43 protein-coding genes and 1 tRNA gene (1 of these 44 cut by a window edge) are annotated in these 47,136 nt (G+C 58.8%); 16 read left to right on the top strand and 28 right to left on the bottom strand.

The window, feature by feature from the left end:
- Window positions 1–372: 372 nt before the first annotated feature.
- Window positions 373–981, bottom strand: a complete 609-nt coding sequence (gene msrQ / locus C8N31_RS10820; protein ID WP_037918841.1) for a protein-methionine-sulfoxide reductase heme-binding subunit MsrQ — start codon at window positions 979–981, stop codon at window positions 373–375.
- Window positions 982–1,095: 114 nt separating this feature from the next.
- Here msrQ and C8N31_RS10815 point away from each other — a divergent pair, with 114 nt between their 5' ends.
- Window positions 1,096–1,737 (top strand): hypothetical protein, encoded by a 642-nt coding sequence (locus tag C8N31_RS10815; protein WP_146173125.1) that lies wholly within the window; start codon window positions 1,096–1,098, stop codon window positions 1,735–1,737.
- Here C8N31_RS10815 and msrP read toward each other — a convergent pair.
- The 4 genes from msrP to clpB all read right to left on the bottom strand — a co-directional run bounded on the left by msrP (window position 1,734) and on the right by clpB (window position 6,722).
- Window positions 1,734–2,639, bottom strand: a complete 906-nt coding sequence (gene msrP, locus C8N31_RS10810) for a protein-methionine-sulfoxide reductase catalytic subunit MsrP (RefSeq protein ID WP_025049509.1) — start codon at window positions 2,637–2,639, stop codon at window positions 1,734–1,736. The genes C8N31_RS10815 and msrP overlap by 4 nt on opposite strands.
- Window positions 2,640–2,785: 146 nt before the next feature.
- Window positions 2,786–3,436, bottom strand: a complete 651-nt coding sequence (locus C8N31_RS10805; protein WP_025049508.1) for an HAD family hydrolase — start codon at window positions 3,434–3,436, stop codon at window positions 2,786–2,788.
- Window positions 3,437–3,484: 48 nt separating this feature from the next.
- On the bottom strand, window positions 3,485–3,988 hold the full coding sequence (locus C8N31_RS10800) for a GNAT family N-acetyltransferase (RefSeq protein WP_025049507.1): 504 nt from the start codon (window positions 3,986–3,988) through the stop codon (window positions 3,485–3,487).
- Between the two features lie 118 nt (window positions 3,989–4,106).
- Window positions 4,107–6,722, bottom strand: a complete 2,616-nt coding sequence (gene clpB / locus C8N31_RS10795; RefSeq protein WP_025049506.1) for an ATP-dependent chaperone ClpB — start codon at window positions 6,720–6,722, stop codon at window positions 4,107–4,109.
- Window positions 6,723–7,096: 374 nt separating this feature from the next.
- Between clpB and C8N31_RS10785 the strand changes: the two genes are divergently transcribed.
- Window positions 7,097–7,411 carry a hypothetical protein gene (locus C8N31_RS10785; RefSeq protein ID WP_025049504.1) on the top strand — a complete coding sequence of 105 codons (315 nt, stop codon included), beginning with the start codon at window positions 7,097–7,099 and terminating at the stop codon, window positions 7,409–7,411.
- A gap of 236 nt (window positions 7,412–7,647) precedes the next feature.
- The gene (gene pyrF, locus C8N31_RS10780) at window positions 7,648–8,340 is read left to right on the top strand and encodes an orotidine-5'-phosphate decarboxylase (RefSeq protein ID WP_025049503.1); all 693 of its coding nucleotides are present in this window, start codon (window positions 7,648–7,650) and stop codon (window positions 8,338–8,340) included.
- A gap of 186 nt (window positions 8,341–8,526) precedes the next feature.
- Here pyrF and C8N31_RS10775 read toward each other — a convergent pair whose 3' ends face one another.
- Window positions 8,527–8,973, bottom strand: coding sequence for an NUDIX hydrolase (locus tag C8N31_RS10775; RefSeq protein WP_107992366.1), 447 nt, complete (start codon window positions 8,971–8,973; stop codon window positions 8,527–8,529).
- 43 nt (window positions 8,974–9,016) lie between these two features.
- Between C8N31_RS10775 and C8N31_RS10770 the strand changes: the two genes are divergently transcribed.
- The gene (locus C8N31_RS10770; protein WP_081785734.1) at window positions 9,017–10,270 is read left to right on the top strand and encodes a DNA polymerase IV; all 1,254 of its coding nucleotides are present in this window, start codon (window positions 9,017–9,019) and stop codon (window positions 10,268–10,270) included.
- On the opposite strand, the gene C8N31_RS10765 is transcribed toward C8N31_RS10770, so the two are convergent.
- A complete protein-coding gene (locus tag C8N31_RS10765) occupies window positions 10,248–10,865 on the bottom strand; it encodes a TetR/AcrR family transcriptional regulator (protein WP_025049500.1) in 618 nt (205 codons plus the stop codon). The two genes, C8N31_RS10770 and C8N31_RS10765, sit on opposite strands and share 23 nt — an antisense overlap.
- Before the next feature lie 87 nt (window positions 10,866–10,952).
- Between C8N31_RS10765 and C8N31_RS10760 the strand changes: the two genes are divergently transcribed.
- The gene (locus C8N31_RS10760; RefSeq protein ID WP_025049499.1) at window positions 10,953–11,450 is read left to right on the top strand and encodes an anthrone oxygenase family protein; all 498 of its coding nucleotides are present in this window, start codon (window positions 10,953–10,955) and stop codon (window positions 11,448–11,450) included.
- Between the two features lie 3 nt (window positions 11,451–11,453).
- Here C8N31_RS10760 and C8N31_RS10755 read toward each other — a convergent pair whose 3' ends face one another.
- A complete protein-coding gene (locus C8N31_RS10755; protein ID WP_025049498.1) occupies window positions 11,454–12,314 on the bottom strand; it encodes an N-formylglutamate amidohydrolase in 861 nt (286 codons plus the stop codon).
- Between the two features lie 149 nt (window positions 12,315–12,463).
- On the opposite strand from C8N31_RS10755, the gene C8N31_RS10750 reads away from it, so the two are divergent.
- Both C8N31_RS10750 and ykgO read left to right on the top strand, forming a co-directional pair.
- A tRNA-Val gene (locus C8N31_RS10750) sits at window positions 12,464–12,538 on the top strand.
- A 95-nt stretch (window positions 12,539–12,633) separates the two neighbouring features.
- Window positions 12,634–12,759: a type B 50S ribosomal protein L36 gene (ykgO, locus tag C8N31_RS10745; RefSeq protein ID WP_005850168.1), complete on the top strand. Its 126-nt coding sequence runs from the start codon at window positions 12,634–12,636 to the stop codon at window positions 12,757–12,759.
- Window positions 12,760–12,851: 92 nt separating this feature from the next.
- Here ykgO and C8N31_RS10740 read toward each other — a convergent pair whose 3' ends face one another.
- Complete coding sequence (locus C8N31_RS10740; protein WP_025049497.1) at window positions 12,852–13,685, bottom strand: PhzF family phenazine biosynthesis protein; 834 nt, start codon at window positions 13,683–13,685, stop codon at window positions 12,852–12,854.
- 149 nt (window positions 13,686–13,834) lie between these two features.
- Between C8N31_RS10740 and yghU the strand changes: the two genes are divergently transcribed.
- From yghU to C8N31_RS10725, 3 genes are all read left to right on the top strand, one after another.
- Complete coding sequence (yghU, locus tag C8N31_RS10735) at window positions 13,835–14,710, top strand: glutathione-dependent disulfide-bond oxidoreductase (RefSeq protein WP_025049496.1); 876 nt, start codon at window positions 13,835–13,837, stop codon at window positions 14,708–14,710.
- 131 nt (window positions 14,711–14,841) lie between these two features.
- Complete coding sequence (locus C8N31_RS10730) at window positions 14,842–15,858, top strand: Fe(3+) ABC transporter substrate-binding protein (RefSeq protein WP_025049495.1); 1,017 nt, start codon at window positions 14,842–14,844, stop codon at window positions 15,856–15,858.
- A 91-nt stretch (window positions 15,859–15,949) separates the two neighbouring features.
- Entirely contained in the window at window positions 15,950–16,495 is a 546-nt protein-coding gene (locus C8N31_RS10725; RefSeq protein WP_037918838.1) for a GNAT family N-acetyltransferase, read from the top strand.
- On the opposite strand, the gene C8N31_RS10720 is transcribed toward C8N31_RS10725, so the two are convergent.
- The 8 genes from C8N31_RS10720 to C8N31_RS10685 all read right to left on the bottom strand — a co-directional run bounded on the left by C8N31_RS10720 (window position 16,492) and on the right by C8N31_RS10685 (window position 26,778).
- Window positions 16,492–18,156 (bottom strand): ABC transporter permease, encoded by a 1,665-nt coding sequence (locus C8N31_RS10720; RefSeq protein ID WP_025049493.1) that lies wholly within the window; start codon window positions 18,154–18,156, stop codon window positions 16,492–16,494. The two genes, C8N31_RS10725 and C8N31_RS10720, sit on opposite strands and share 4 nt — an antisense overlap.
- A 60-nt stretch (window positions 18,157–18,216) precedes the next feature.
- A complete protein-coding gene (locus C8N31_RS10715; protein WP_025049492.1) occupies window positions 18,217–19,425 on the bottom strand; it encodes a phenylacetate--CoA ligase family protein in 1,209 nt (402 codons plus the stop codon).
- 48 nt (window positions 19,426–19,473) lie between these two features.
- Window positions 19,474–20,310, bottom strand: coding sequence for an ABC transporter ATP-binding protein (locus tag C8N31_RS10710; protein WP_025049491.1), 837 nt, complete (start codon window positions 20,308–20,310; stop codon window positions 19,474–19,476).
- A gap of 68 nt (window positions 20,311–20,378) precedes the next feature.
- Entirely contained in the window at window positions 20,379–21,662 is a 1,284-nt protein-coding gene (locus C8N31_RS10705) for an ABC transporter substrate-binding protein (RefSeq protein ID WP_025049490.1), read from the bottom strand.
- Window positions 21,663–21,757: 95 nt separating this feature from the next.
- A complete protein-coding gene (locus C8N31_RS10700; RefSeq protein WP_025049489.1) occupies window positions 21,758–22,834 on the bottom strand; it encodes a branched-chain amino acid ABC transporter permease in 1,077 nt (358 codons plus the stop codon).
- A gap of 52 nt (window positions 22,835–22,886) precedes the next feature.
- Window positions 22,887–23,894, bottom strand: a complete 1,008-nt coding sequence (locus tag C8N31_RS10695) for a branched-chain amino acid ABC transporter permease (RefSeq protein ID WP_025049488.1) — start codon at window positions 23,892–23,894, stop codon at window positions 22,887–22,889.
- Between the two features lie 27 nt (window positions 23,895–23,921).
- Window positions 23,922–24,680: an ABC transporter ATP-binding protein gene (locus C8N31_RS10690; protein ID WP_051544653.1), complete on the bottom strand. Its 759-nt coding sequence runs from the start codon at window positions 24,678–24,680 to the stop codon at window positions 23,922–23,924.
- Between the two features lie 127 nt (window positions 24,681–24,807).
- Window positions 24,808–26,778 (bottom strand): AMP-binding protein, encoded by a 1,971-nt coding sequence (locus tag C8N31_RS10685; RefSeq protein WP_025049486.1) that lies wholly within the window; start codon window positions 26,776–26,778, stop codon window positions 24,808–24,810.
- A gap of 203 nt (window positions 26,779–26,981) precedes the next feature.
- On the opposite strand from C8N31_RS10685, the gene C8N31_RS10680 reads away from it, so the two are divergent.
- Both C8N31_RS10680 and C8N31_RS10675 read left to right on the top strand, forming a co-directional pair.
- The gene (locus tag C8N31_RS10680) at window positions 26,982–28,892 is read left to right on the top strand and encodes a PAS-domain containing protein (protein WP_025049485.1); all 1,911 of its coding nucleotides are present in this window, start codon (window positions 26,982–26,984) and stop codon (window positions 28,890–28,892) included.
- Window positions 28,889–29,590, top strand: coding sequence for a response regulator transcription factor (locus C8N31_RS10675; RefSeq protein WP_025049484.1), 702 nt, complete (start codon window positions 28,889–28,891; stop codon window positions 29,588–29,590). The genes C8N31_RS10680 and C8N31_RS10675 overlap by 4 nt, the downstream gene beginning before the upstream one ends.
- Here the strand turns inward: C8N31_RS10675 and C8N31_RS10670 are convergent.
- Together C8N31_RS10670 and fdhF are read right to left on the bottom strand one after the other, a co-directional pair.
- The gene (locus C8N31_RS10670; RefSeq protein WP_025049483.1) at window positions 29,587–30,783 is read right to left on the bottom strand and encodes a Zn-dependent hydrolase; all 1,197 of its coding nucleotides are present in this window, start codon (window positions 30,781–30,783) and stop codon (window positions 29,587–29,589) included. The genes C8N31_RS10675 and C8N31_RS10670 overlap by 4 nt on opposite strands.
- A 120-nt stretch (window positions 30,784–30,903) precedes the next feature.
- Window positions 30,904–33,672 (bottom strand): formate dehydrogenase subunit alpha, encoded by a 2,769-nt coding sequence (fdhF, locus tag C8N31_RS10665; protein ID WP_025049482.1) that lies wholly within the window; start codon window positions 33,670–33,672, stop codon window positions 30,904–30,906.
- Between the two features lie 191 nt (window positions 33,673–33,863).
- Between fdhF and C8N31_RS10660 the strand changes: the two genes are divergently transcribed.
- Genes C8N31_RS10660 through C8N31_RS10650 form a run of 3 tightly spaced genes read left to right on the top strand, consistent with a single transcriptional unit; the run spans window position 33,864 to window position 36,207 of the window.
- Window positions 33,864–34,517 carry a histidine phosphatase family protein gene (locus tag C8N31_RS10660; RefSeq protein WP_025049481.1) on the top strand — a complete coding sequence of 218 codons (654 nt, stop codon included), beginning with the start codon at window positions 33,864–33,866 and terminating at the stop codon, window positions 34,515–34,517.
- 11 nt (window positions 34,518–34,528) lie between these two features.
- Complete coding sequence (locus C8N31_RS10655) at window positions 34,529–35,149, top strand: glutathione S-transferase family protein (protein WP_231476888.1); 621 nt, start codon at window positions 34,529–34,531, stop codon at window positions 35,147–35,149.
- A gap of 2 nt (window positions 35,150–35,151) precedes the next feature.
- Entirely contained in the window at window positions 35,152–36,207 is a 1,056-nt protein-coding gene (locus C8N31_RS10650) for a saccharopine dehydrogenase (protein ID WP_025049479.1), read from the top strand.
- Here C8N31_RS10650 and C8N31_RS10645 read toward each other — a convergent pair whose 3' ends face one another.
- From C8N31_RS10645 to puuE, 7 genes are all read right to left on the bottom strand, one after another.
- Window positions 36,208–37,449: a DNA recombination protein RmuC gene (locus C8N31_RS10645; RefSeq protein ID WP_025049478.1), complete on the bottom strand. Its 1,242-nt coding sequence runs from the start codon at window positions 37,447–37,449 to the stop codon at window positions 36,208–36,210.
- Window positions 37,446–39,287: a DNA mismatch repair endonuclease MutL gene (gene mutL / locus C8N31_RS10640; protein WP_025049477.1), complete on the bottom strand. Its 1,842-nt coding sequence runs from the start codon at window positions 39,285–39,287 to the stop codon at window positions 37,446–37,448. Before mutL ends, C8N31_RS10645 begins: the two co-directional genes overlap by 4 nt.
- Window positions 39,288–39,358: 71 nt before the next feature.
- Complete coding sequence (locus C8N31_RS10635; RefSeq protein ID WP_025049476.1) at window positions 39,359–40,579, bottom strand: urate hydroxylase PuuD; 1,221 nt, start codon at window positions 40,577–40,579, stop codon at window positions 39,359–39,361.
- A gap of 83 nt (window positions 40,580–40,662) precedes the next feature.
- A complete protein-coding gene (locus C8N31_RS10630; protein ID WP_025049475.1) occupies window positions 40,663–41,985 on the bottom strand; it encodes a uracil-xanthine permease family protein in 1,323 nt (440 codons plus the stop codon).
- Window positions 41,986–42,036: 51 nt separating this feature from the next.
- Window positions 42,037–42,525 (bottom strand): ureidoglycolate lyase, encoded by a 489-nt coding sequence (locus C8N31_RS10625; protein ID WP_025049474.1) that lies wholly within the window; start codon window positions 42,523–42,525, stop codon window positions 42,037–42,039.
- On the bottom strand, window positions 42,522–43,331 hold the full coding sequence (locus C8N31_RS10620; RefSeq protein WP_025049473.1) for a bifunctional allantoicase/(S)-ureidoglycine aminohydrolase: 810 nt from the start codon (window positions 43,329–43,331) through the stop codon (window positions 42,522–42,524). The genes C8N31_RS10625 and C8N31_RS10620 overlap by 4 nt, the downstream gene beginning before the upstream one ends.
- Window positions 43,328–44,743 carry an allantoinase PuuE gene (gene puuE, locus C8N31_RS10615; protein WP_025049472.1) on the bottom strand — a complete coding sequence of 472 codons (1,416 nt, stop codon included), beginning with the start codon at window positions 44,741–44,743 and terminating at the stop codon, window positions 43,328–43,330. The genes C8N31_RS10620 and puuE overlap by 4 nt, the downstream gene beginning before the upstream one ends.
- A 530-nt stretch (window positions 44,744–45,273) precedes the next feature.
- On the opposite strand from puuE, the gene uraH reads away from it, so the two are divergent.
- Window positions 45,274–45,633, top strand: coding sequence for a hydroxyisourate hydrolase (gene uraH, locus C8N31_RS10610; protein ID WP_025049471.1), 360 nt, complete (start codon window positions 45,274–45,276; stop codon window positions 45,631–45,633).
- Here uraH and C8N31_RS10605 read toward each other — a convergent pair.
- The gene (locus tag C8N31_RS10605; protein WP_025049470.1) at window positions 45,613–46,542 is read right to left on the bottom strand and encodes a metal ABC transporter permease; all 930 of its coding nucleotides are present in this window, start codon (window positions 46,540–46,542) and stop codon (window positions 45,613–45,615) included. The two genes, uraH and C8N31_RS10605, sit on opposite strands and share 21 nt — an antisense overlap.
- A protein-coding gene (locus tag C8N31_RS10600; protein WP_025049469.1) for a metal ABC transporter permease crosses the window boundary here: on the bottom strand, window positions 46,539–47,136 show its end. The gene runs 608 nt beyond the window's last position; the window shows 598 of its 1,206 coding nt (coding positions 609–1,206); the start codon falls outside the window, past its right edge; it ends in the stop codon at window positions 46,539–46,541. Before C8N31_RS10600 ends, C8N31_RS10605 begins: the two co-directional genes overlap by 4 nt.

The raw sequence follows: 47,136 nt of genomic DNA, 5'->3' as shown, positions 1-47,136 counted from the left end.
CCCCGTTGGAGCGTCTCTGCTCGTCCGGTAAGGGGGGTTCTAGAGTTATGGACCGATGCCCGCAACCCCTTTTTTCGGGAAATATGCATTTTTTGTAACGCCCCCTGTTTTTTGTATAAAAACAGGGGTTTGCTTGCATTTTATGTCTGAAATCCGACCTGTTGAGCAGCATTATTGCTCTTACCATAGGGCAACTGGGCCGGCGTGGCACAACATCTCGTATAGCGGCATTGCTGTGCGGGCCCATTGAGCCGGAGACTCGCCCGGAAAAGCCCGATGAATCGGTTCAATTTGGCGATTCACATGTGAATCGGGTCCGAACTCAGGGAATCGCAGATGGTTGGATGCCCCGATCCTGGCAGCGAGTCGCCCCTAGCCCGCTTTGCGGGGTTTGATCCGCAAGGCGAGCAGCAAGAGGATCACCGCCATATAGATCAGCGGCTCTAGCTGGATGCCTTTGACCAGCCAAATGAAGTGAACGGCGCCCAGCACCACGGCCCCATAGGTCAGCTTGTGCAGCGCGCGCCAGCTTGAGCCCATCTTACGGACCGACCAGTTGTTTGAGGTCATTGCCAGAGGGACCAGACACAGAAACCCGGCCATACCGATCGTAATATAGGGGCGCTTCCAGACATCGGCCCACATCTGCCCCCACAGCAGGCTCATATCCAGAACCACCCAGACCGCGAGGTGCAAGGTGACATAGATAAAAGCCAAGAGCCCGAAGGCCCGGCGGAACTTGATCAAGTTGATGCCCAGATGACGGCGCAGCGGCGTGATAGCCAAACCAACGATCAGAAGCTTTAGCGCAAACTCACCAAGCGCATGTTCCAGCCCTTTGATCGGCTCACGGCCCAGCCCCCCGGTTTGTGCCAAATAGACAAGCCAAGGCACCCAGAGCAGACATAGTATATAGAGTGCCCATGTCGGGATCTTGCGGGCGGCTACGTTTATACCTTGTTGGATACTATTCACTGTCATTCTCTCTTTGGACAAACCTGCGCCCCATTGTCACCACATTAAATTCCGATGAAAGGGTGCTGCCAGAATGCAGCGTGTAACAGCGGACCACGGACGATGACGCATGATCAGGCAATGATATATACTGTTGTGGGCGTAATAGCCGGGCTGGCTGTGACCGGCACCATCGCCAAATGGCGTCACGACAAGGCCGGACCACCGGTGTTTGCATCCGGTGAGACAGCACACCCATCTGCCGAACTGCGTGAGGTCGAAGACACAGAGGACCAATCAACCGGGTGGACAGAGTTACGCCCGGCATGGGGTATCCGTGTCATTGTGCCCTTTGTTGCGCTGGTTTTGCTGTTCACCGTGGACACGACACCGTTCTGGAATGCTCTGACCATCAGCAATCAATTGATCAAGAACGCAGCCTTTGCCCTCGTGGGTGTTTTGCTGGCGTATAACTGGTTTATGGTGCTGTTTGTGCAGCGCGTCACCTACGACGCCCAGAAGATCGAAAGCTGCGGCAGTGATTTTGTGCCGCAGTCGCGAGACCTCACAAGTCTGATCAGCATCCGCGATCATGGAAAACGTCCGGTCCTTGTTCTGGCCTTTGTCGATCAAAAGCCGCTTTATGTTCCCAAATACATCGCGCAGCGAGGCCGGTTCATGGCCGATATGGAACGGATCGTCCGGGCAAACCGGTTGATGCCCACCCAGACAGAGTTGCGCCCGGATCTGGAGTTTGATCTGGATTACGCCCAGAGCGCTTAAAAGTTCTTTTTCATATCCATTCCAGCATAGAGCGCGGCGACGTCTTCTTCGTAGCCGTTCAGCATCAGCGTCGGTTTGCGTTTGGCAAACAATCCACCCCCGATGGGCCGTTCGCTGGCCTGTGACCAACGTGGATGATCCACTTGGGGATTCACATTGCTGTAAAAGCCGTATTCACGAGCGTTGGCTTTGTTCCAGCTGGTTGCGGGTTGTTTGTCCGTCAGGGTGATGCGCACCACAGATTTGATCGACTTGAAGCCATACTTCCATGGCACCACAAGGCGCAGGGGGGCACCGTTCTGGTTCGGGATGTCCTTGCCGTAAATACCTGTCGCCATGATGGTCAGCGGATGCATCGCCTCATCCAGACGCAGACCTTCGACATAGGGCCAATCGAGCACGGGAAAGCGAACACCCGGCATTTCATCAGGGCGCAGTGCGGTCTCAAAAGCGACGTATTTCGCATCCGACTGAACGCCCGCCATTGCCAGCAGATCAGCCAATTCGAATCCGTTCCACGGGATCACCATCGACCACGCCTCAACACAACGGAAGCGGTAGATGCGTTCCTCGATGGTCATGGCTTTGAGGATATCCTCAAAGGCGTAGTCGCCCGGCTTGTCCACCAATCCGTCGATTTTGACCGACCATGGCGCGGTTGTCAGCGTATGGGCATTGCGGGCCGGATCTCCCTTGCCGGTGCCGAACTCGTAATAATTGTTGTATTGGGTGATGTCGTCATAGCTGTTTGGTTCAAGCGTTTCGCTGGCGGCGGCGGGCATGCCCAACCCGGCCAATCCGACACCAGCCGCAGCCCCGGCCATCCATTGCCGCCGGTTCAGAAACACCGATTCCGGTGTGCAATCGCGGTCTTTCAGGGTGTTGGTCCAGCGGTGCGCCATGACATGCTCCTTTGTACATCTACATCGGAGGTAGTGCCCGCGCCGGTTTCAGCCAATTGAAATACGCCTGTGTTTCAGGGATCACACCGGATTGTCAGATACCGTGTGAGGCATCTTTGCCCGCACGTGTAGCCCTGAAGGACAGGTCATCCCAGATCAAGAAGCGCCGGCAGATCCGCCATATTGTCAAAAAGCGCGTCGCAAAACGGCTGAAGTTTTTCTGGGTCGGCGTCCGCGTGATACCCAAAACAGGTCATCCCTGCCGCTTGCCCTGCCTTGGCTCCGGTTGCGCTGTCTTCGATGACGGCACAGCGGGCGGGCGCGACGCGGGCATGAAAGGCCGCCTTAAGATAAACGTCAGGCGCAGGTTTCGCTGCCGGGCAATCATGGGCCGAAAAGATCCGCCCTTCGAACCGGTCCCAAAGACCGCAGCGGCCCAAGGTAACCTGCATCTTTTCCATCGGGCCGTTTGAACAGGTGGCATAGCCGATCCCGGCGCGGTCCAACTGGTCCAGCAGATCTGGCACGCCGGGGATCACCTCGCATTGCGCATCCAGGACCGCGTATACCTCAGCATGGATTTGCAGCAGCCAATCATCTGGCAATTCCGCGCCCAGCACGCGTGCGCTTTTCATCGCGCCCTCCATCGTGCCGCCAACAAACAAACGGCCAATGTCTTCGGTCTTGATCATCAAACCGTGCCGGGCAAAGTTCTGTTGTAGAACGGCTTGGGTCAGCGGCTCACTGTCCACCAACACGCCATCGCAATCAAAAAGAATGTAATCTGCTGTCGCCATGGCACCATGCACCACAGATCAGGCCGGGAATAAACCCCGGCATGCAGATCAACGGTCAGGCGCGGCCAATTCCAGATAGATACTGTCGAACCATTTGCCGCCAATCTTTATCGTGTTCTGTGCCTGCCCCGTGACCACAAACCCCAGCTTTTTCAGCATTGCCAGAGAGGCCAGATTTTCGGGGTCAACATCCGCAGTGATCCGGGCGAGGCCGAGGGTCTCGAACCCATGGGCAATCACTGCCTGCACCGCTTCGGTTGCGATACCCCGCCGCCAATAATCGGGATGCAGGACATAGCCGATCTCGGGCATCTGCCAAAGGCCAACTTTGCCGATCACTTTGCCATCATGTTCGATCGCAAATTCGGCATGCTGGCTCGGGTCCGCGGCAAGCGATTGTTCGATCATACGGGCCGTGACCGCGACAGAGGCATGGGGCAGCGTGCTCCAATATCGCATAGCGGCTGGGTTGCCGAAGACTGCAAACAAGTCTTCAGCATCCGCCGGATCAAACGGGCGCAGAACAAGACGCGGGGTCGTGAGAATGGTCATCGCAGTTACGGTTTCCGAGGTTGGTCGAAGATCGCACAACTCTTGCAGGTCAAGGCACCAAAAGAAAAGGCCGGGGATCACCCCGGCCTTTGGCTTTGCGTTTCATGCGGGCCCCGCCTCAATGGATCACAGCATCATCCGGTTTGGGCCGATTGCTGGCAGCAACGCGATCTCCGATGATCAGACCGTCCGTGCCGGCCGAAACCGTGATCGTATCACCGTCCCGCACATCGCCCGCCAGCAGCATCTCGGCCAGCGGATCTTGCAACGCCCGTTGGATCACCCGTTTCAGCGGCCGCGCCCCAAAGACCGGGTCATAGCCCTCATCCGCAAGCCAGGTCTTGGCGCCCGCATCCAGCTCCAGCGCGATCTTGCGCCCCGCCAGACGTTTCAACAAACGCGCCAGCTGGATATCGACGATGCCGGTCATGTCATCCCGTGCCAGACGGTCAAAGATGATAGTCTCATCCAAACGGTTCAGGAACTCAGGCCGGAAATGCGCCCGTACGGCATCCATGACATCCCGTTTCGCCTGCGCCATGTCACCGCCATCTGGCAGTTGGCTGAGCGCTTGCGCGCCAAGGTTCGAGGTCAGGATAATCAAGGTTTGCTTGAAATCCACCGTGCGGCCCTGACCATCGGTCAGAACGCCATCGTCCAGAACCTGCAACAGCACGTTAAAGACATCCGGATGGGCCTTTTCAACCTCATCAAACAGCACCACCTGATAAGGTCGCCGGCGCACCGCTTCCGTCAGAACGCCGCCCTCTTCATAGCCAACATAGCCCGGAGGCGCACCGATCAGGCGGGCAACCGCATGTTTCTCCATGAATTCTGACATGTCGATGCGCACCATCGCATTGTCATCATCAAACAGGAACTCTGCCACCGCTTTGGTCAGCTCGGTCTTGCCTACACCGGTTGGCCCAAGGAACAGAAAGCTGCCCAAGGGACGATTTTCGTCATTCAGGCCGGCCCGCGCACGGCGCACCGCGTTGGCCACCGCTTTGACGGCGCTGTCCTGCCCGATCACGCGGCCATGCAGCTGATCTTCCATCCTGAGCAGCTTGTCCCGCTCCCCTTCCAGCATCTTGCCAGCAGGGATGCCCGTCCAACGCTCCACCACCGATGCGATTTGATCGGGGCGCACGGCCTCTTCGACCATCACACCTTCTTCGCGGCTTTCGGCGGCTTCGAGGTCTTTCTCAAGCTGCGGGATCACGCCATAGGACAGCTCCCCCGCTTTGGCGAGATTGCCTTCACGTTTGGCTATGTCCAGATCGGCGCGGGCACGGTCCAGCTTTTCCTTGATGTCGCGGGCGCCAGCGAGCTTGTCCCGCTCGGCCTGCCATTGCGCTGTCATCTCGGCGCTGCGGTCCTGCAGGTCGGCCAGATCCTTTTGCAAGGTGTCCAGCCGGTCCTTGGACGCCTGATCATCCTCCAAAGTGAGCGCCTGTTCCTCGATCTGCAATTGCAGGATCTGCCGGTCCAGCGCGTCCAGCTCTTCTGGTTTGCTGTCCACTTCCATGCGCAGACGGCTGGCTGCCTCATCCATGAGGTCGATGGCTTTGTCCGGCAGGAAACGATCGGTGATATAGCGGTGCGACAGGGTTGCCGCCGCGACCAAGGCAGAATCGCTGATCCGCACTCCGTGGTGCAGCTCGTATTTTTCCTTGATCCCGCGCAGGATGCTGACGGTGTCTTCGACCGTTGGCTCAAGCACCATCACAGGCTGGAACCGGCGGGCCAGCGCCGCGTCTTTTTCCACATACTTGCGATATTCATCCAGCGTGGTCGCGCCGACGCAATGCAGCTCGCCCCGCGCCAACGCAGGTTTCAGCAGGTTCGAGGCATCCATAGCCCCGTCTGCCTTGCCCGCACCAACAAGGGTATGCATCTCGTCAATAAACAAGATCACCTCACCGGCGGCTTCGGTCACTTCGGTCAGTACGGCTTTAAGACGTTCCTCGAACTCACCGCGATATTTTGCGCCAGCAATCAACGCGCCCATATCCAGCGACAACAGGCGTTTGTTGCGCAGGCTTTCCGGCACGTCGCCATCCACGATGCGTAGCGCGAGCCCTTCGGCAATCGCGGTTTTACCCACACCCGGCTCACCGATCAGCACCGGATTGTTCTTGGTGCGGCGGCTGAGCACCTGCATCGCCCGGCGAATTTCTTCATCACGGCCAATGATCGGGTCGATCTTGCCTGCCTCGGCGCGGGCCGTCAGATCAAGGCTGTATTTCTTGAGTGCGTCATAGCCGTCTTCGGCGCTGGCCGTATCGGCCGTGCGCCCTTTGCGGACATCGTTGATGGCAGAGTTCAAGCCCTGCGCGGTAACCTTACCAGCCTCCAGCGCAGTTTTTGCACCAGATTTGACCATGCACAGCGCCATCAGAATACGCTCAACCGGCACGAAGCTGTCACCAGCCTTTTTTGCAAGCGCGGCAGCATCGTCCAGCACCTTGGTCGTGGCATTATCAAGGTAGACCTGCGCGGCATCGCCGCTGACCTTGGGCATTTTGCCAAGCGCCAGTTCCAGCGCATCGGTCACGCGGCCCAGATCACCGCCAGACGCCGCAATCAAATTGGCGGCAAGCCCCTGATCGTCGTCCAGCAATGCTTTTAGAATGTGTTCGGGGGTCAAACGCTGATGGTTGTCCCGTGTCGCGATTGTCTGCGCTGCCTGAATAAAACCGCGCGACCGCTCCGTGAACTTGCTCAAGTCCATGGTGTTCTCCTTTTTGTTAAGCGCCCTGTTGCTGGATGCGCCCGCCCGGCGGCACACACCCTATTGGGCCTCGCTCTTAATTTGGGGATTTGCCGCCCGCGTTCAAGTCTGTAGCCGTCGTTTTTTGGGCGCTTCTTGATGCTGAGCTTGCGCGGATTTCTGCCCAACTCCCGGTTTCGTGATGCGCTGTGCGATCTATTCCCCCTTGTTTTGCTGTCCAACCATCCCCAAATCGAAGGTATGCAAGTCACTGTACGCGGCTCTTGTCCAGGTGGTTTGCGCCAAAATGAAACCAAATCGCATTGTCCCGCGTTGTATTTTTGAGAAACACGATGAAGACACAAAACCAAACAGGACCCCGCAAGGAGACCATCATGCAGACCAGCCCGATCAAATTGACCGACGTTATATACAACGCCGCCAATCAAAGCTTTGAGGCTTGTGTCACGGTTTATGGCGAAACGGGTGCACGCAAATATGCCTGCGCCATCGAGGCGCCCATTACGATGTCATTTGAAGACGCCGCCAAGGGCCTGCGCACTCAAGCGCTGCGCCGCCATGCCAAGCGCGGCGGGTTGCATTCCCAAATGCGACGCTTTGCCCCGCAACAACGCGCCCCGCGATCCCGGTTTGATCCGGTCCGTTGGCTGGAGACGTTGATCAGCGGCGAACAGCGCAACGCGGCTTAAGTTCCTGTGGGGGTTCTGCCTCCCCCATAGCCTCGGTGCAAGGACGCGCGTTCTGTCCCCGCGTCCCTGCATCCCAGAGACCTCTGCTGCCTGCATTGTCTCTGACACTGACCCGGTTCATGCTCCCCCCGCATGGCCGGGTTCTTTTTTGCAAGATGGGCTCAGCGATCGGTGATGGACTTGAACGCGGCAACCACGTAGAGCAAGACCGTTTGAACCTTGCCCGGAGCCCTGCCATGACCGATGACCGCCTGATTGTTGCCCTCGACGTTCCACACGCCCACGCGGGGCTGGAGCTTGCCCAAAACATTGGAGACGCGGTGGGGTTTTATAAGATCGGTTTGGGGATGCTTTGCGGGGGTGGGCTGGCGCTGGCCAATGAGCTTAAGCAAGAGCATGGCAAGCGGATCTTTCTGGACATGAAACTGTTTGATATCGGCGCCACGGTTGAGGCCGCCGTGCGCGGGCTGGCGCAGTTCGATCTGGATTTCCTGACCGTGCATGGCGACCCGCATGTTGTACGTGCTGCCAAACAAGGCGCGGCGGGCAGTGACATGAAGATCCTTGCCGTGACCATCCTGACATCTCTGGATCGCGCAGACCTTGATGCCGCGCTGATCCAACAGGGTGACTTGCCCGATCTGGTCAGCACACGCGCGGGCCGTGCCTTTGATGCGGGCGCAGATGGCGTCATCGCCTCCCCCCAAGAGGCGGCGATGATCCGCGCTCTGCCCGAGGCAGCGGGCCGGTTGATCGTGACCCCCGGTGTGCGTCCCGCAGGGGCGGCACTGGGCGATCAAAAACGTGTCGCAACTCCGGCACAGGCCATCGCAGATGGTGCAGATCATATCGTTGTGGGGCGTCCGATCTGGCAATCCGAGGCCCCGCGCACAGCGGCGGAGGCAATCCTGTCCGAGATTTCCCACTGAAATCAAAGTTCAACCACAGACTGTAACAAAATCACAACATAGCTGAGTTTGACCTTCCGATCACAGTTCAACATCCTATGTCGAATTGCCCAAATATGGTAGCTTTGTAACAGGTGATACTCCCCGACGAACTGGTTCTTCCTGATGTTCGTCACCTCCCCCCCGCTACACGCAGCGGGGGGCTTTCTATTTGGGCCAGTTCACCCGTTCCTCAAGGTAATCCCGAAGCCGATCCTGAAACCGTGGCACCGCCATGGGATGGGACAGAAACACCTGTGGTTCCATTAAGGTCCATCGCTGCCCCTCATCGCCGAATACTATATCTTGTGAAGTTTCCGCTGGGGCACCCACAACAAAAAGCCAGTTGACCGTTTCGCCGGACCGATAGGCGCGTTTCCAGAGGACCGATGCCAGTGTGATTTGCAGGCCCAATTCCTCAAAGCATTCGCGGCGCGCGCATTCAAAAGCTGTCTCACTTCCCTCGCGGCCACCACCGGGCAAATCCCAATGATTGGCATAAGGTAAATCGGGTAAGTCATCGCGCAAAATGACGACCAAGCTGCCCCCCAGAAACAGGGCCACCTTGGCCCCTCCAAATGTCTCATCATCGGCCATGTTCATCTGCTTTCCCATTCGGTAAACTCACCCCCGAAACCTCAGCCAACGGTGTCTGACCATGGCCGCCCTTTGCCGTGATTGCCTGTCTCAAATCGCCCCGGCCCGGCGCTGCCCTTCGTGTGGCAGCCCGCGCGTTCTGGTGCATGACGAGCTTGATACCCTTTCCATAGCACATATGGATTGTGATGCCTTCTATGCCTCGGTCGAAAAGCGCGACAATCCCGAACTGAACGGCAAACCTGTGATCATCGGCGGCGGGCGGCGCGGCGTTGTGTCCACGGCCTGTTACGTGGCGCGCATCCGGGGGGTGCGGTCCGCGATGCCGATGTTTCAGGCGCTCAAACTGTGCCCGGAGGCCGTGATCATCAAGCCAAGGATGGATGCCTATGTTGAGGCCTCCCGCGCCATCCGCGCCATGATGGAGGAATTGACGCCATCGATTGAACCCTTGTCGCTGGACGAGGCGTTTCTGGATATGACTGGCACCGCCCGTCTGCATGGCGCACCGCCTGCGGTGATGTTGGCCGGGTTGGTGCGGCGCATGAAAGATGAGCTGGGCCTGACCGGATCCATTGGCCTCAGCCACAACAAGTTTCTGGCCAAGGTCGCCTCTGATCTGGACAAGCCGCATGGGTTTTCGGTGATCGGCGCGGCAGAAACCGATGATTTCCTGCGGGACAAACCGGTCAAGCTGATCTGGGGGGTTGGCGCTGTCACCCAAGGTGCGCTGGACAAAGCAGGCATTCGCACCTTTTCGGACCTGTTGCGCTGGGAAAAGACGGATCTGGTCGCCCGGTTCGGCGGCATGGGCGAGCGGCTCTGGCATTTGGCGCGAGGGCAAGACCGGCGGCGGGTTTCGGCGCATGAGCCGGTCAAATCCATCAGTAAGGAAACCACGTTCTTTGAGGACACCGGCAATGCCGATATTCTCGACGGCCATCTATGGCGGCTTTCCGAACAGGTCGCGGATCGTGCCAAGGCCAAGGATCTGGCGGGCCGGATTGTCACGCTTAAAATCAAACGCTCGGATTTCAAAACCCTCACGCGGCGGGTGTCGCTGCATGATCCGACGCAATTGGCGGATCGTATCTACCGCCACGCTCGCGCGTTATTTGACCAGTTGGGCGACCAGGGGCCATTCCGCCTGATTGGTTGCGGCATCTCCGATCTCAGTCCCGCGGAAGGCGCCGATCTTGCCGGTGATTTATTGGACCCCGATGCGGTTAAGCGCAGTCAGGCAGAACGGGCCACCGATCAGATCCGCGATCGATACGGCAGCAAGGCCATCGTCAAGGGGCGGGCGCTGCGGTAGGGCGGCAAAGCTGTATGAGCTGTGACACTGCCTGATCGGCCTGCAGTGTTATCTCCGCTGCGGACGGTGCGGGCAGCACCCCGATGGCGCGGCGCATTTGCTGGTCCCCAACCAGCAGGTGCATGAACAAACTGCCAATCTCACCCTGCGCAGGTGGTCGCAATGCCCCTTGCTGGATCGCGGCGACTAAAACCTCTTTGATCAATGGCAAGACCTCCTCGCGCCCGCAAGCCGCGATAACCCGACCCAGAGCGCCGGATGCATCTGCGGCGGCGGCCCGATTGAGCGCGATAGCTTTTTCGCCCAACAGCATGTCCAGCAACACCGGGGCCAGTCGGCGCAAAATCTCCAACGGCGGCAGGCCGTCCTCGATCAAGGCATGCAATGCGTCACGTACCTCTGCGGCATTGGCGCGGACCATGCTTTCGAACAGCCCGTTTTTGTCGCCATACCAGCGGTACATCGTTTCATTCGATGCTTTTGCGGCTTTGGCCACCGCCAGCATCGACGTACCATCGTAACCGTACTGCACCAGCAGATCATAAGCCGCAGCTTCAATCTGGCGGCGTCTTTGTTGCTTTTTGTCGTCGCGCATTCTTTGGCATTCCCCTTGACTCAGTACCGTACATATCGATACGGATATGTAAAGACGTACACATCAATACGGATATTGGAGATTGAAATGTCATCATTTATGCGCCCGCTTGCCCTGCTTAGCTTGCTGCTCTCTGCCGCGCTCTTTGGGTTTTTCTATGCTTGGGTCTGCTCAACCATGTGGGGGCTGGATATGGCTGACCCGCGCGTGGCAATTGCCGCAATGCAGGCGATGAACGCCTCTGTGCGCAATGCGGTGTTTGCGCCTGCGTTTTTTGGCACAGCACCTGTTCTGCTGTTCACTGCCTACGTGATGTTTCGTGAAAGACACCGCCGTGCGGCGCTTTGGTTTGGATTGGCAGGGATCGTGGTTGCCCTGTTGGCCGTCGCTTTGACCGCAGCGTTCAACATCCCCATGAATGAGGCATTGGCACGCGTAGCTGTGCCGCAAGACATTGAGGCTGCGCGTATTATCTGGGCGGATTACTCGCCGCAATGGCAGGTCTGGAACCAGATCCGCACGGTCACATCCGGTATCGCCGTTCTGTTCGTAGGTATCGGCATCATGCGGCTTGGCACCGCGTGATCGCTACTCGGCGGCCAGTGGCACCCGGCCTTGGCCAATCCCGGCGACCTCTGCCACAACCTGCCGCAGGGCTGTTTTTACTGCGTCAAAGTTCGCGTTGATCTCAACCTTGGCCTCGTCAAGGTACAGCGAACGATCCAATTCGATCTGCACAGCGTGCTGATTGCGGGAGGGGCGGCCATAGGCCTGTGTGATATAGGCTCCTGCGAATGGCGTGTTGCGGGTGACGGTGAAACCCGCGGACAGAAACGCCGCCTCAACACGGTCCACGACCTCGCCTGCCGCCGAAGCGCCAAACCGATCGCCAAGCACAACGTCAGGCCGCCGCACACCTGCCCGCGCAATACCGTCCATCGCTTCATGCGGCATGGAATGGCAATCGATCAGTATCGCTTGCCCGTGACGTTGCTGTGCAGCATCCAGCAGGTTTTGCAGTTGGCTGTGATAGGGCCGCCAGAAACGGTCAATGCGATCGGTGGCATCTGCATGGCTGATCTTGCCATGATAAATCGCCCGGCCATTGGCGACCACGCGTGGAATCACCCCAAGGCCCGAGGCAACACGTGGGTTATGCCCCTGACGGCGAATGCCTTCGATCAGGGCCGGGTCAAGCTCCTCGCAAGATCGGTTGAGATCCAGATAGGCGCGCGGCGCACCGGCCATGAGGAAGGGCGCGCCAAATTCCGCCGCCGAATCAAATAGTTGGTCTACATAAGCATCTTCGGAAGACCGGATCAGATGGGCATCCAGCACAGTTTGTTCCAGAAAATCAGGCGTATAATCCCGCCCCGAATGCGGCGAGGCAAAGACCACACAAGACCGGTTGCGCACCGGGTGCAGAACATCATAAGCGGTCTTGGACATATGCGCCCCTTTCTCCCTCTTCATAGCCCATAAATTTGAATTACCAAAAGCCCTTGAACAAAGCTCCGACTCCTTTTATAGCACCCCAACCGGCGCGGCATTTCGCGCCCCGTTTTTGTTTGGGGCATGGGATAACACGCTGATTAAGTGGGTGATTAGCTCAGCGGTAGAGCACTTCGTTGACATCGAAGGGGTCACTGGTTCGATCCCAGTATCGCCCACCACCTGTTTCACTGGTCCTTTCGGGGGCCGTCCGTAACCCGGCGCTGGTCCTTCTTTTCATAAGGAAGGCGGGGCCACAGATGGAAGGATAAGGACTATGAAAGTTCGCAATTCGCTCCGCTCGCTGAAAAACCGGCATCGTGATTGCCGCGTTGTGCGTCGCAAAGGCCGCGTTTACGTGATCAACAAGACACAGCGCCGGTTCAAAGCCCGTCAGGGTTAATTTGATCGGTAGACTGGTAACAGTCAGAGCTTTTCAAAAGGCTGCCCCTTCGGAGGCAGCCTTTTGCTATTTCGGGCCTATGGATCAAGGCGTTAGATATCCACCGTGCCCTCAATCACGATTGTCGTCGCCCCGCCAATCATCACATCCGCACCTCGGTTGCTGACGAACACCCGGCCCTTGCGGCCAATGGCGGTGCCTTGGGCAATCACGATATCCTCCGTCAACCGCCCCTGTGATTTGAGCCAAACCGCAATCGCCGCATTCATGGATCCGGTGATCGGATCTTCGGCCATCATCGATGCCGGTGTCAGGTTGCGCGATTCGTAATTGGCATAAGCACCAACGGGATGCTTTCCAAGGATCGCCACACCGCGAAATTCGGGTGCCGACACGGCGCGAGCATCCAATGACAAGACCCGTTCGGCGCTATGCAATTCGATCAGGTTGAACGCCGCGCCGTTGTCCAGTCGCGCCGAGGCGACGATATCGGCCTCGGTCAGACCCAGAGCCTGAGCGATGCGCGCCTGCTCGGCCTGATCCGCCCCATCAATCTGGGTTGGCGGGGCGACGAAGGCCGGGACAGCGCCGGACTGATCAATCTCGACCAGACCAATGGCGCATTCTTGCATGACACGGCCTGCGACCTTGGGCACACCGCCGGCATGCAGCCAGGCGGCACAGCTGCCCAATGTGGGGTGACCCGCAAAATCCATCTCGCGGGTGGGCGAGAATATTCGCACCCCGTAATCGGCATCCGCATTTTCCGGCGGCACCAGAAACGTTGTCTCGGCTTGATTGGTCCAGATCGCGAATTGCATCATCTGCGCATCGCTTAGCCCCGCGCCATCCAGCACCACCGCAAGCCCGTTGCCGCGCAACGCTGTGTCACTGAACACATCGCATTGAATAAACCGCCGTTTCATCTGTTGCCCTCCGTTGGTTTGGGACAATTGCGCATATTGCGGCCGCCAAAGCAATTTGGCCGCGCCACTTGTGACCCGGCGCGATCCGACTACCTTGCATTGTGACAGCCGGTGCAGGACGTGCCGCAGAACCAAAAGAGGAAAAATACATGGCCGACAGCACCGAATACACACCGCCCAAGGTTTGGACCTGGGATGCAGAAAGCGGCGGACGTTTTGCCAGCATCAACCGCCCCATTGCCGGGGCCACCCACGACAAAGAGCTGCCCGTCGGCAAACATCCGTTTCAGCTTTATTCGCTCGCCACGCCCAATGGCGTCAAGGTCACCGTGATGCTCGAAGAGCTGCTTGCCGCAGGGCATTCGGGGGCAGAATATGACGCATGGCTGGTGAATATCGGTGAGGGCGATCAGTTCGGCTCTGGCTTTGTTGATGTGAACCCCAACTCAAAAATCCCTGCCCTGATGGATCGGTCCGGCGATGCGCCACAGCGGGTGTTCGAATCCGGCGCGATCCTGCTGTATCTGGCCGAAAAATTTGGTGCCTTCCTGCCCTCAGATCCCGCGCAGCGTACCGAGGCACTCAGCTGGCTGTTCTGGCAGATGGGCAGTGCGCCGTATCTGGGCGGCGGCTTTGGCCATTTTTATGCCTATGCACCAGAGAAGTTCGAATACCCAATCAACCGTTTTGCCATGGAAACCAAGCGCCAGCTTGATGTGATGGACCGCCATTTGGCCGACAACGACTATTTCGGCGGCGAATATTCCATTGCCGATATGGCGATCTGGTCTTGGTACGGTCAATTGGTTCTGGGCCGACTTTATAGTGCTGCAGAATTCCTTGATGTAACTTCTTATAAAAACGTGCTGCGTTGGGCCGAGGCCATTGATGCCCGTCCCGCCGTGACACGTGGGCGGATGGTCAACCGGGCCTTTGGCGATGATCTGTCGATGCAGTTGCACGAACGGCATGATGCCTCTGACTTTGACAGCAAGACTCAGGACAAAATCGGGGATCAAGGCTGATCCTCTGCCCTGCCGTTCCGGCGGCAGGGCGCCTTTCCCAACAAAAATAATCAGGAATACCTTGCGCCCACCGCAAGAATCTGTTTCTTACTGTTTCAGTCAGGAAATTCTGAACAGTATGGAACACCACTATGACCCTCTTTAAGACAACCACATCTGCTGCCGCGCTGATCGCGCTGGCGCTGCCCGCTTTGGCCGATGGCGAGTTGAATCTCTATTCCTCGCGCCATTATGACACCGATGAACGGCTGTATTCCGATTTCACAGAACAGACCGGCATCACCATCAACCGCATTGAAGGCAAAGCCGACGAATTGCTGGCACGGATGCAGGCCGAGGGCGCAAATTCCCCTGCCGATCTGTTGTTGACCGTCGACACCAGCCGCCTGAAACGCGCCAAGGATATGGGCCTTTTGCAATCCATCGAAAGCGCCACGCTCGAAGAAAAAATTCCGGCAAACCTGCAAGATGACGACAACCAGTGGTATGGTTTCTCACAACGTGGGCGGATCATCTTCTACGACAAAGCCGGGATCACCAACCCGCCCGCAACCTACATGGATCTGGCCGATCCAGCTTACAAAGGTCAGGTTTGCATCCGGTCTTCGACCAACACCTACAACCAGACCTTGCTGGCCTCCATCGTCACTCATGAGGGCGAAGAAAAAGCGACCGCATGGGCGCAGGGCGTCGTGGACAACATGGCCCGCGCACCACAGGGTGGCGACACCGACCAATTGCGTGGCATCGTGTCCGGCGAATGCGGAATTGCGGTTTCCAACACCTATTACTTTGCCCGCGCGATCCGCAAAGATGTCAAAGGCGTCAGCGCGGACATCGAAAAAATCGGCGTGGTCTTTCCCGACCAAGACGGCAATGGCGCACATATGAACCTGTCGGGCGGCGGCGTTGCTGCGCATGCGCCAAACAAAGACAACGCGATCAAGTTCCTTGAATACCTCGCCTCGGACTCTGCACAGGTCTATTTCTCCAACGGCAACGACGAATACCCAACAGTTGCCGGTGTGGAACTGGCGGCATCTGTGAAGCAGTTGGGTGAATTCAAAGCGGACGATGTGAACCTGTCCGATGTGGCACAGAACATTCCGACCGCGCAAAAGATCTTTAACACTGTGGGCTGGGAATAAGTTCAAAAGCTATTGGACCTTGTGATCCATTTCGATCACCTTCGGGGGCAGGCCATTGGTCTGCCCCCGTTTTTTATTTTTAGAGTCTATTATGCACCCCAAATTTGATCCCCAGCCCACGCTTGAGGGTGTTGATATTTGCCTGCGCCCTCTCGGACCTGAGGATCGTGACGCGCTATTTGCAGCGGCCAGCGATCCTGCCATCTGGGCGGGGCATCCTGCCAAGACCCGTCATGAACGGGCGGTGTTCGATCCCTATTTTGACAGCTTGCTGGCCAGCGGCGGCACCTTGGCCGTGACGGAACAAGGCAGTGGCCGGGTGATCGGTTGTTCCCGATACTATGAGGCACCGGACCATCCCGGGAGCGTGTCCATCGGCTATACCTTTTTGGGACGTGACCATTGGGGCGGCGACACCAACCGCGCGATGAAGGCATTGATGTTTGCCCATGCCTTTGAGGTGGTGGATGAGGTCTGGCTGCACATCGACCCAACCAACATCCGGTCGCAGCGGGCCACTGCAAAACTGGGGGCAGAGCACGCCTATGATGGAACGCTGACAATGGGCGGCAAATCTGGCGTCTGGCAATGCTGGCGGATCACCCGTGCGGCGTGGCAGGCCCGCTTCGCGGGTTAGCGTTTGCGCCCGACCTGGCGGCAGATCAGGATCACCGGCAGCAGGCCCATCGCCACAATCACCAGTGACGGCACTGCCGCCCCTTCGAGGCGCTCATCGCTGGCCAGTCGGTAGGCTTGCACCGCCAATGTGTCATAGTTGAAGGGCCGCATGATCAATGTCGCGGGCAGCTCTTTCATCACATCGACGAACACGATCAGCAATGCCGTCAGCAAGCTGGGCGCAAGGATCGGCAGATGCACTCGGCGCAGGGTGCCAAGCGGGCTCTGCCCCAACGACCGCGCGGCGGCGTCCATATTGGCATGCACCATCGCCTGCCCGCCCTCATAGGCGCCAAGGGCCGCCGCGAGAAACCGCACCAGATAGGCTGCGATCAACAGCCAGATGGATCCGGTGATGAGCAGTCCGGTCGAGATGTCAAAGGTCGCCCGCATCCAGGCATCAAAGGCATTGTCAAAGGCCGCAAAAGGCACCAGCAGACCCACCGCAATCACCCCACCGGGCACCGCATAACCGAGCCGCGCCACATAGGCCGATCCGTTGGACAGACGCCCCGGTCGCAGCCGTTGGAAGAACCCGACGGAGATTGCCGCGCAGACGGTCACCACCGCCGCAATGCCCGCCAGTGTAACGGAGTTCTGTATGAACCCCAGATAGCGCGGGCTGAACAGATTTTGCTCTGATCCCAGCCCCATCACCAGCAAAACACCAATCGGCAGCACCGCGCCAAAAAACACCGGAATACCGCATACAATCATCGCCGCCGCCGCACCCCACCCTTTAAGCTTAATGGGCGGCATCGCCTGACTGCGACGCGATGGATCATGGTATTTGGCGCGGCCCCGCTGAATGCGTTCGAGCAGCGCCAGCAGCAAAGCAAAGCTAAGCAGGCACAGCGCCAGTTGCGCCGCCCCTGCCCTGTCAAACATCGAAAACCACGAGGTGTAGATGCCGGTGGCAAAGGTCTGCACCCCGAAATAGGCGACAGTGCCAAAATCCGCGATGGTCTCCATCACCGCCAGCAACACGCCGCCCGCAATCGCCGGACGCGCCAGCGGCAGGCTGACCTTGAAAAACGCGGCCCATGCGCTGGATCCCAACGCACGCGCCGCGAGAAAGGTGGTGCCACTTTGTTGCAGGAAGGCGGCGCGAGCCAACAGATAGACGTAAGGATAGAGGACAAGCACCAGCATCGCCGCCGCGCCGCCCAGTGATCTGATCTCGGGAAACCAATAATCGCGCGGGCCCCAGCCTGTCACATCCCGCAGGGTCGCTTGGACAATACCGGGGTGATCCAGCACGTGAGTGTAGGCATAGGCCAGAACATAGGCCGGAAAGGCCAAGGGCAGCACCAGCGCGATCTCAAGGATCTTAACTCCGGGAAACCGGGTCATTGTGACGAGCCATGCCGCCCCAACGCCGATGGCAAAAGTCCCGATCGACACCAGTAGAACCAGCAATAGCGTGGTCGCCGCATAGCGCCCCAGAACCGTATCAATCAGGTGCTGAACTGTCTCGGTGCCGCCACTGAGCGCAGCAATCAGCACTGCCAGCATCGGCAAAGCGCAGACAACAGCCACCGATACGGACACAAACGACAGCACCCGTATCCCGTCGCGCGGGGCGGTTTTGGTCGGGGTTTGGGCCGGGTTCAGGGTCATGCCCCTATTTCGACGATTCTGCTCAGGAATACCAGTGCGTGCACACCTGATGGCACGGGTTTAGTCGTAGCTGCGCTGATCCTCGATCACCAACCCGTCCTTAGGCAGGCTGCCGGGGGCGACGACTTCGATCTTGCCCTTGAGCTTGAGCAATTGCTGAACCGATTGGGCATAGGCATCCGCGTCACCGCCACTGGCTTCGATCTGGACGGTCATCACGTCCTGTTCTCCGGCGCGGCTGGCCACGACACGGGCCTTGGCGACTTCGGCGTGGTGGGCGACCAGTTCGGCCACCTGTTCGGGGCGAACAAACATGCCTTTGATCTTGGTGGTCTGATCGGCGCGGCCCATCCAGCCCTTGATCCGCATGTTGGTGCGCCCGCAAGGCGATGTGCCGTCCATGGCCGCGCTCAGATCGCCGGTGGCGAAACGGATCAAAGGGTAATCTGGGTTCAGGGAGGTCACGACAACCTCGCCAACCTCGCCGGGGGCGACAGGATCGCCGGTGCCGGGGGTCACGATCTCAACGATTACACCTTCATCGACGATCATGCCTTCCATCGCGGGGCTCTCATACGCAATGTTTCCCAGATCGGCGGTGGCATAGCATTGCAGACAAGCAATGCCGCGATCGATGTAGTAGCTGCGCAAGGAGGGGAACAACGCCCCGCCGCCCACGGCGGCCTTGGTGATCTTGAGCGTTTCGCCCATTTCATCCGCTTTTTCGAGAATGATCTTCAGGTAATCGGGCGTACCCGCATAGCCGGTGGTGCCAATATCGACCGCCGCACGGACCTGCAGTTCGGTCTGGCCGGTGCCCGCAGGCAGAACCTTGGCCCCAACCGCCCGCGCACCGCTTTCAAACATGTGGCCTGCCGGGGTCAGGTGATATCCAAAGCAGTTTTGCACGATATCATCCGCACCAAATCCGGCAGCATTCAAAAACCGCCCCATGCGCCAGAAATCGGCCACACTGGTGCTGCCGGGTTCATAGATCGGACCTGGGGATTGAAAGACATGGGTGACATTGCTGACCGCGATACCGCCAAAAGGCGGGTTTTGCTTTTGCCAGCCTGACAAATCGGATTTGCGCAGCACCGGCAATGCCACGAGATCCGCCGCCGTTTGCACGGTTGCAGCGGCATCGCGCCACTGCGCCGGGGCTTCGGTGATGGCCGCAAGACGGCTGCGCAAAAGCGCGGATTGATCCGCTGCACGCTGATCGGCGCTGCGCGTTTCTTGGTCGTCAAAGAAAGAGGTGCTGGCCATGGCATCTACCCCGGTTAAAATTGCAATAAAATCAGTCTTGGGACGCGCTTAGCTGAGCCAACGCTTGCGGCGGCGATAGCTGCGCACATCGCGGAAGGATTTGCGCCCTTCATCCGACATTCCCAAATAGAATTCCTTAACGTCTTTGTTTTCGCGCAGATCGGCGGCAGGGCCGTCCATCACCACACGGCCCGATTCAAGGATGTAACCATAGTGGGCATAGCGCAGGGCAACGTTGGTGTTCTGTTCGGCCAGAAGGAAAGTTACGCCTTCCTGTTCGTTGATGGCTTTGACGATCTCAAAGATCTGCTCCACCAGTTGTGGCGCCAGCCCCATGGAAGGCTCATCAAGCAAGATGGTCTCGGGGCGGCTCATCAAGGCGCGGCCCACGGCGCACATCTGCTGTTCTCCGCCTGAGGTATAGCCTGCCTGACTTTTGCGGCGCTCTTTCAAACGGGGGAAATAGTTGTAAACCATTTCGAGATCGGCTGCGATGGCGGCATTGCCGTCGGTGCGGGTATAGGCGCCCGTCATCAGGTTCTCTTCGATGGTCAGATGCTCAAAACAGTGACGGCCTTCCATCACCTGCACGACCCCTTTTTTCACGGTTTCGGCAGGATCGGCGTCCTGAATATCGAGACCGCGGTATTTGATCGACCCTTTGGTCACCTCGCCCCGTTCAGAGGCCAGCAAACCCGAAATCGCCTTGAGCGTGGTGGTTTTGCCCGCGCCATTGCCGCCCAGCAAGGCGGTGATGCCACCTTTGGGCACGTTCAGGCTCACGCCTTTCAATACAAGGATCACGTGATTGTAGATCACCTCAATATTGTTGACCTCAAGGACATTCTCGACCTGAGTCTCGGCGGTATTGGCAGCATCCAGCATGGGGCAAACCCTTCATTAAAATCGTGGGATCTCTGGCCGCAACGGATGCTGCGGCCAGAGGGAAACGGTTACTTACAACCCGCTTCGATGTTGTTTTCAGATGCATAGGCACCGGAATCCGCGTCGATCAGCGGCTGGATCACAGACATGTCTGTTTCGGAGAACTCAGAGATCAGCTTCCACTCTTTTGCGGTCGCGTCCCACTGGGTCATCCCGATCAGGCCCGGACCACCGTGGTTGTCACAGGACACGCTGAAGGATGGACCGAAGTTTGGCATGCCGAGGCCGGCCATTTTTTCTTCGGTGATCTCCAGATTTTCCATGCCATCGCGCATCATCGCCGGGGTGATGTCTGCGGTGCCGTGGATTTCCTGTGCAGTCTTCGCCGCTTCGGCTGCGAGCATCGCGGCATAGAGGCCACGGTTGTAGAGAACAGTACCGATCTGATCGCCAGCACCGGCCGCATTGCCTGCATCAACAACGTGCTTCTGGATGTCGTCAAACACCGGGAAGTCATCGCCAACTCCGTGGAATGTCAGCGCCTTGTAGCCGTCAGCCTTGTCGCCTGCTGCCAGAACGTCGTTCTCGGAACCGGACCACCAGATGCCAATGAAGTTTTCCATTGGGAAACGGATGTTGGCCGCTTCTTGAACCGCAACCTGGTTCATTACGCCCCAGCCGTACATGATCACATAGTCAGGCTTGTCGCGGCGAATTTGCAGCCACTGGGATTTCTGCTCCTGACCGGGGTGGTCAACTGGCACTTCCTTGAATTCAAAGCCGTGCTTGGCGGACAGTTCCTGCAAGGTGCGGATCGGCTCTTTGCCGTAGGCGGAGTTGTGGTAAACCAGAGCAACTTTTTTACCCTTCAGATCACCGCCGTTCTCGCTCAGCAGATAGTTGATCGCGCCGGAGGCACCGTTCCAGTAGTTCGCAGGATAGTTGAACGTGTGGCTGAACACTTTGCCGTTTGCAGCAGACGTCCGGCCATAGCCCATGGTGTGCATCGGAATGTTGTCAGCCGTGGTTTTCGGGATCAGCTGGTAGGTGATACCTGTGGACAGCGGTTGATACACCAAAGCGCCTTCGCCTTTGGTGGATTCGTAGCATTCCACACCTTTTTCGGTGTTATAGCCGGTTTCGCATTCGATGACCTTGGCCATCACGCCGCCGATGCCGCCGTCACGGGCGTTCAGCATGGTGAAATAATCCGCATAGCCATCGGCAAACGGGATGCCGCCAGCGGCGTATGGGCCGGTCCGGTAGCTCAGGCTTGGGAATACGAGATCCGCCATGACCGGGCTTGCCGCCATCAGGCCTGCAACGGCCAGTGTACCTAGTTTATATTTCATCGGTGTTTCCTCCCTTGGATATTATCCGATTTCCGTAGGGCGGGGTTCACCCCGCCATCGACAGGGTTTGCCCCGTCGTCTTCCCATGGCCTTCCCTAGTGCGGGAAGGGCCACAATCTCAATTTTTCTTTGGCCACGCGCCACAGTTGCGCCAGGCCATGTGGTTCCGCGATCAGGAACACAACGATCAGACCACCCACGATCACAAGCTGCAAGTGCGCAACGATATCCGTGGGCCAGCCCAGCCAATCCACGCCGACAATTTTGAGCAGGACCGGCAGCAACACAAGGAAAGCTGCGCCCGCAAAAGAGCCGAAGATAGAGCCAAGGCCGCCGATGATGATCATAAAGAGCACGAGGAAGGATTTGGTGATGCCGAAGACTTCGCCAACTTCCACCGCGCCCAGATAGATCGAAAAGAACAAAGCGCCCGAGATACCGATAAAGAACGAGGACACCGCAAAAGCCGTCAGTTTGGCCCGCAACGGGTTCACCCCGATGATCTCGGCGGCGATGTCCATATCGCGGATCGCCATCCATTTGCGCCCGACAGAGCCGCGCGTCAGGTTCCGTGCCACCAGCGCTGATGCGATGGTGAAGATCAGGCAGAACATATAAGTCGCCCAGGCCTCGGTATTGGGGCCGGTGATCAGGATGCCAAATGTGTCACGCTCGGGTGCGTTGATCTGGCCAGAGGCAGAGTAGTTGTAGAACCACGGCACCCGGTTAAAAAGCCAGACCAGAAAGAACTGCGCCGCCAGTGTCGCCACAGCAAGGTAGAACCCTTTGATCCGCAGCGATGGTAGGCCAAACAGAACCCCCACCGCGGCTGTGATCAGACCCGCAAGCAGAACGTGGATGAACATGCTGACGTCCGGCATCGCCGTCATCAGCTTGTAGCAGGCATAGGCACCCACCGCCATGAACCCCCCGGTGCCAAGTGAGACCTGCCCGCAATAGCCCACGAGGATGTTCAGCCCGATGGCCGCAATTGCGTAAATCAGAAACGGCAACAGGAACGAGTTTGCCCAGTAGTCATTGATGATGAACGGGACCACAAAGATCGCGATAAACAGCACCACATAGTACCGGTAACGGTCAAATTTGATCGGGAATGTCTGCTGGTCCTCGGCGTAGGACGTGTTGAAATCGCCGGCTTCACGGTAGAACATTTAGAAGTTCCCTCTCAAGTATTCGGTCGCGTGGGTTTGCGGGATAGCTTGGTCATACGCGCTCAATGATCTTCTCCCCAAACAGACCCTGCGGCCGGAAGACCAGGAACAAGAGCGCCAGCATATAGGCAAACCAGTTCTCGGTTGCGCCGCCAAGGAAGGGCGCGCCGATCAGGAATTCAAACAGCTTTTCACCCACACCGATGATCAGGCCACCGACAATCGCGCCGGGGATTGAGGTAAAGCCGCCCAGCATCAGCACTGGCAAAGCCTTAAGCGCAATCAGCGACAGCGAGAACTGCACGCCCGATTTTGCGCCCCACATGATGCCTGCCACCAGTGCGACAAAACCCGCAAGCGACCAGACCAAAATCCAGATAAAGTTGAGTGATACACCCACCGACAACGCCGCCTGGTGGTCATCCGCTACAGCCCGCATAGCACGGCCCTGTTTGGTGTATTGGGCAAACATCACCAGCCCAACCACCAGAATGATCGCAACGATGCTGGCCACGATATCAAGGTTATCGATAAAGAAGCCGTAACCAAAGGCGTTGTAGGTTGTCTCGTCGATCCACATGTTCAGACCCTGCGGAAGGCAGGCGCCCTCTGTTGCGCAAACATTCAGTGATTTGATCTCAGAGCCCCACATCAGATCAGCGACTCCTTCGAGGAAATACGCCAGACCGATGGTTGCCATGAACAGGATGATTGGCTCCTGCCCGACCAGATGCCGGAACACGAACCGTTGCACACAGACCGCCAGCAGCACCATCACCGCAACGGTAAAGACGATCGCAATCGCGGAATGCACATGCCAGCCAAAGTGGTGCACATCGGTGCCCAGAATGGCGTTGATCAGATGCGAGAACGGCACTTGTCCGTTCTGGATACCCACCAGCGTCATCGCCGCAAACAGCGCCATGACCCCTTGGGCATAGTTAAAAATACCGGACGCCTTGTAGATCAGGACAAAGCCCAGCGCGACCAGCGCATAAAGCACCCCGGCCATCAGGCCATTGAGGAACACTTCGATTGTAAAAGCCAGTTGTTCGGGCATCAGTGTGCTCCCTTTTCAATCAAATGCTCAGTCATGGGCCACCCCCAGATAGGCATCAATCACGTCTTGGTTGTTGCGCACGTCGTCGGGTGTGCCGTCGCCAATTTTTTTACCGTAGTCCATCACGACCACACGGTCGGACAGGTCCATCACAACACCCATGTCGTGTTCGATCAGGGCAATCGTGGTGCCAAATTCGTCATTCACATCGAGAATAAAGCGGCTCATGTCCTCTTTTTCCTCGACGTTCATGCCTGCCATCGGTTCATCCAGCAGCAGGATCGACGGCTCGGCCGCCAAGGCCCGTGCCAGCTCCACACGTTTTTTCAAACCGTAGGACAAACGTGACACTGGGGTTTTGCGGATCGCCTGAATTTCGAGAAAGTCGATAATCTTTTCCGCAACTTCGCGGTTGGCGATCTCTTCCTGCTCGGCTTTGCCCTTCCAGAAAGACTGGGCAAACAGGCCAGTATTCATATGGGTCAAACGGCCCGTCATCACGTTGTCCAGTACAGACATCCCTTCGAACAAGGCGATGTTCTGAAACGTACGGGCGATGCCCTGCTCGGCGACTTGATAGGGCCTCATCGACGGACGGCGGCTGCCTTTGTACCAGACCTCGCCTTCCTGCGGGACGTAAAAGCCGCTGATCACGTTGAGCATTGACGATTTGCCGGCACCATTCGGGCCGATAATCGCGCGGATCTCGCCTTCGCGAATGTCAAAGGAGATATCCTTGATCGCCTCAACCCCGCCAAAACGGAGGGTGATGTTCTTCATCTCCATCACCACAGGCCCAATCGTGCGCCCGTCTTCGGTGGTATAGCTTTCTGCAGTTGCGTTCACACCGCGCCCCCCTTCACCCTGAGTTCAATTCTTTGCTGTGCCGTCCATGCGGGCCTCACTTGACCCATCATTCGGCGGCCATTTTCCGGGCCACAGGGACCACCTTGGCATCCCGCACTTCCAATGTGGCCTTGATGCTGCCTTTACGGCCATCTTCATAGGTCACTTCGGTTTCGGTGCTGATGGATTTGGACCCATCATAAAGTGCGGTGATAATGTCGTGGAACTTGTCCTCGATGATCCGTCGACGCACCTTGCGCGTCCGTGTCAGTTCGCCATCATCCGCGTCCAACTCTTTGTGCAGAACCACAAAACGGTGCACCTGACAGCCTGACAGCATTGCATCTTCTGCAACCGATTTGTTCACCTCTTCTACGTGGCTCTGGATCGTGTCCATCACCTGTGGGTGGCGTGCCAATTCCTGATAGGAGGCATAGCCGATGTTGTTCCGCTCGGCCCAGTTGCCAACGGCGGTTAGGTCAATGTTGATGAAGGCCGTGCATTCATCGCGGCCATTGCCAAACACCACAACCTCAAGAATGTTCGGGAAGAATTTGAGCTTGTTTTCAACGTATTTAGGCGCAAAGAGCGATCCATCGGCCATCTGGCCCACGTCTTTGGCACGGTCGATGATGCGCAGATGGCCGGAACCTTCTTCGATAAAGCCCGCATCGCCCGTCGCGACCCAGCCTTCGGCATCTTTGGTATCTGCCGTGCTTTCCGCGTTTTTGTAGTATTCCACAAACACACCCGGAGAGCGGTAGAACACCTCGCCATTGTCCGCGATCTTCAGCTCAACACCGGGACAGGTCACACCAACGGTATCGCTGCGCACTTCGCCGTCAGGCTGCGCAGTGATAAACACGGTGGCTTCGGTCTGGCCATACAGCTGTTTGAGGTTGATCCCAAGCGAGCGGTAGAAATCAAAGATCTCGGGCCCAATCGCCTCACCCGCGGTGTAACCCACACGCACCCGGCTAAAGCCAAGCGTATTTTTCAGTGGTCCGTAGATGCACAATTCGCCAAGCTGGTACTTCAGACGATCCCAGCCGCCAACGGGTTTGCCATCCAGAATGCTGGGGCCAACCTTGCGGGCATGGGCCATGAAATAGTCGAACAGACGCTTTTTAAAGGGGCTGGCGTCTTCCATACGGATCATGACGTTGGTCAGCTGTGTTTCAAACACGCGGGGCGGAGCAAAGTAGTAAGTCGGCCCGATCTCGCGCAGATCGACATGCATCGTTTCCGCACTTTCGGGGCAGTTTGTGCAGAAACCCGTCCACATCGCCTGACCAACGGAAAAAATGAAATCGCCCACCCAGGCCATCGGCAGATAGGCCAGAATATCGTCGGTTTGGCGCAGCCCGTCAAATTCCGAAGACGATTTGGCGGTTTCGATCACATTGCGGTTCGACAGAACAACACCCTTGGGCTTGCCCGTGGTACCGGACGTGTAAAGCATCACACCGGTGCTGTCATAATCGAGCTTGGCGATGCGGCGATCCAGCTCTTTGATGTATTCATCATAGGCCGCGCGGCCCTGATCCTGCACATGGCTGTATTGATGCAATGTCGTGTGGTCGTATTTGCGCAAACCACGCGGATCGAGGTAAATCAGATGTTCAAACTGATGCAGTCCTTCTTGCACCTCGATCACCTTATCCACCTGTTCCTGATCACCAACGATCACAAACCGTGCGCCGCAATGGCCCAGCACATAGGCCATCTCTTCGGCGTTGGCGTCCTGATAAAGCGGCACCGGCACCGCGCCGACCATCTCGGCGGCGATCATGGCCCAGTAAAGGTACGGACGGTTGCGCCCGATCACCGCGACAAAATCACCCTCGTTTACACCAAGGTTCATCAACCCCAGTGCAAGCGCCTGAACCTCATCATGGGTTTCGGCCCAGGTCCAGCTTTGCCAGATGCCATATTCCTTTTCGCGATACGCAGGTGCGTTCGCGAATTGTGTTGCGTTGCGTTGCAAAAGCGCCGGAACGGATTGCGGTCCGTCGGCGCGCGTCAGCGGCTTGGCCAATTTGTATTCCTCCCATACCCGCCACTTTGGCAGGCCAGATCACTTGTGCGATTCTCTTCCTCACAAGGATGTTGGGTTTAGACTGGCGGTCAACTTTTTCCTGAAGTTTTCTCAATCCTTACGAATTGTTACACAGCAAAAAGTCCTGTTTGCACCCTTGGCGCATGCCCGTTTTGGGTGTTAGCGATAAGGCAGGGGGCGCGATGACACTCAGCGATGCACAAACCAAGGCGATGACATCCGCAGGGCTGAACCTGATTGTGCAGGCGCTGACGATCTACGATTCCGATCTGCGCCTTGTGGTCTGCAACGCCCCGTTTCAACAGATGTTCAATCTGCCTGATGCGCTGGTCACCCCCGGAGCCCCGTTTGAGGATACAATCCGGCATCTGGCGAAACGCGGCGAATATGGCCATGTCACCGATATTGAGGAATTCGCCACCGAGCGGGTCGAACAGGCCCGCGCTTTCAAACCGCATTACATGGAACGCACCCGCGCCAATGGCCGCACCATCAGTGTGGAAGGTTCGCCGCTGCCTCAGGGCGGCTGGGTCACGGTCTACACAGACATCACCCGCACCAAGCAACAAGAGGCGCTGCTGCGGGCGCGGTCCGACGCCCTGAGCGATCAGGTATTGGCCCACGCCGAACAATTGTCAGCGACCAACCGCGAACTGGCGGCGATGATCACCACACTTGAGGAAACCAAACGCCAGCTCACCGAAAGTGAGGCCCGCACCCGCCTGACCACCGAGATGATGCCAGCCCATATCGCGCATGTGAACGCCGATGGTATCTACACCTATTCCAACCGCCGACTGTCCTCCGTGATCCCGGGAAGACCCAGCAATATCATCGGCTTGACCAGCCGTGAGGCTTTGGGCCCTTCCGCCTATGAACGCATCGCACCATCGCTTGCCAAGGCCTATGCTGGCGATCCGTCTGTGCTTGAATTCACCGACGATCACAGCGCCCGCCGCATCCGCGTGGCCTTCACCCCCGATACCCGCGGCGGCATCTACATCCTGTCGATGGACATCACCGAAGAAACCCAAACCCGCGTCGCACTGCAACAAACCCGCAAGCGCGAATTGGCTGCCCAGATGATCTCCGGTCTGGCGCATGATTTCTCCAACCTGCTGACGATTATCCTTGGCCTGCAATCCCGGCTTGGCCGGCTGCCTGATATGCCGGGCGGGGCGGATGAATTGATCGAAGGCACGCTGGCCGTGGCGCGGCGCGGCGGTGCCTTGCTCAGCGCGATTGCCGATGTGACCGGCCCACGCGCACTACGCCCCTCGGCCACAGATCTGAGCGTTTTCCTCCGCGATTTCGAAACGCTGGCCGCACCCACATTGCCCGACGGGATGACCCTAACCGTGGTCGATGAGGCCCCCAAAACGCTCGCCCTACTCGACAAGGGCATGGTGCAGGACAGCCTGCTGAACTTGATCCTGAACGCCCGCGATGCCTGCGGCAAAAGCGGCCACATCACCCTGTCACAGCGGTCAGTGCATGACACCTGGATCGAATGGGTGATGCAAGACAGCGGGCCCGGATTTTCCGCCAAAGCCTTGGAAAAAGGCATTGATCCGTTTTTCACCACCAAAGGCAGCGAAGGATCAGGGCTAGGCCTGTCGATGGTCTATGATCTGACCAAATCCGCGGGCGGCGACCTGCGCCTGTCCAATGGCGCGGGCGGCGGGGCCCAAGTGGTGCTGCGCCTGCCCTACCGCCCTGCGCTTCATGCCACCACGGGCATGGTTTTGCTGGTCGAAGACGAAGACGATCTGCGGGCCGGTGTGCGCGATATGTTGATGGGGCTGGGCCATTCGGTGATCGAAGCCACCAGCGCGGATGAGGCCACGGCCCTGCTGGCGGATCTGCCCGACATTGCCATGGTGCTGTCCGATATCCAGCTGATCGGTGAGGCCACGGGCCTCGATCTGGCAGAACGGGTGAACCGAAAGCTGCCCTTTATCCTGATGACGTCCCTGCCCAAGGACCACGAGATGTTCCTCAAGGCGCAAACCCTTGCGCCGGTCCTGCAGAAACCGTTCACTGCCGCCAATCTGGCCGCGCTGATCACCCCCAACGAGGTTGCTGCCGAATGACCAAACCGCTTGTCACCATTCTCGACGATGAGCCGGAGATCCGCCGTATGCTCGTTGATGTGCTTGAAGAGGCCGGTTTTACCACCCTCAGCTTTGGCCGCGCCCGCGCGTTCGAGGCGGCTTTGGCCAAACATGCCCCCGATGTCTGCCTCGTTGACCTCAGCTTGCCTGACACCGACGGGCTGACCCTTGTGCACCGTTTGGCGCTGGAGCAGGGGGCGATTGTGATCATCATCTCGGGCCGCTCGCAGGTGCAGGACCGTGTGACAGGGCTTGAGTTGGGCGCAGACGATTACATCATCAAACCCTTCGATCCGGCAGAGGTCGTGGCCCGCATCCGCGCCCGCCTGCGGAACACCAAACCGGCCCCCCAAGCCGGTGACACCGCCAGCTTCAGCGGTTGGACCGCACATTTTGATCGTTATATTCTGGAGGATGACACAGGCGGCGAAACCCCGTTCTCCCATGCCGAAGGTGAAGTGTTGCGCCTGTTCCTCGACAGCCCCAAACGTCTGATCAGCCGCACGCAGATGCAAGAAAGCCTAGGGGGTGCAGCATCAGAAAGCTTTGATCGGGCCATGGATGTGCGAATATCGCGGCTGCGCACCAAACTGCGCGAAGACCCCAAAAACCCGCAGCTGATCAAGACAATCTATGGCGCGGGTTACATCTTTCTCGGGGACGTCAGCTGGGCCTAACCCAGCCGCGCAACCGCTCCGGCCAAGACCTCAAGCCCGGCAACCAGATCCGCCTCGTCGGTGTCCTCTTCAAAAGCATGGCTGATCCCGCCAATGGACGGCACAAACACCATCGCCACAGGCATCAGACGCGACACATTGGTGGCATCATGTAACGCCCCCGACGGCATCTCGCGCCAGCGGCCCGGCGCAACGGCTTCTGCCTGTTCCGCCAATGCTCCGCGCAACCGCGTGTCCATCGCCACCGGCTCCAGCCCCAACAGCGGCCCATAGCCCAGCGTCAAACCCCGCGCCTGCGCCACCTCATCCGCCGTGTCCCGGATCACCTGCTCCATCCGGGCCAAACGATCCACATCCCCATCGCGCCATTGCATCGAAAACACGGCCCGCCCCGGAACAATCGAAGAGGCATTGGGATGCAGCGCCAGATGTCCAATGGTCCAAACCGTGCTGGGCGTTACCACATTGCGCAGCCGATCATTCAGCAATGCGTTGAACGCCGAAACCGCCTGAAAGGCATCGCGGCGCAGATGCATAGGCGTGGTACCCGCATGGTTCTGCTGGCCATCAAATGTGATCTTCATATCGCGGATGCCAACAATATCCGTCACCACGCCAATCTGCTCGTTCGCGGTGTCCAGCGTCGGCCCCTGCTCGATATGCATCTCGATAAAGCCGGTGAACCCGGCCGGATCAACATCCCCCGTCACCCGATCCGCCATCACAGCCCGTGCATCGGCCAATCGCACCCCCGCGTGATCCACCAACCCATCAGCCTCATTCTGCGATAAATGCCCGGACCAAACCGCCGATCCCGTGGTCACCCCAAACCGGCCCTCTTCATCCTGAAAGGACACCACAGAAACTGCAGGTCCGCCTGCCTCCCGCGCGGCGCGAGCCACTTCCAATGCGGCCACCACGCCCAGCGCCCCATCCAGCCATCCGCCCTCAGGCTGACTGTCGGAATGCGAGCCAAGCAAAATCGACGGGCCATTCGCCAAGCCAAAAAGATTGCCCATCGGGTCAACCGCCATGGTCAAGCCCGCCGCGCGCATTTGCCCAGCCAACCAATCGCGGGCCGCCAAATCAGGCGCCGAATAAGCAGGCCGAACCACACCTTTGCCCACGCCCGATGCACCGAATCCGCGCAAAACATGAAGATCCGCAAGGAATCGCGCCGCATCTATCTGCATGATGCCCCCTCTTTCTTTTTGGCAAAAAATACTCTGGGGGAGTTTGAGGGGGCAAGGCTCCCTCATCAACCAAATAATATCGGATGCGCCGTCAGGCGCACCTTTGGATCAAAGCAGAACTTACTCTGCCGCAACCTGGGCGTTCGCCGCTTCAACCTTCACGGCCGAAAACTTGAACTCGGGGATCTTGCCATAAGGATCCACCGCAGGGTTGGTCAGAATATTCGCCGCCGCCTCGACATAGGCAAAGGGCAGGAACACCATGTCCGGCGAAACGGCACGGTCTTCGCGGGCCATAATCTCGATCGAGCCGCGTTTGGTGGTCAGGCGCACATGATCGCCGGGAACCACGCCCAGCTTGCGCAGCGTAGAGGGGTGCAGCGAACAGTTTGCCTCTGGCTCCAAACCGTCCAGAACACTGGCGCGGCGGGTCATAGACCCGGTGTGCCAATGCTCCAACTGGCGACCGGTCGTCAGAATCATCGGATAATCCTGATCCGGCACGTCATCGGGTGCGATGATCGATGCGGGCGTAAATTTGGCGCGGCCACCGGCACGCGGGAAACCATCGCCAAACACAATCGGTTGACCGGGATCTTCGGGCGACAGCGACGGATAGGTCACCGCGTTTTCGACGGCAAGGCGGTCCCAGGTGATGTTGTTCAGCGATTTCATGTTTTGCTTCATCTCGGCAAACACATCGGCAGGGCTTTGATAGTCCCAGCCAAGACCCAGACGTTTCGCCAGCTCAACCTCGATCCACCAGTCCTCACGCGCCTCGCCGGGGGGCGGCACAGCGGGTCGGCCCATTTGCACCTGACGATTGGTGTTTGTCACCGTGCCGGACTTTTCGGCAAAGGCCGAAGCGGGCAGAATCACATCAGCGTAATTTGCGGTTTCAGTGATAAAGATATCCTGCACCACCAGATGATCCAGTTTCGCCAAGGCATCGCGGGCATGTTCGACATCGGGGTCCGACATCGCCGGATTTTCACCCAGCACATACATGCCACGAATATCGCCATCATGCACCGCATCCATAATCTCGGTGACGGTCAGACCTTTCTGGTTGGAGAAGTCCTCACTTTTCCACACTTCGGTAAAAGCGCTGCGCACACCATCATCGGTGACCGGTTGATAATCGGGCAGGAACATCGGGATCAGACCCGCGTCAGAAGCACCTTGCACGTTGTTCTGGCCGCGCAGCGGATGCAGGCCCGCGCCGGGGCGGCCCACTTGACCGGTCATCAACGCCAGCGAGATCAGGCAGCGCGAATTGTCGGTGCCGTGAATGTGCTGGCTGACCCCCATGCCCCAGAAGATCATCGCGGCATTGGCACCTGCAAAGGTCCGCGCCACATCACGCAGGGTCTCGGCGTCGATGCCGCAGACCTCCGCCATTTTTTCAGGTGAAAAATCCTTGAGGTGCTCTTTTTCGGCGTCCCAGTTCTCGGTGTAGGCTTCGATGTACTGCTGATCAAAGAGGTTCTCTTCGACAATCACATGCATGATCGCATTCAGCATCGACACATCTGTGCCGGGGCGGAATTGCAGCATATGGCTTGAGAACCGCTTGAGCGCCTGACCGCGCGGATCCATCACAATCAGTTTGCCACCGCGTTTGGTGAACTGCTTGAAATAGGTTGCGGCGACGGGGTGGTTTTCAATCGGGTTACACCCGATAGCAATCGCCACATCCGCGTTCTCGATTTCGTTGAACGTGGCTGACACCGCACCGGAACCGACGTTCTCCATCAGCGCCGCAACAGATGATGCATGGCACAGGCGGGTACAGTGATCGACGTTGTTATGGCCGAACCCTTGGCGGATCATTTTCTGGAACAGATAGGCCTCTTCGTTGGTGCATTTGGCAGAGCCAAAGCCAGCAACGCCCGTGCCGCCGATGTCTTTGAGACCCTTGGCGGCAAAATCGAGGGCTTCATCCCATGAGGCTTCGCGGAAGAACTCCTGCCAGTTGCCGGGATCAACGTTCAACCCCTTGGCGGGCGCGTCGTCGCGGCGGATCAATGGTTTGGTCAGGCGGTGATCGTGGTGGATATAGTCAAAACCAAAGCGGCCTTTGACGCAAAGCCGCCCTTCGTTCGCGGGGCCATTGATGCCCTCGACATATTTAACCTTGCCGTCCTTGACCTTGAGCGAGATCTGGCAACCCACACCGCAGAACGGGCAGATGCTGTCGACTTCGCTGTCGAAATCGGCGCTGTCGCCAACCTGGTTTTCGTCCACCACAGTGGAGGGCATCAACGCGCCCGTGGGGCAGGCTTGCACACATTCGCCGCAGGCCACGCAGGTGGAGGCGCCCATCGGGTCCGCCATGTCGAATGTGGGATAGCTGTCATGGCCACGGCCCGACATGCCGATCACGTCATTGACCTGCACCTCGCGGCAGGCACGCACGCACAGGCCACATTGGATACAGGCGTCCAGATTGACCGACATTGCAACGTGGCTGTCATCCAGCAGCGGGATGCGCCCCTCTTCGATCTTGGGAAACCGGCTTTCGCTCACGCCGTTCAGCGCGGCCATGTCCCACATGTGGCTCGATTGGTCATGGGCCACTTCGGGCGCGGGTTGGTCCGCGACCAAGAGTTCCATCACCATCTTGCGGGCGTTTTCGGCGCGGGCGTTGTTGGTGGTGACCACCATGCCTTCGCTGGGCTCGCGGATACAGGAGGCCGCCAGCGTACGTTCGCCTTCGATCTCGACCATACAGGCGCGGCAATTGCCATCAGGGCGATAGCCCGGTGCCGGTTTGTGGCACAGATGCGGGATCTTCAGGCCGCGGCCATTGGCCACTTCCCAGATCGTCAAGCCCGCTTCGGCCTCTACTTTTTCGCCGTCGAGCGTGAATGTGATCTTGTCCGCCATCCTGTCCTCCTGAAAAGCGCTGCTGCCTCTATAGCCAATTGTCGGTTTTTGCGGGAGTCCCATTCCCGACGCCCTGCCCCAAGTTTGCGCCAAACCACGTCAGTGCGGTGATCGCAGGTTTCGTATTGGCGCGGATGGCTTTTCACTTGGTCCTTGCTGCCCTATCAAAGTCGCAAGAAGGAATTTCAGACATGTCGCATATCACTCTTATCCGCCACGGGCAGGCCAATTCAGGTGCCAAAGACGAGGTCAGCTATGACCGGCTTAGCGATCTGGGCCATGAACAAGCGGCTTGGCTGGGCCATTACCTGCGCGAGGCCGGAAGCCACCACACAAGACTGTTCACCGGCACTTTGATCCGCCACCGCGAAACCGCCGATGGCATGGCCACCGGTCTGGTTGCCGAACGCGATGCGCGGTTGAACGAGTTGGAATATTTCACACTGGCCAGTTTGCTAGAGGAGCAGCACGGCGTGCCGTTTCCGACCGAACAGGGCAGCTTTACCTCGCATTTGCCAACGGTGTTTGAGTATTGGAAATCCGGCAAGCTGGAAGGTACGCCCGAAACCTGGCAGCATTTTCACGACCGGATCGAAGGCGCGTTGCGCGATATCGCGGCGGGGGATGGCCCCGCATTGGTGGTCACATCTGGCGGTTTGATCTCAATGGTGATGGCACAGGCCATGGGCCTGAGCGTGCCTGCGATGGCCCGCATGGCGCTGGCGATCATGCACACGTCAATGCACCGGCTGTTCCCGATCGGCGGGCATTGGTCGCCGGTTCTGTTCAACGCGGTGCCCCATCTGGAAACCCCCGACAGGCGTCTTGCCCAGACCCATATCTAAAAGGTGATCTTATGCTGAAACTCTATTACGCCCCCGGCACCATCTCGATTGCGGTTGCGCTTGGCCTCGAAGAGGCTGGGCTTGCCTATGAGCCGGTGAAGGTGGATTTTGCCGCCGCCGCGCAGACCAAGCCGGAGTATTTGGCGATCAACCCCAAGGGCCGCGTGCCCGCGCTGATCACCGAGGCAGGTACGATCCTGACCGAAACGGGCGCCTTGCTTGAGTATATTGCCGATCTCGCGCCGCAGGCCGGGTTGATCCCAACGGATGCCGAAGAGGCCGCGCATATGCGCAGTGTGATGTTCTATCTGGCCTCGACCATGCATGTCGCCCATGCCCACAAGATGCGCGGCAGCCGCTGGGCCGACAAACCAGAAAGCCATGCAGATATGCAGGCCAAAGTCCCGCAAACCGTTCGGGCCAGCGCCGAATACGTGCAATCCGATTGCCTGCGCGGTGATTTTGTTCTGGGGGACCGGATCAGCATCGCCGATCTGTACCTCTTTATCGTTTGCAACTGGATTGAGGGGGACGGCGTGCCGCGCAAGGACTTCCCTGAAATTGATGCCTTTCTTCCCCGCATGGATGCGCGGGACAGTGTTAAATCCGTTCGCGCAAAGGGAATGCTATGACCATGCCACATCTATGGGTCCGCGCCGAACAGCGCGACAATGAAACCCGTGTCGGATTGACCCCCGAGGGCGCGGCAGATTTGCTTGCCGCCGGATTTACCGTGACGGTTGAGGTGTCAGACAGCCGGGTGATTGCAACGCAGGATTACGCAGACGCCGGGTGCACCATTGCGCCAGCCTACAGCTGGCCCGATGCCCCCGTTGATGCGATCATCTTTGGCCTCAAGGAACTGCCCGAAGACGGCACACCGCTGCCGCACCGACACATCATGTTTGGTCATGCTTTCAAAGGGCAATCTGCCGGACAGGCCTTGCTCAAACGGTTCAAGGCGGGCGGCGGTACCTTGCTGGATCTGGAATATCTGACCGATGAAAACGGGCGACGCGTGGCGGCGTTTGGGTATTGGGCAGGCTTTGCCGGGGCGGCGGTTGCTCTCAAATGTTGGGCTGCACAGCAACGCGGCGAGATGGCCGGACCGGTCGCCCCCTATCCGAATGCCGAAGCAATGAAAGCCGCCCTGCGCAAGGAACTGGCCCCGTTTATGGATCAGGCCCCCGATGCGCTGATTATCGGCGCATTGGGGCGGGTTGGCACCGGCGCTGCGGACCTGTGCAAAGCGATGGACGTCACCGTCACCGGATGGGACATGGCCGAAACGGCACATGGCGGGCCGTTCCCGGAAATTCTGGATCACACCTTGTTCTTCAACTGCATTTTGGCCGGCCCGAACACGCCGCCCTTCGTGCGCCCTGATGCGCCAGCCAGCCTGCGCAAACTGCGGGTGATTGGCGATGTGGCCTGCGATCCGGACAGCGATTTCAACCCCGTTCAGGTCTATGACAAGACCACCACTTGGGCGGAACCGGCGCTGCGGGTGCATGATGATCCGCCGTTGGATGTCACGGCCATTGATAACCTGCCGTCAATGCTGCCGCTTGAAAGCGCGCAGGACTACGCCGGGCAATTGCTGCCGACACTGCGGTCATTGGCGGGGGATCAGGCGGGTGTCTGGGCGCGGGCCGAAGCGACCTTTGCCAAACATCTCGCTGCGGTGTGATCAGACGTCAGGTTTGGTCAGCGGGACCACGGTGGTTTCCGCGCCATCCCTGGACAGTTCTTCAAAATCAAAGTTGTGCAAGCGGCCCGCGCGTTTGGCCGCCTTTTCAGAGCTGATCATGATCTCGTCCACGTCCTTGCGGGCCTGACCAAAATGCCGGTCGAGGTTGCCAACGCGGGTCACCAACCGTTCTACATCACCATGCAACGCGCCTAGTTCCTTGCGGATCGCGCCGGCTTGTTCCCGCATCCGCGCATCCTTGAGAATGGCCCGCATGGTGTTGAGCGTGGCCATGCAGGTGGTCGGCGAAACGATCCAGACCCGCGCGGCAAATCCATCGCGGATCAGCTCGGGGAAGTTGGCGTGCAACTCGGCATAGACCGCCTCGGATGGCAGGAACATCAACGCGCCATCGGCGGTTTCCCCGTCCAAAATATACTTTTCCGAGATCGCCTTGATATGGGTCTTAACCGAGACTTTCATCTTGGCCACGGCCTCTTTCAACTCATAATCCGTCTTGGCATTGCGCAGCGCTTCATAGGCCTCCAGCGGGAATTTGCTGTCGATCACAATCGGCCCCGGAGGGTTCGGCAGATGGATCAGGCAATCGGCGCGTTTGCCGTTGGAAAGGGTGGCTTGCAGGCTGTAACTGTCGGACGGCAGCGCCTTGGACACGATGTCATGTAGCTGGATCTCGCCAAAGGCACCGCGGGTCTGCTTGTTGCTGAGAATATCCTGAAGGCTAAGGACATCTCCGCTCAGCTTGGTGATATTGTCCTGCGCCTTGTCGATCGCGGCCAGCCGTTCCTGCAACTGCGTCAAGCTGGTGGTCGTCTGCTTGGCCGAGCCGTGCAGGGTGTGGTTCATTCGTTCCTGCATCTCGGCCAAAGACCGCGCGGATTTGGCGGCGTTGTCCGCCAGACGATCCTGCATCTGTTGCTGCACGTTTGCCATGCGCAATTCGATGCTTTGGATCATCTGGGCCTGCGCGTTGGCTTGAGTGTCCGACACCGTCTGCAAACCACCGCGCAATTGTTCTTGGCCTGCGCCAAGCTGTTGCACATGGCCGCCAAGGATCTGCATCTGCTGCGCCAGCGGCGCGGCCATCTGGGCCGAACGCCCCGCTGCCCGCACCGCCATGATCAGCAGGATCAGGATCAGAACGATCACCCCCGCCCCGATCAGCGCCGCCGTAACCTGCGGATCACCCCATTGATATGTCTGCCCTGCGATTGTGATCATGTCCGTCCAAAAAGCCGTTCAATATCGGCCAGCTTGAGTTCTACGTAAGTGGGGCGTCCGTGGTTGCACTGGCCTGAATGCGGGGTCGCCTCCATTTCGCGCAGCAGCGCGTTCATCTCTTCGGCCCGCATCCAGCGGCCCGACCGGATAGAGCCGTGGCAGGCAATGCGGCTGAGGATCGCCTCGATCCGCGCTTGCAGGATGTTGCTGTCGTTCTGGTCGGCCAGCTCATCCAGAATATCCAGCACCAACGCGCGGGCATTCACCGTGCCAAGGATCGCGGGCGTTTCGCGTACTGCGATGGCACTGCCGCCGAACGCTTCGATCCCCAGCCCGAATTTCTGCAACTCATCGGCCAGTTCCAATAGCCGCGCACAATCGCCAGCGGACAGCTCCACAATCTCGGGGATCAGCAGCGCCTGCGCCGCAACGCCGTTTTCGGCCATCTGGTTTTTGAGTTTCTCATAGACCAGCCGTTCATGGGCCGCGTGCTGATCGACAATGACCATGCCCGTTTCGGTCTGCGCGATGATGTAGTTTTCATGGACCTGACCGCGTGCCGTGCCCAGCGGGTAATGCTGCGCCGGTTCTTCGGTTTCGACCATCTCTTGCGGCGGGCTATCGACCCGCCCCCACATGCCAGCGGTTTCGGCAAATCCGGGCGCTTGCCCCTCATAGGCCGCCTGCCGGGCGCCCGCTGAGGGGCGATCCATCTGGTAGACCCTTGCGCCGGTAGGTTCAGGCCGCATCGCGCCCAAGGTCGCACCGGCCACGGTTGTTGAGGCCCGGTGCCCGGCGTTGGCCAGCGCATGACGCAGCGCCGAAACGATCAGCCCCCGCGCCAGACCGGGATCGCGAAACCGCACCTCGGATTTTGCAGGATGCACGTTCACATCCACCAGCGTTGGGTCACAGTCCAGAAACAGCGCCGCTGCCGGGTGGCGGTCACGGCTGAGGAAATCGAAATAGGCGCCGCGCAAGGCACCGGTCAGCAGTTTATCCCGCACCGGACGGCCATTCACGAACAGGTATTGCGCCACCGCAGAGCCGCGCGAATAGGTCGGCAGCGCGGCAAAACCGGTCAGGTGCAGCCCCTCGCGTTCCGCATCAATGCGCAGCGAGTTATCAGCAAATTCGCGCCCCAACACCCGCGCCAAACGACCATGCAGCGCATCGAACAATTCGCCCTGTTCAGCGTCGGCGCGAAACACCTCGCGCCCTGCGCCATCGCCTGAAACGTCGCGCAGCACGATCTGCACAAAAGGCTCTGCCATTGCCAGACGTTTGACCACATCGCCAATCGCCTGCGCCTCGGCGCGGTCGGTGCGCATGAACTTGAGCCGCGCCGGCGTTGCAAAAAACAGATCGCGCAGGGTGACGACCGTACCGCTGTTCAGGGCCGCAGGTTTGACCGCGCCCATCTTGCCGCCACTGACCGTGACCTCTGCACCGCCCTGACCTGCGGCGCGGCTGGTGATGGTCAACCGGCCCACAGCGCCAAGGGACGGCAATGCCTCGCCGCGAAAGCCAAAGGTGTGGATGTTGAGCAGGTCCGTGCCGTCAATTTTGGAGGTCGCATGGCGCGACAAGGCCAGCGGCAGATCATCCGGCGCGATGCCGCAGCCATCATCCGTAACCCGGATCAATGTCTTACCGCCGTCCGCATATTCCACCGTGATCCGGCGGGCACCCGCATCAACAGCGTTTTCCACCAGCTCTTTCACCGCAGAGGCGGGCCGCTCCACCACTTCACCTGCGGCGATGCGGTTGATCGCGGCGTCGTCCAATTGCCGGATAACGGGCTGATTTTCGCTTATGTTGGGGTTGGGATGCGCCATAGCGCAAAACCTAGCATGGGAATGGCCGATTCTTAAACCCGGATATCAGGGCGAAACGGGGTTATCCCCAGCTATTTTGTGGCGGCGGTGTACCAGGCTATGATCTGTGCCCGTTCGTCTTGTTGCATATAGCTGAGGTTGGCGGGCGGCATGGCGTGGGTCAGGCCCGCTTGCAGGTAGATTTCCTTGGCTGCCATTGCGATCTGGTGTTCGGTTTCAAGCCGCACGCCCTTGGGCGGCCAATGCATTCCCTCCCATGCAGGTTCGGCGGCATGGCACATGCTGCATCGGCCCATGACGATATCCTGCACATCCGTAAACCCTTCGGCCTGGGCAAAGCGCAGGGCCGGGCCATGCGCCTCCTCACGTTCCTCCGCTTGGAACATCGGCGCGGTGGACAGCCACATGATCACAACAAAGATCAGCGCCGTGACCAGCCATGTCCAGATCGGATTGCCCGCACGCATATGCACGGTGTTGAAATAATGCCGGATCGTAACCCCCATCAGGAACACCAATGCCGCGATCAGCCAGTTCATCTCGGATGCGAAGGCCAGCGGGTAATGATTGCTCAGCATCATAAAGATCACCGGCAGCGTCAGGTAGTTGTTATGGGTGCTGCGCTGTTTGGCGATCTTGCCGTATTTGGCATCGGGTGTGCGCCCGGCCTGTAGATCAGCGACCACAATCCGCTGGTTCGGCATGATGATAAAGAACACATTTGCCGACATGATCGTGGCGGTGAACGCCCCCAGATGCAGCAGCGCCGCACGGCCGGAAAACACTGAGGTATAGAAATAAGCCATCCCGACAAGGATCACATAAAGCAGGATCATCAAGCGGGTGTTGTCATCGCCAAACTTGCTTTTGCAGATCTGGTCATAGGCGATCCAGCCAAAGGTCAGCGAGGCCAGCGAGATCAGAACCGCCTGCACCGTGCCAATATCGGCCACCGATGGATCGACCAAATAGAACTCCGCGCCCAGGTAGTAGACCAGTACCAGCAGGGCAAAACCGGACAACCAGGTCGCATAGCTTTCCCATTTGAACCAGATCAGATCACCGGGCATTTGGTCCGGAGCGATCAGGTATTTCTGGATGTGGTAGAACCCGCCGCCATGGACCTGCCATTCCTCACCATCCGCGCCAGAGGCAAGGTTGCGGTCGCGGTGCAACCCGAGGTCAAGCGCGATGAAGTAAAACGACGATCCGATCCAGGCGATGCCAGTGATCACATGCACCCAACGCACGGCAAACTCTATCCAGCTGGAGATGGCGGCGAGATCGTACATGAGGACAGCTCCGGTAAACAAAATGTCCCGCTACAAGAACGGGAAAGACACGCCCGCGCAAGGGGGCGTGTCCGTGAGTTTATCTAGATTTCTTCGGGCAGTACCAGATTGAGGACAATCGCCACCAATGCCGTTGGGGCAACCGCCGATGTGGCCAACGTTTTTACAACACCCGGAAGATATTGAACCGCCGTTGGCACAAGGTTCAGACCCAGACCTGCGGCCAGCGCAACGGCGATGATCACCATATTGCGCCGGTTCATGTTGATCTCGCTCAGCACGTTGAGGCCTGCTGCTGCGACCATGCCGAACATCACAATCACACCGCCGCCCAGAACCGGCAAAGGCATGGAGGCGATGATCGCGCCGATCTTGGGAACCAACCCGCATAGGATCAGCACCAAAGCGCCAATGGTCACCACATGGCGGCTCATGATGCCGGTCATGCCGACAATGCCCACGTTCTGGCTGAAGGATGTGTTGGGCAAACCGCCAAAGACACCGGCCACTGCTGTGCCCAAACCGTCAGCATAGGTCGCGCCGGTGATTTCTGCGTCTGTGGCTTCGCGCCCGGCGCCTGCTTTGGTGGTGGCAGAAGTATCGCCGACAGTTTCAATCGCCGAAACGATGGAGACCAGCGTGACCGCAATCACCGCACCCAGAGAGAATTCAAACCCATAGGGCAGTGGCTTGATCGCAGTGAACCAACTGGCCTTGGAGACTGCGCCGAAACTGACCATACCGCTGAGATAGGCGACGATGTAACCGACGATCAACCCAACAAGAATGGCCGCATTGCTCAGCGTGCCTTTGGTAAAGAACTTAAGCGCCAGAGCGACAATCACCACCGAAAGGGCAACGGTCCAGTGCATCAGCGAGCCAAAGCTTTCGGCTTCCATCTGAAACTTGGCCGCACCGCCCGCCGCGTATTTGATCGCAACCGGAATAAGATAAAGGCCGATGGCCAAAATCACCAAACCCGTGACCAATGGCGGAAACAGCCAGCGCAACTTGTCAATCACCGCACCAAGCAGGAAGTGGATCACACCCGCGATGATGCAGGCCGTCAGTGCCACGCTGAGGCCTTGTGTGGCGGCGATCCCCGCCAGCACACCAACAAAGGCAAAACTCGTGCCCTGCATAATCGGAAGCCGCGCACCAACTGGCCCAAAACCGACAGTTTGAAAGAGCGTCGCAATCCCGGCAAAGAGCATAGCCATCTGGATAAGGTAGACTTGCTCTGTCCCGCCAAAGGCCAGACCAGCCGCACCTGCAACGATAATCGACGGTGTGACGTTTGAGGCAAACATCGCCAAAACATGCTGCAATCCCAATGGTATAGCTTGGCCAAGTGGAGGTGTATTTGAAGGGTCGTGATAGCCGACCGATGAGGAGGTATCTGTCATATTCTGTCCCTGACTTGCTGTTTTTCGCCCGGTTTTTCCGGGTCGCAGCAACTATGGGACCACAATATACGGTGGATCAAGAAAAATTTCTTCCAGATTTGGTGTCGCTCCGATGCGATCCACCACCGCGAATAGCCCCGGCGCATGCAAGGGGGTCAACACGCCATGCCATGTTCCGCGATGGAAATTGATGCCCTGATGCGGGGTGGTCAGAAAGGCACGAGGGGTGCCCGGTTTGCCCTCAACGTCGGGTGCGACAATCACCAAAAAGGGGTGTTCTGTCAGCGGCACGAAGGCTTGCGATCCTTCGGGGTGACGCTCAAGCAGTGTCAGTTCGTAAGGAAAGCTGCGCGGCTGGGCGTCAAACAGGCTGATCCCGGCACGGCCTTCTGGCCCAAAGTCCAGCGCCGCCAAATCGTGATGGCGGCCACACAGACCCGCGTTGATCATTTTGTCAGGGGCATCTCGCAGCTCCAGCACATCACCGAAGGGCGCGAAGGCCTCGGCGCTCAAAGGCTCCGCACGGATCTCACGGCTCATAGCGGCATGTGACGGTTCACGTCTTTATACAGCAGATAACGGAACGGTTCCTTGCCCGTGGCGATGCAAGCCTGCGGGCAAAAGGCACGCAACCACATGAAATCACCGGGGCCAACGGGCACCCAGTCCTTGTTCAGCAGGTAATCCGCCGTGCCTTGCAGCACATACAGCCCATGTTCCATCACATGGGTTTCGGCAAAGGGAATGCGCCCGCCGGGCTTAAAGGTCACGATGTTCACATGCATGTCGTGGCGCAGATCAGCCGGATCGACAAAGCGCGTGGTGGCCCAGACGCCGTCGCAGTCAGGCATCTCAATCGGGGCAACGTCTTTGTCCGAGGTCACGAATGCGGTCGGCATATCGACACCATCGGCCACAACATAGCGTTTGCGCACCCAGTGAAACTTGCACAAGTCCGCACCATCGTTCCAGAGGGTCCAGACAGTGTCGGGTGGCAGGTAGGCATAACCGCCTTCGATCAACTTATGGGTTTTCCCGTCGATGTTGAGGGTCAATTGGCCTGCCGTGACCAAGATCACCGATTGCGCTTCGTCGTCCACTTCGGGCGCGTCTGACCCGCCGCCCGGTGTCAGTTCAACCGCATATTGGGAAAAGGTCTCGGCAAAGCCGCTCAGCGGGCGGGCCAAGACCCACATGCGCATGCCTTTCCACCCGGGCAGAAAGCTGGTGACGATATCGCGCTGGGTGCTGGCAGGGATCACGGCATAGGCTTCGGTAAAGATTGCCGCGCCTTCGGGGTTAACGGATTGATCCGGCAGACCGCCGGGGGGGAACGCATAGGTCAAAACATATCCTCCAGCCGAAGACGCGCGATGCGTTCGACTTGTTTGCAGGCGGTGGTAAATTCGGTGTCGGTGTCATTGCTGATCCGCGTTTCAAAGGCCCGCAGAATGCCGTCTTTGTCGTGATCCTTCACCGCGATGATGAAAGGAAAGCCGTGTTTGGCCACATAGGCGGTGTTCAGCTCCTCAAACCGGCTGCGTTCTGCATCGGTCAGCGCATCCAATCCTGCGCTGGCCTGTTCTGCGGTGCTTTCCGCTGTCAGCCGTTTTGCAGCCGCTAGCTTGCCCGCTAGATCCGGGTGCGCGGTCAGCACGCCAAGGCGTTCGTTGCGGGTCGCAGACCGGAACATCCGCGCCAAAGCGTTGTGCAACCCTGCGGCACAATCATGTGCCGGGCCCAGTTCAAGCTCAAACGCCCGTTCGGCGATCCAGGCGGAATGTTCGAATATCCCGCCAAAGGCCGCCACGAAATCAGAGCGTGACAATTGGCTGGGCCGCAGGCCGCGCGGCGCGGGTGGATGCACCGCCCGCCAGTGGTCCGCGACATCAATGCGGCGCGGGGTCCAGACACCCTCAAACCCCTTGATATACTCGACAAACCGTTTCAGCGCCTGCACCCGTCCGGGGCGGCCAATCAAACGGCAATGCAGACCAATCGACATCATCTTGGCCTGACCTTGGGTGCCTTCGGCATAAAGCGCATCAAAGGTATCGCGCAGATAGGCATAGAACTGATCGCCCGAATTGAACCCCTGCGGTGTGGCGAACCGCATGTCGTTGCAATCAAGCGTATAGGGGATGATCAACTGCTCGCGACCATCGATTTCCGTCCAATAGGGCAGATCGTCGTCATAGGTATCAGAGATATAGTCAAACTGGCCTGTCTTTGCTGCCAAGGCCACGGTGTTCACCGATGTGCGGCCGCAGTACCAGCCCTGCGGCGCTTCCCCTACAACTTCGGTATGCAGGCGGATGGCTTCGGCGATGTCGGCACGTTCATCCGCGACGTTGTGGTCCTTGTAGTCGATCCACTTCAGCCCGTGGCTGGCGATTTCCCATCCGGCATCTTTCATCGCCTCGACCTGTTCGGGGGCGCGGGCCAAAGCAGAGGCGACGCCGTAAACCGTGACAGGGATATCTGCGCCGGTGAACAAGCGGTGCAGACGCCAGAACCCCGCCCGTGCGCCGTAGTCATAGATGCTTTCCATGTTCCAGTGGCGTTGGCCGGGCCAAGGGGCCGCGCCGACAATTTCGGACAGGAAGGCCTCTGACGCCGCATCACCATGGAGCAGACAATTCTCGCCGCCCTCTTCGTAATTGAGCACAAATTGCACCGCAACGCGGGCACCGTCGGGCCATCCGGCATCCGGCGGGGTTGCGCCGTGGCCACGAAAATCTCTGGGGTAGCGGGTCATATCTGCATCCTGTTTGCGCGCCTTTCACCCTGCACAAATCCAGCAAGCGCTGCAATTGGACAATTTCCACGCTGAAACGCCAACGGGCCGCCCGTTGAGGCGACCCGTTGCCAGAATGGCTGATGCATCTGCGCTTGTTCTTGGTCTAACGTTATCGGACGCGGGCCAATCTGTAACTGCTGGATAGGCTGCCACGGGGGGCCAACCCCGGCGCATGGGAGTGCGGCACCACTGGCATTGCGCGGGCCTGACCGCCGCCTTGCCGGAATGATCTGACCTGAACGGTCCAATATTTCATGTGTTACGTCCCCCCAGACGTTTGACCACAGGTCACGGCACGCAATTGGCCGATCCTGACTGTGGTGTGGGCCTCCATATACGCAAGGGATGATTCGCAGGTCAAAGCAAAAACGAATCACTTTACAAAAAACATGCGAATCAGTGCGCGAATCGGTTTGCCGCCCTGCATTGACCTGACTGGCAGGGCAGCTATCCTCATCCGCTCCGGGGCAACAAACAGGAGCGTTCCCATGTCGCAAGGATATCTGACCACACATGTGCTGGACACCGCGCGCGGTTTGCCCGCCGGGGGGATGACGATCACCCTATACCGGATCGAAGGCACAAACCGGCTCAAACTCGCGCAGATGCAGACCAATGCAGATGGCCGCACCGATGCGCCGATCCTGCCCAAAGGGCAGTTTGCCACCGGAACTTATGAATTGGTGTTTGAGGCAGGGGCTTATCTGGACCGTATCGGCACCCCTGCCGAAGATCCGCGGTTTCTGGATGAAATCCCGTTGCGCTTTGGCATTTCGGACGGCGACGCGCACTACCACGTGCCGCTTTTGCTGTCGCCGTTCGGCTATTCAACCTATCGGGGCAGCTGATCCGCGCAAGCGGTGCGGGCCGAATAGGGCAGCAAGCCCTAGGATGATCCCCGACATGGTCGCAATCATGCCAGCCGCCGAGACCGAATCCTGCAAACCGATCCAGAGTGGCCCGTAACCCGCAATGACATAGCCCAGAGCCGCCGCGATCACGGCAAAGACAACGGACCACGCCACCTGATGCTCAAGCTGGTTGGTCATCAGCCGCGCCGCTGCGGGCGGGCAGATGAACATTGCGATCACGATAATGCTGCCCACCGCATCAAAGGCCGCCACTGCCGCAATCGCCGCCATGATCACCAGCGCCAGCCCCAAGGGGCCGGTGCGCATGCCGATGGTCTGGGCGAACCCTTCGTCAAAGGTGCTGATCTTGAGGGGCCGCCAGAACAGCGCGATAAACGCGGCCACCACGACCAGCGTCAGCGCCATGCGCGGCAGCTCTACCGGCAAACCCTTAAGCGCCTGCCAATCCCACAAGGAGGACCAGCCGGTCGCGTCCAGCCAAATCAGGCTTTCCAGATTGCCATAAAGCGCATGTTCGACATCCAAATGCACTGATGATGTGTCCGATTGTTCAAGCAGCAGAACACCGCCCGCAAACATCGCAGTAAAGATCACGCCCATTGCCGCGCCTGCCTCGATCCGGCCAAGGCGGCGTACCGCCTCAATCGCGACAACGGCAACCACCGCCGCACCGGCGGCGCCCAGCAACATTGGCCATGTGCTGACCACGCCCGTGATCAAAAACGCCACAACAATCCCCGGCAGCACAACATGGCTGATCGCATCACCGATCAACGCCTGCCGCCGCAACACGAGGAAATTGCCCGGCAGCGCACAGGCCACCGCTACAAAAATGCCCGTCAGCATCGGCACAAGGGACAGTGGAACAAATTCAGCGCCGTTCATGCGGGCACCGGTCCGGCGCGGCCAATGCGGCGGTCCACTTCGATGATTTGGTCTGGGGTCAGGACGCTTTCGATTTCGGTCAGCCCGTCATAGCGGGATGCTGCCACTTCAAACGCCGGATCGCGGCGGATCTCTTGCCAGCGGGTTTCGTCGCGCATCGCCTTGGCCGCGCGCCCCTTGCCTTCGGGGGTGGCAACGCCGTCAGGCAAGGCCCAGCCGCGTTTGCGCAAAAGGCGCAGTGTCATGCGTTCGTAGATCGGTTGGCCATGCGCCAATGCCAAAAGGCCCTGCCGCAGATGCACCTGCCGCTGATAGCCCAGATGCCGTGTGACGGCAGAGACCAGCCCGCGTTGGGGCGCCAACAGCAGCGAGATCAGAAACAGGGCAAAACCAACCAGCACGATGATCGGCCCGGTTGGCACATCCGGCAAAGCCGCTGAAAGCGCCGCACCGATATAGGCCGATACCCCGCCCAGCAGGCCAGAGATCAACACCACATAATTGGTCCGCTCTGTCCAAAACCGCGCGGTCACGGGCGGAATGATCAGCAGCGCCACAATCAGAATAAGGCCCACAATCTTCAGACCCACAACC

Source organism: Sulfitobacter mediterraneus, from assembly GCF_003054325.1.
GTDB classification, from domain to species: domain Bacteria; phylum Pseudomonadota; class Alphaproteobacteria; order Rhodobacterales; family Rhodobacteraceae; genus Sulfitobacter; species Sulfitobacter mediterraneus.
Note: the sequence above shows the minus strand (reverse complement) of the source record. Positions and strands in the feature narration are given on the sequence as shown.

What these genes read in the sequence shown, in the direction of transcription:
- C8N31_RS10710 (WP_025049491.1), bottom strand. Translation starts at nt 20,310, where the DNA reads ATGCTGGATGCTGCCAATACCGCCGAGACTCAGGTCGAGAATGTCCTT.
- C8N31_RS10625 (WP_025049474.1), bottom strand. Translation starts at nt 42,525, where the DNA reads ATGAGCCGTGAGATCCGTGCGGAGCCTTTGAGCGCCGAGGCCTTCGCG.
- mutL (WP_025049477.1), bottom strand. Translation starts at nt 39,287, where the DNA reads ATGGCGCATCCCAACCCCAACATAAGCGAAAATCAGCCCGTTATCCGG.
- C8N31_RS10720 (WP_025049493.1), bottom strand. Translation starts at nt 18,156, where the DNA reads ATGACCCTGAACCCGGCCCAAACCCCGACCAAAACCGCCCCGCGCGAC.
- C8N31_RS10690 (WP_051544653.1), bottom strand. Translation starts at nt 24,680, where the DNA reads ATGGAGATGAAGAACATCACCCTCCGTTTTGGCGGGGTTGAGGCGATC.
- C8N31_RS10630 (WP_025049475.1), bottom strand. Translation starts at nt 41,985, where the DNA reads ATGACAGATACCTCCTCATCGGTCGGCTATCACGACCCTTCAAATACA.
- C8N31_RS10800 (WP_025049507.1), bottom strand. Translation starts at nt 3,988, where the DNA reads ATGACCATTCTCACGACCCCGCGTCTTGTTCTGCGCCCGTTTGATCCG.
- C8N31_RS10815 (WP_146173125.1), top strand. Translation starts at nt 1,096, where the DNA reads ATGATATATACTGTTGTGGGCGTAATAGCCGGGCTGGCTGTGACCGGC.
- C8N31_RS10660 (WP_025049481.1), top strand. Translation starts at nt 33,864, where the DNA reads ATGTCGCATATCACTCTTATCCGCCACGGGCAGGCCAATTCAGGTGCC.
- C8N31_RS10705 (WP_025049490.1), bottom strand. Translation starts at nt 21,662, where the DNA reads ATGAAATATAAACTAGGTACACTGGCCGTTGCAGGCCTGATGGCGGCA.
- fdhF (WP_025049482.1), bottom strand. Translation starts at nt 33,672, where the DNA reads ATGGCGGACAAGATCACATTCACGCTCGACGGCGAAAAAGTAGAGGCC.
- yghU (WP_025049496.1), top strand. Translation starts at nt 13,835, where the DNA reads ATGGCCGACAGCACCGAATACACACCGCCCAAGGTTTGGACCTGGGAT.
- C8N31_RS10655 (WP_231476888.1), top strand. Translation starts at nt 34,529, where the DNA reads ATGCTGAAACTCTATTACGCCCCCGGCACCATCTCGATTGCGGTTGCG.
- msrP (WP_025049509.1), bottom strand. Translation starts at nt 2,639, where the DNA reads ATGGCGCACCGCTGGACCAACACCCTGAAAGACCGCGATTGCACACCG.
- pyrF (WP_025049503.1), top strand. Translation starts at nt 7,648, where the DNA reads ATGACCGATGACCGCCTGATTGTTGCCCTCGACGTTCCACACGCCCAC.
- C8N31_RS10760 (WP_025049499.1), top strand. Translation starts at nt 10,953, where the DNA reads ATGTCATCATTTATGCGCCCGCTTGCCCTGCTTAGCTTGCTGCTCTCT.
- C8N31_RS10730 (WP_025049495.1), top strand. Translation starts at nt 14,842, where the DNA reads ATGACCCTCTTTAAGACAACCACATCTGCTGCCGCGCTGATCGCGCTG.
- C8N31_RS10635 (WP_025049476.1), bottom strand. Translation starts at nt 40,579, where the DNA reads ATGTACGATCTCGCCGCCATCTCCAGCTGGATAGAGTTTGCCGTGCGT.
- C8N31_RS10700 (WP_025049489.1), bottom strand. Translation starts at nt 22,834, where the DNA reads ATGTTCTACCGTGAAGCCGGCGATTTCAACACGTCCTACGCCGAGGAC.
- uraH (WP_025049471.1), top strand. Translation starts at nt 45,274, where the DNA reads ATGTCGCAAGGATATCTGACCACACATGTGCTGGACACCGCGCGCGGT.
- C8N31_RS10770 (WP_081785734.1), top strand. Translation starts at nt 9,017, where the DNA reads ATGGCCGCCCTTTGCCGTGATTGCCTGTCTCAAATCGCCCCGGCCCGG.
- C8N31_RS10740 (WP_025049497.1), bottom strand. Translation starts at nt 13,685, where the DNA reads ATGAAACGGCGGTTTATTCAATGCGATGTGTTCAGTGACACAGCGTTG.
- C8N31_RS10605 (WP_025049470.1), bottom strand. Translation starts at nt 46,542, where the DNA reads ATGAACGGCGCTGAATTTGTTCCACTGTCCCTTGTGCCGATGCTGACG.
- C8N31_RS10670 (WP_025049483.1), bottom strand. Translation starts at nt 30,783, where the DNA reads ATGCAGATAGATGCGGCGCGATTCCTTGCGGATCTTCATGTTTTGCGC.
- C8N31_RS10725 (WP_037918838.1), top strand. Translation starts at nt 15,950, where the DNA reads ATGCACCCCAAATTTGATCCCCAGCCCACGCTTGAGGGTGTTGATATT.
- C8N31_RS10805 (WP_025049508.1), bottom strand. Translation starts at nt 3,436, where the DNA reads ATGGCGACAGCAGATTACATTCTTTTTGATTGCGATGGCGTGTTGGTG.
- C8N31_RS10675 (WP_025049484.1), top strand. Translation starts at nt 28,889, where the DNA reads ATGACCAAACCGCTTGTCACCATTCTCGACGATGAGCCGGAGATCCGC.
- C8N31_RS10755 (WP_025049498.1), bottom strand. Translation starts at nt 12,314, where the DNA reads ATGTCCAAGACCGCTTATGATGTTCTGCACCCGGTGCGCAACCGGTCT.
- C8N31_RS10765 (WP_025049500.1), bottom strand. Translation starts at nt 10,865, where the DNA reads ATGCGCGACGACAAAAAGCAACAAAGACGCCGCCAGATTGAAGCTGCG.
- C8N31_RS10785 (WP_025049504.1), top strand. Translation starts at nt 7,097, where the DNA reads ATGCAGACCAGCCCGATCAAATTGACCGACGTTATATACAACGCCGCC.
- C8N31_RS10650 (WP_025049479.1), top strand. Translation starts at nt 35,152, where the DNA reads ATGCCACATCTATGGGTCCGCGCCGAACAGCGCGACAATGAAACCCGT.
- ykgO (WP_005850168.1), top strand. Translation starts at nt 12,634, where the DNA reads ATGAAAGTTCGCAATTCGCTCCGCTCGCTGAAAAACCGGCATCGTGAT.
- C8N31_RS10695 (WP_025049488.1), bottom strand. Translation starts at nt 23,894, where the DNA reads ATGCCCGAACAACTGGCTTTTACAATCGAAGTGTTCCTCAATGGCCTG.
- msrQ (WP_037918841.1), bottom strand. Translation starts at nt 981, where the DNA reads ATGACAGTGAATAGTATCCAACAAGGTATAAACGTAGCCGCCCGCAAG.
- puuE (WP_025049472.1), bottom strand. Translation starts at nt 44,743, where the DNA reads ATGACCCGCTACCCCAGAGATTTTCGTGGCCACGGCGCAACCCCGCCG.
- clpB (WP_025049506.1), bottom strand. Translation starts at nt 6,722, where the DNA reads ATGGACTTGAGCAAGTTCACGGAGCGGTCGCGCGGTTTTATTCAGGCA.
- C8N31_RS10775 (WP_107992366.1), bottom strand. Translation starts at nt 8,973, where the DNA reads ATGGGAAAGCAGATGAACATGGCCGATGATGAGACATTTGGAGGGGCC.
- C8N31_RS10715 (WP_025049492.1), bottom strand. Translation starts at nt 19,425, where the DNA reads ATGGCCAGCACCTCTTTCTTTGACGACCAAGAAACGCGCAGCGCCGAT.
- C8N31_RS10645 (WP_025049478.1), bottom strand. Translation starts at nt 37,449, where the DNA reads ATGATCACAATCGCAGGGCAGACATATCAATGGGGTGATCCGCAGGTT.
- C8N31_RS10680 (WP_025049485.1), top strand. Translation starts at nt 26,982, where the DNA reads ATGACACTCAGCGATGCACAAACCAAGGCGATGACATCCGCAGGGCTG.